The sequence below is a fragment of the Streptomyces sp. NPDC007929 genome, assembly GCF_042959065.1.
GTDB lineage: Bacteria > Actinomycetota > Actinomycetes > Streptomycetales > Streptomycetaceae > Streptomyces.
Genome location: NZ_JBIBKD010000002.1, coordinates 57,672 through 113,559, shown reverse-complemented (window position 1 = coordinate 113,559; position 55,888 = coordinate 57,672). Strand labels below are relative to the sequence as shown.

Here is a 55,888-nt window from a genome sequence, read left to right as displayed (position 1 = left end):
GCCGTGACCAGAGCGGGCAGCGGCCGGGGGCCAAGGCGTCCCGGGAGCCGAGGCGGGGGCCGGAGGCCAGGGCGGGGTCCGGGCGGCCGGGCGCGGGCCGGGGCGTGCGGGCCCGGGCCAGGGGTTGGGCCCTCGCGGGGAGTCCGTCGGGCCTCAGCGCAGGGCCTCTGCTACCTCCCGGGCCGCGTCGACGACCCGGGGGCCGACCCGTTCCGGTACCGCCTCCGCCAGCATCACCACACCCACGCTGCCCTCGACGCCCGTCACGCCCAGCAGCGGCGCCGCCGCTCCCCAGGCGCCCGCCTCCAGCTCCCCGTGCGTCAGCGTGTAACCGGGTTCGGCCGTCGGGTGCTGCCGGGCCGCGAGGATGGCCTTGCCGGCGGCGCCCCGGTCCAGGGAGTGGCGGAACCCGGCGCGATAGGCGACGTGGTAGTCCGTCCAGGTCGGCTCCACGACGGCCACGGCCAGCGCGTCCGCCCCGTCGACCAGGGTCAGGTGCGCCGTCGCGCCGATGTCCTCGGCCAGTGACCGCAGCGCGGGCATCGCGGCTTCCCGTACCAGGGGGTGGACCTGCCGGCCCAGCCGCAGCACTCCCAGCCCGACGCGGGCACGCCCGCCGAGGTCGCGGCGTATGAGGGCGTGCTGCTCCAGCGTGGCGAGCAACCGGTACACGACGGTCCGGTTCACGCCCAGCCGGAGGGAGAGTTCGGTCACGGTCAGCCCGTGGTCGGTGTCGGCGAGCAGCTTGAGGACACGTAGTCCCCGGTCGAGCGTCTGGGAGGTCTCCGCGGTCACGACGCCCACTCCTTAGTGGTGAGGTCGGCGGCCCCCCGGTCGGCGGATGCGTCATCGAGTCCCGTCGGTGACGCGCTTCAGAGGCCGCCGATCGGCCGGCGGCCCGGCCTGTCCGGGCCGCGTCGCTTCACGGCTGCGCTCCGCGGCGGCGCTGCCACGGGGCGTGTGCGTAGGCGGACAGTAGCGAAGCAGGTTCGCTGAGCGGAAGGCTCCGTCCAGAATCCGGGCAGTGAGTGGGGTGTACTGCTTTGTTTTGCGGCGGTATGGCGCCCCAGGAGGGGCGCGGGGAACTGCGCGCCAAGCCCCACACAACCCGAGGACGACACGGCAGAGGAGCTACCACGGCAGAGGAGCTACTTCATCCGCGTGGCCCACTCCTGCACCTTGGTGATCCGCTGCTTCAACTGCCCCGCCGTCGCCTCGGCAGCCGGCGGCCCCCCGCACACCCGCCGCAACTCCGTGTGGATCACCCCGTGCGGCTTGCCGCTCTGATGGACGTACGCGCCGACCATCGTGTTGAGCTGCCGCCGCAGCTCCATCATCTCCTTGTGGGAGACCACCGGCCGCCGCTCGGCGGGCATCTCGAGCAGGTCGGCTTCCTCGTCCGGCTTCTTGCGGCTGTGCGCGATCTGCCGGGCCTGGCGCTTCTGGAGCAGCAGCTGCACCTGGTCGGGCTCCAGCAGCCCCGGGATGCCGAGGTAGTCCTGCTCCTCCTCGCTGCCGGGGTGGGCCTGCATGCCGAACTCGGCGCCGTTGTACATGACCCGGTCGAAGACGGCCTCGGACTCCAGCGCCTCGAAGGAGAACTGCTCCTGCTCGCCGGTGTCCTCGTCCTGCTCCCGGTTCGCCTCGTCCATCTCCTTCTCGGACTCGGCGTACGGGTCCTCCTCGCCCTGCTTCTTGGGCTTGTCGAGGACGTGGTCGCGCTCGCGCTCCATCTCGCCCGCGAAGGAGAGCAGGTCGGGCACGGTCGGCAGGAACACCGAGGCGGTCTCGCCGCGCCGCCGGGAGCGCACGAAACGCCCGACGGCCTGCGCGAAGAACAGGGGCGTGGAGATGGTGGTGGCGTACACGCCGACCGCGAGCCGCGGCACGTCGACGCCCTCGGACACCATCCGCACCGCGACCATCCAGCGGTCGTTGTTCGCGCTGAACTCGTCGATCCGCTCGGAGGCGCCGGAGTCGTCCGACAGGACCAGGGTCGCCCTGCTGCCGGTGATCTCCCGGATGAGCTTGGCGTACGCACGCGCCGAGTCCTGGTCGGAGGCGATGACGAGGGCACCGGCGTCCGGGATGGCCTTCCTGACCTCGGTCAGCCGCTGGTCCGCGGCGCGCAGTACCGACGGCATCCACTCGCCGCGCGGATCGAGCGCGGTACGCCAGGCCTGGCTGATGGCGTCCTTGGTCATGGGCTCGCCGAGCCGGGCGGCGATCTCGTCACCGGCCTTGGTGCGCCAGCGCATGTTGCCGCTGTAGTTGAGGAAGATGACGGGCCGCACGACGTTGTCGGCGAGGGCGTTGCCGTAGCCGTAGGTGTAGTCGGCCGCCGAGCGCCGGATCCCGTCGTTGCCCTCCTCGTACGTCACGAAGGGGATGGGGTTGGTGTCGGACCGGAAGGGCGTACCGGTCAGGGCGAGTCGCCGGGTCGCAGGCTCGAAGGCCTCCAGGCAGGCCTCGCCCCAGGACTTGCTGTCACCGGCGTGGTGGATCTCGTCGAGGATGACGAGCGTCTTGCGCTGCTCCACGCGGTTGCGGTGCAGCATGGGCCGGACGCCGACACCGGCGTAGGTGACGGCGACCCCGTGGTACTCCCGGCCGAGCGGCCCGGCGCTGTACTCCGGGTCGAGCTTGATCCCTATCCGCGCGGCGGCCTCGGCCCACTGCTTCTTCAGGTGCTCGGTCGGGGCGACGACGGTCACCTGCTGCACGACGTGGTGGTGCAGCATCCAGGACGCCAGCGTCAGCGCGAAGGTCGTCTTGCCGGCGCCGGGGGTGGCGACCGCGAGGAAGTCCCGCGGCTGTTCCTGGATGTACTTCTCCATCGCGCCCTGCTGCCAGGCCCGCAGCTTGCTTGCGGTACCCCAGGGGGCGCGGCCGGGGAACGCCGGGGACAGGTGGTGCGAGGCAGAACTGGTGCCGGCGGTGGTAGTCACGGTCTCCGTTGGGGGTCGGGCGGCTCGTGCGAGGGAGCCTGACGGCTCGGCTACGTATGACAACCGGGCCACCCTACCGGCGCCCCGAGCCGCCCCACGCGCGGACCGGGCCGGGTCACCGCCGGGTGGGACCGACGTCACAGACTCCGGGCCGCGACGGTGATCCGCTCCGCCGTTCTACGGCCGGTGTTCCCGCAGCCGGGTCGACACCCAGGCTCCGGCGAGGGCCACCGCCGCCATCGGCAGGAACACCGCGGTGAAGGCGGCCGGGTGGGAGCCGGAGGCGTGCGCGGCCGGGTGGGACACCGCGCCGCCGCCCAGCGCGGCGAAGGCGGCGCCGCCGGCGGACAGCAGGACGACGTTGGAGAGGCCGTCGGAGATCTGGAGGGCGGCGGAGTTGGTGCCGGCCTCCTCGGGGGCGGAGAGCTTGAGCAGGAGCACGCTCGTGGAGGAGATCACGAGCCCCATCCCGAAGCAGCCGAAGGCCCAGGCGACGGCGAGGGTCCAGACGGGCACGGAGTCGATCAGCACACTCGGCGCGGTGGCGACGGCCGCGGCCACCAGCAGCATCCCGACGGTGGTCAGCCGCTCCCGGTACGGCTCCAGCCGTGGCCGCGACTGCACCCATGAGCCCAGCGCCCACGTGCCCCCGCCCGCGGCGAGCGAGAACCCGGCCAGGGTCGGACTGAGCCCGCGCTGCGTGACGAGCATCAGCGGCACGAAGGACTCCGCGGCGATGAAGGACCCGGCGGCGACGCCGCGCAGCAGCACGACGGACGGCAGCCCGCGCGCGGCCCGGTACGTGCCCCGCGGAAGCAGCCCGAGCACGGCGGGCACGAGCAGGGCCACGCCGAGGGCACCGGGCAGGAGCGAGAGGGGGCGCAGGTCCTGGGCGGCGTATTGCAGCAGCCCGGCGCCGAGGGAGATGCCGAGGGCGAGCCGGATGCGGCGACGGTCGACGGCGCCGTGCCCGGCAACGGTGCGCTCGGCGACCGCTTGCCCGGCGCCGGCGTGCCCGGCGACCGCGTGCTGCGCCGGCCCGGACGCCCGGCGCCGTATCTGCGGCAGCGCGAGCGCGAGCGGGAAGACGACGAGCACGGGTATCCCCACGAACACCCACCGCCACCCCAACTGCTCCGTCACGGTACCGGCGGCGAGCGGACCGACGATCGACGGCAGCACCCAACTCGCGGCGAACGCGGCCATGATGGCGGGCCGCAACCGCTCCGGATAGGCCCGCCCGACGACGACGTACAGCGCGACGATCACCAGCCCGCCACCGAACCCCTGCACGGCCCGGCCCACGATGAACACCCACATCGCCCCGGCGGTCCCGGACAGCAGCAACCCGGCGCCGAAGTAGGCGATGCCGGTGGTCAACGGCCCGAGGGGCCCACGCCGGTCGGACCACTGCCCGGAGAGCACCATCGCGAACAGACTGGTCGTGAAGTACCCGGAGAACGCGAACGCGTACAGGGAGACCCCGTCCAGTTCGCGTGCGGCGACGGGCATCGCCGTCCCCACGGCGGTCGCCTCGAAGGCGATGAGCAGCACGACGGAGACGATCCCGACACTCAACGCCCGATGCCCCGCCCCCAGCACCCCTTCTTCCCGCTCGGCGACGAAGGTCGGATCTACGGCTTCCTCGACATCGGCATCACGCGGCTTCGGGACGGTCATGCCCGCCAGCGTAAGGTCCACACCCCACTTTGACCCCTGTCCAAAGACGGTCCCCCACTAGGACCTTGGTCGTACACCCCTGGCGCCGTACAACCCCCAGCCCCTCTCATGTGTCCAGGACATGACCGGTGGCTTGGGCTCCGGTTGTCGTGCCCGTTGGGGACGACGAGGAAAGTCCGACGAGGAGAATCACCGTGCGCCTCCGCCCCTCGGCAGCCGTGCTGGCCGCTGCCGTGATCGCCGTTGCCGGTCCCGCTGTCGCCGCGCCCGTCGCGCAGGCCGAGGAGGGTGGGTCCGAGTTGGTCGTGTCGGCCCTGCCGTCCGTGGCTCTCAAGCCGGGTGAGGTGTACGACAAGTCCGTCACCCTCACCAACAAGGGCACGGCCGCCGTGGACGGGGTCACCTTCCGGGTCCGTCTGACGCGGGGGCTGGACTTCCCCGAGCAGGTGAAGGGCTGCACCTACTCGACCGTCAAGGGCCAGGTCAGGCAGGCCGTGTGTGAGCTCGACACGGTCGTCGAGCCCGGTGCCTCGGTCACCACGCCCGTGCGGTTCAAGGCGTCGGGCAAGGCCCTGATGGAGGCCGTCGAGTACGGCACGAGTGCGAACGGGGACGCCCCGGGTGAGGGGTTCGACGACAGTCACCGACGGCTCACCCTGACCGCGGACAACACCGCCGACCTCGTCGCCGTCGGCAACGAGATGGAGGCACTGGCCGGCGATAAGCAGTCGGTCACGGCGACCCTGCGCAACGACGGTCCCGGGTGGGTGCAGAACCAGGAGAGCGACGACCTGCCGGGCCTGCTGGTGCGGATCCCGCCGGGCACGGTGGCCGTCGGCGTGCCGAAGGACTGCGCGCCGTTCGGGATCGACGGGCCGAGCGGACCGCAGGGCACCAAGGGCAAGCCCAAGTACGTGTGCTGGCCGCAGGACGGGACCCTGGAGGTCGGCCAGTCGCTGGAGTACACCTTCACACTGAGGATCGGGAAGTCCACGCAGGACACCGAGGGTGAGATCAAGGCGTCCTCCGTCTACGACATCACCCCCGCCTACGACAAGAACCTCGCCAACAACACGGCAGTGATCGGCATCGATGTGCCGAGCGACTACGAGCCCGAGCCGAGCCCCTCGGACGGCGCGGACGGTGGCTCCGGCGACGGCGGGAACGGCAACGGCCACGAGGGCCAGGCCGCGGGCGGCACGGGCACCACGGCCTCCCCGTCGGCCTCGGCATCGGCCTCGAACGGCACGACGACCGGCGGCTCCACCGGCACCACGACCGGCAGCACCACCGGCGGCAACCTCGCCAGCACCGGCTCCGACGGCACCCCGCTCCTCGCCGGTGCCGCGGCGGCCGCCGCGGTGCTCGGTGGCGGTCTGGTCCTCGCCGTACGCCGCCGCAGCGCCGCCAGGTCCGCCTGACGGCAGGGCCGTCAGAGCGTCAGAGCACCCCGCCGGCCTCGTCCTGGAACGCGTCCGTCCAGTAGTGGCGGACCGTTCTGCCGGCCCGCACGCCCGTCGGGTCCACCGTCGACAGGACCTGGAGCATCGTCATGGCCAGCTGGTCGTAGGTGTCGGTCGTCAGTTCATGGGACGACTGGGCGTCTATCGCGCGCTCGCGGTGCAGCAGCCAGAGCGTGAAGGCGAGCGTCGACACGTCCGTGTTGAGCGGGTGGAGCGTCGCCTCGGGCTCGCTCCAGTTCAGGACCGCGCCCGTCGCGCCGTCGATGACCAGGCTGTTGTCCTCGACCAGGTGGCCGAGACGGATGAGCCGGTGGGCCCCGGCGGGGAGTTCCGCGGGGGCGTCGCCGTCGGCGCGGCACTCGGCGTGGTACTCCGCGAGCGTCGCCAGGGGGACGTCCGTGTCCAGCGAGAAGACGTGGGCGTCCTCCGGCAGTCCCACCTCGCGCAGGAAGCGGCGGGTCGGTTCGTGCGTGAGGGTCGCGGGGAAGTCCACGTCCTCGAAGCGGACCATCCGGCCGGGGCCGAACTCCTGGTCCAGGAGGCGGTGCGGAAGGTCCAGGGAGAGCCCGGACGCGCCGCCGCGGCCCGCCACCAGGGACAGCGGGCGGATCAGCGCCGCCATCTTCCAGAACGGGGCCGGTTCGCCGTCCGCCCCGTCACGGAACACCGCCAGCAGGTGCTGGGACGCCCGCGCCACCGCCTTGGGGCCGTACTGCCCGGCATAGGAGGCGAACTGGCCGCGCAGACCGGCCAGTTCGTCCGTGGCCTCCGCGAAGCGGACCAGCGTCCGCAGGGACGGGGCCAGGGGGCGGCGGTCCATCAGGTCGGGGCGGTCGTGCAGGACGTACGTCGTCGAGACCTCGCCCGTCGCGCCGTCCAGCAGGACCGACTCCGTCTCCAGGCCGCCGGGGCCCAGCAGTCCGCCTATCACGAGCTGTTCGCGCAGTTCCGCGGAGAGCCGGTCGTCCGCGTCACCGGTCGAGTCGGCGACCGTGCGCAGGCCCTCGCGGCTCAGCTCGGCGAAGCTCAGCACGCCGTTGTCGCGGGGCAGGCCGGGGCCGGTCAGCCAGTGCCGCGTGGACGCGTGCGTCACCCACGGGTCCAGCTCGGACTCGGTCAGGGTGATCACCGCGGAACCGGTATCGGTCGTACTCATGGGCTCCCCCGCATGTGCTTGCTCACCGTCCCCTGGCGGAGCACGGCGGACCGCCCGGCGAAGCCCGGCGGCCGTTCCCCACTGCCCAGCACAGTACGCGCCACCACTGACAACGCCCCGGACCGGCGACGCGCGCCCGGCGAGCACGCCACGTCACCTCACAAGACGCTCGGAGCACCCCCGCGCGTTCCCTTTCCGCCCGACTGCCTCGGCTTCCGCGCGGAATGCCTCAGGCCCGTTCCGTCACCACCGCCGCCTGGGGGCGGATCGGGAGACGGTTGACGGGGCGGCCCGTGGCGGCGCGGACGGCGGAGGCGACGGCCGCCGGGGACGTCACCACCGGCACCGCGCTGACCGCCTTGGCCCCGAAGGGCGCCACCACGTCGCGCTCCTCGACCAGCCGGACGACGCGGATGTCCGGCGCGTCGAGGGCGGTCGGGAGGGCGTAGCCGGTCAGGTCGGGGTGACGGACGATGCCGCGCGGCGTGCGCAGGTTCTCCGTGAGGGCGATGCCGACGCCCTGCGTCACACCCGCCTCGATCCGGGCCGCGAGCTGGGCCGGGTTCAGGACCCGGCCCACGTCCTGGGCGACGGCCAGTTCCACGACCCGTACGGAGCCGATCTCGATGTCCACGTCCACCACCGCGCGGATCGCGCAGAAGGCCATGCCCACGAACGCGTCGCCCTGGCCGGTCTCGTTCAGCGGCTCCGTCGGGTGCGGGCGGCACTGGGCGGTGGCCCACAGTTCCTTGCCGTCCAGCGCCTCGGTGACGGTCGTGGAGAGGACCCCGTCGTAGGAGGTGATCTTGCCGTCGGTGATCTGGAGCAGCTCCGTCGACATGCCGAACTTGTGGGCGAGCGGCTGGAGGAGCTGGGTGCGGACCATTTTCGCCGCGCGCTCCACCGCCCCGCCCGAGACCCAGGTGTGCCGGCCGCGGCAGGCCGCGCCCGCCGGGGGCTGGTCGGTGTCGACCGGCGCCACGTGCACCTCGTCGACGCCGAGCGTCTCCTGGACGATCTGCCGGGCCAGGGTGGTGAAGCCCTGGCCGGTCTCGACGGCCGCGCACAGGACCGTCGCGACACCGTCGTGGACCTTCACGGTCGCCGTGGAGACCTCGTCCGCGCCCTCCGCGCCGAGCATGTGCACCATGCCCACGCCGTAGCCCACGCCCCGGCGCACGGCGCCCGGTTCACCCGCGCCCTCGGGTCCGCCGGGCAGCAGCCACTCGTCCTCGGGCGTGTCCTTGGGCAGCGGCGGCAGCGGGAAGTCCCGTACGGCCTGGAGGAGTTCGGCGACCGGGGCCGGGCAGGTCACGGTCTGGCCGGTCGGCAGCACATCGCCGGTCGCCAGGGCGTTGCGCAGCCGCACCTCGGCCGGGTCGATGCCGAGCTTCTTGGCGATCTTGTCCATCTGCGCCTCGTAGGCGGCGCAGACCTGCATGGCGCCTTCGCCGCGTACGTGGCCGGACGGGGGGTTGTTGGTGCGTACGGCCCAGCCCTCGATGAAGGCGTTCGGCACGACGTAGGGGCCGCAGGCGAAGGCGACGGCGGCGGCGAGGGCCTCGGAGGAGGTGTCGGCGTAGGCACCCGCGTCGAGCAGGATCTGCGCCTCGACCTTGACGAGTCTGCCCTCGCCGTCGGCGTGGTGGCGGTAGCGCAGCAGGGTGGGGTGCCGGTGGACGTGGCCGAGGAAGGACTCCTCGCGCGTGGCGGTGAGCTTCACCGGGCAGCCGGTGCGCAGCGCGAGCAGGCCGAGCGGGAGCTGGAAGCCCTGGTCCTCGCGGTCGGCGGTGGCGCCGGGGACGCCGGTCACGACGACCTTGACGCGCTCGGGTTCCAGGCCGAACGCGGCGGCGGCCGCGTCGCGGTCGGCGTGCGGGTCGGTGGAGGCGAGGTACAGCTCCACCCCGCCGTCCGGGCGCGGCACGGCGAGCCCGGCCTCGGCGCCGATGGGCGCGGGGTCCTGGCGCCCGATGCGGTAGAGGCCCTCGACGACGATCTCGCCGGCCGCCTCCGGGTCGCCGTGGCGCAGCGGGATGTGCCGGATCAGGTTGCCGTCGGGGTGCAGCGGCTCGGCCTCGAAGGCCTGCTCCGGGTCGGTGATCGGGTCCAGCACCTCGTACTCGACGATGACGGCGGCGGCCGCCATGCGCGCGGTGTCGGGGTGGTCGGCTGCGACGGCGGCGATGGGCTCGCCGTGGTGACGCACGACCTCGGAGGCGAAGACCGGGCGGTCGGCGGTGCCGCGGCCGTGCAACGGGCGGCCGGGGATGTCCTCGTGGGTGACGACGGCGCGGACGCCGGGCATCTCGCGCGCGTGGGTGGTGTCGATGGACAGGATGCGCGCGTGCGGGTGCGGTGAGCGCAGCACGGCCGCCCACAGCAGGCCCTCGGCCCACAGGTCGGCGGCGTACGGGAAGGTGCCCTCGGTCTTGGCGCGGGCGTCGGCGGGCGGCAGCGAGGCGCCGATGCCGTGCGGAAGCGGTTCGGGGGCGGGGGCGGCCTCCGCGGCCTGTGCGGCCCGGGCGGTGGCTGCTTCGTTGCTCACGCGGGGCCTCCGTCCTGGCCGTAGGGCGTCTCGTGCGCTTCTGGGGAGTGCGGTTGCGGGGTGGGCGGTTCCGGGGGTGCCCCGAAGGCCGACGCGTTCACGCCACCGGCGCCCGGTCCCGCCTGGTGCGGGATGCGGGGTTCGTCGGAGTCGCCGTCGGCGGGCGCGCCGTGGGCCGCGCGTTCGGCGACGACGTCCTTGACGGCGTCCACCACGCCCCGGTAGCCGGAGCAGCGGCACAGGTTGCCGCACAGGGCCTGGCGGGTCTCCAGCTCGGTGGGCGCCGGGTTGCCCTCCAGCAGGTCGTGCACGGTCATCGCCATGCCGGGGACGCAGAAGCCGCACTGGACGGCGCCGCAGCGCGCCAGTGCCCGCTGCACGTCCGACGGCTGCCCGTCCTCGGCCAGACCCTCGACGGTACGGACCTCGCTGCCGGCGGCGGTCACGGCCGGGACGAGGCAGGAGGCCACGAGCCGCCCGTCGACCTGGACGTTGCACGCGCCGCACTCGCCCTGCGAGCAGCCGTCCTTGGCGCCCGCGAGCCCGAGCCGCTCACGCAGCACGTACAGCAGCGACTCGCCGATCCACGCGTCGCCGACGGGGCGGTCGGTGCCGTTGACGCGCAGCACGTAGGAGGCGAGGGGGTGTTCCTCCTGGGGGGCCGCGGGGGGCACGTCGTGGGGGGCGGCGGCGGACGGGGTGGCCGCGGCGGTGGCCGGGTCCTGGTCCGCGGCCGGGTCCTGGTCTCCGGCCGGGTCCTGGTCTCCGGCCCGGGTCCCGCCCTCGGACGCGGTCTCGCCGTCGGCGGTCTCCGGGCCGGGGTCGGCACCGGGGCCGGTACCGGTCTCCGTGTCCTCGGCGTCCGGGAACGGTCCGTCAGCGGGCTCGGAGGGGTCGTCAGCGGCCTCTGGGGCGCCTGTCGTGCCCTCCGGGGACGCGGAGGGCACACCGGCCTCACCGACGCCGGGAGCGGGCTGTGAGGCGCCTTGGGAGTCCTGGGCGTCCTGCGGGTCCTGGGTGTCCTGCGCGTCCTGAGGGACGGCCGATTCCGGGTGCGCCTCGGGCTCGGACTCGGACTCGGGCTCGGGCTCCCCGGGGAATCCCTCAGGGGCCTCGCCGTACGACTCCCCCGGCGCGTAGGCGGCACCGCCCGGCGCCTCCAGGCCCTGGCCGGGGTCCCCCGGCTGACGCGCGGCACCGTGACCGGCGCCCTCAGGGCCGCTTGGCAACGGCCCGGCGGGCTGCTGCTGCTGCTGCTCAGGGGCGTACCCCGCGTCCGGGCCGGCGTATCCGGATGCCGGGTCGGCGTATCCGGCGTCCGGCGCGTAACCGGAAGCGGAAGCGGCATCGCCCTGCCCGGGGCCCTGCCCCCGCCCGGGCTCGTGCTCGTGCCCCCGCTGGTGAGCGAAGCCCGGCCCGGCCTCCTCACGCCCCGCCGGGTCCTGCGGATCCTGCGGGCCCTGCGGTTCCTGTCCCCACGGCTGCCCCGTGGCCTGCGTCGCCCAGGGTGCGGGCGCGCCGCCGGGCAGCGTGGCAGGCGGGGTGCCGCCCCACTGCTCGACCAGCGAGGACGTGGTGAACTCGCCCGATTCGTCCGGAAGGTCGCCCCCGGCGACGGGGATGGACCACTGCCCGGTCACGTCATGGCCGGGCGCACCTTCGGCGGCGGCCGCGCTCTCCTCGAAGTTCCACTGCCCGGTCGCCCCCGGGTTGTACGTGAACCGGTCGTCGCCCTGCGACGGTGCCGTCGCGCCGGAGCCGTAGGGCGGGCCGGGGTCGTAGGGCGCCTCGGGGCCGCCGTAGGACTGCTCGGGCATGTCGTGGCCCTGCTGGTGGTGCGCGCCGTGCTCCTGGCCGTGCTGCCGGTGCCCGGCGTTCGGGTCGTGCCACTGCGCCCCGTCGACCGGCGCGCCCGGCACCGGCCACGCGCCCGTGGCGGCCGGGTCGGTTCCGGCGGTGGTCGCGGGGTTGACCGCTATCTGCGGCGGTACGTAGCCGTGGCCGGGCGCGGCCAGGGGGCTGTCGGCGGCCAGCAGGGCGTCGACGCCCCCCTCGGGGAGCTCGACGAAGGCGGTGGCGCCGTCGTCGTACTCGCCCTGGGGCAGCGGGTCCCAGCGGCTGCCGCCCCGGGGCGTGCCCTCTCCGTGCCGGTCGTCGCTCACGACAGCGCCCTCCCCAGTGCTCGTCGGGCCAGCGCGGCGACAGTGCGCCGCAGATGCAGTACGGCGGGCGGAAGCTGTGCGACCGAGCCGTCCTCGGCCGGCGCCGCGTCGGGGATGCAGGCCGCGGCGACGTACTCGCCGAAGGCGCTCAGCGCCTCGGGGACGAGCGCGCGGTTGTTGTCCCAGTCGATGAGGCCGGCGACCCACTGCTCGGCGTCCAGGGGCCGCAGCGGCATCGGCGCTATGGCGCCGACCGCGCAGCGCACACCCCGGCGGGCCGGGTCCAGGACCAGGGCCACGGACGCCACGGCGCGCCCCGGGCCGGTCCGGCCGGTCGCCTTGAGGAAGACCTGCGGGGCGTGCAGCAGCGGCACGCGCACGTAGCCGATGAGTTCGCCGGCGCGGAGCATGTCCATCCCGGCCAGCAGGTGCGACACGGGGATCTCGCGGCGGGCTCCGCCCGGGCCCGCGACGATCAGGGTCGCCTCCAGGGCGGCCAGCACCGGAAGGGCGTCCCCGGTGGGGGCGGCCGAGGCGATGTTGCCGCCCAGGGTGCCCGCGTTGCGGATGTGCGGCGGGCCCGCGGCGCGGGCGGCGGCGGCGAGAGCCGGGATCAGGGCAGCGAAGTCGGGGCGGCCCATGCGCGCGTGCGTGAGGCCCGCGCCGAGCAGTGCGTGACCGTCCAGGTACTGCCAGCCGCGGATCTCGCTGATGCGGCCGAGACCCACCAGGGCGGCGGGCCTCAGCTGCCCGGAGTTGACGGCGGCCATCAGGTCGGTGCCGCCCGCGACGGGTACGGCGGCGGGCACGGCGGTGAGTGCCGCGACGGCCTCGTCCAGCGTCGTGGGCAGCGTGACGGCCTGCGCCGCCTGCGGTGCGTGCGTGGTCAAACCGGCTGCCCCTTCCCGCTGCCCCACCTGGTCCCACCTGTGCTGCCGTACGGTACGTGCTGACAGGGCGGACGTGGCAACTCTGGCACATCTTGGCGAGAGCCGAAGACACGGGTCCGCTAGGAGGCATTCGCCCACCTCATCGGCGAGATGGTCCGTTTTCACCCCGGTTCACCAGTGCATGCCGATTGGCACTTTCGGTGACCCTTGTGCGCTTTTTCCGTGGCCTGTTCGAGCTGTTCGGTCGGGGGTGGGTGCCGCTACCGGTGGGGCGGCGGGCCGTCGATCGGCCGGCCCGGTACGCCGGGACGCCGCTGCCAGGGCAGGGGGCCCGAGGGAGGCCGGTAGGCGACGCCCAGCGCGTCCAGCCGCCCGTAGTGCGCGGCCATACGGCGCCGGAAGCCGGCGAAGTCCCGGTCCGCCGGGGCGGGCAGGGCGCTCCAGGCGACCTCCGCGAAGGCCGCGAGGCGGGGGAAGGCCTGATAGTCCACGCGCGTGTGGTCCTCCATCACCTCCGTCCACAGGTTGGCCTGGGTGCCCAGCACGTGCCGCGCCTCCTCGGGCGTCAACTCCGGTGGAACGGGCTCGAACCGGTAGACGTCCTCCAGGGTGCGCACCCACCCGATCGGTACCGGCTCCTCGGGGCCCGGGTCCTGACGGTGATCCAGGTACACCTGCTGCTCGGGGCACATGACGACGTCGTGGCCGGCCCGGGCGGCGGCGACGCCGCCCGCGTAGCCGCGCCAGGAGGAGACCGCGGCGCCCTCGGCGAGCCCGCCTTCCAGGATCTCGTCCCAGCCGATCAGCCGGCGCCCGCGCGCGGAGAGCCACGCGTCGAAGTGCTTGATGAACCAGGACTGGAGCTCGTCCTCGTCCGCGAGCCCCCGTTCCCTGATGCGCGCCTGGGCCGTCTCCGAGCGCCGCCACTGGTCCTTGGGGCATTCGTCGCCGCCGACGTGGACGAACTCCGAGGGGAACAGCTCCAGCACTTCCTCGAAGACGCCCTCGTAGAAGCGCAGGGTGTTGTCAGTGGGGGCGAGTACGTTCGGGTTGATTCCCCAGGTGTCCCAGACGGAGAGGGATGTGGTGTCGATGACGTCGGTGTTGCCGAGTTCCGGGTACGCGGCGATGGCGGCCTGCGAGTGGCCCGGCACGTCGATTTCGGGGACGACGGTGATATGCCGCTCGGCGGCGTAGGCGACGATCTCGCGGATGTCGTCTGGGGTGTAGTAGCCGCCGTGCGGCTTGTCGTCCCACAACGGCGAGGCGCGGTGGCCGGTTTTCGTCCGGGCGCGCCAGGAGCCGATCTCGGTGAGTCGCGGGTGCCGCCGGATCTCGATGCGCCAGCCCTGGTCGTCCGTCAGATGGAAGTGGAAGACGTTGAGTTTGTGCGCCGCCATCAGATCGAGGTAACGCAGCACGCCTTCCTTGGGCATGAAGTGCCGTGCGACGTCGAGCATCAGGCCGCGCCAGCGGAATCGGGGAGCGTCCTCGATCGTCAGATACGGCACGCTCCAGGCGCGGTCGCGATCGAGCGGGGCCCTGCGGTACGCGTCGGGGCCGAGGAGCTGCCGCAGGGTCTGGGCGCCCCAGAAGACCCCGGCCGCGCTGCCGCCCTCGACGAGGACGCCGGAGCCGTCGCTGACGAGGCGGTACGCCTCGGGGCCCAGGCCGGGGTCGAGGCGCAGCCCGATGCCGCCGTCGGTGTCGCCGGATGCGCGTCCCTCGGGCAACGGCAGCCCGGTGGCCTGGCGCAGGACGGCGCCCAGCCAGTGGGCGACGCCCGAGGTCGCGGTGTCGGCGTGGAGCCGGGAGTCGCGGGTCAGCAGCACCGCGCCGGAGCCGGGAGTGGCGCTGCGGGGTGCCGGGATCAGGTCGGTCACGTCAGTCCTTCACCGCTCCGCCCAGTCCGGAGACCAGGCGCCGCTGTACGAGTACGAAGAAGACCAGGACCGGGATCGTCATGACCGTGGAGGCGGCCATCACTCCGCCCCAGTCCGGGTCGTCGGGCTTGTAGAAGACGAGCAGGGCCATCGGCAGGGTCGACTGTGAGGTGTCGCTGATGATGAACGACTTGGCGAACAGGAAGTCGTTCCAGGCGGAGATGAAGGAGAACACACTGGTGGCCACGAGCCCCGGCAGGACGAGCGGGAAAAGGATCTGCCAGAGGAATCGCGCGCGGCTCGCCCCGTCGATGTACGCGGCCTCCTCCAGGGCCTCCGGAACGGCTTTCACGAACCCCCGCAGCATCCAGATCGCGAAGGGCAGCGAGAAGGCGATGTGAGGCAGGATCAGCGAGCCCAGGGTGTTCAGCTGACCGGCGTCCCGCATGAGGAAGAACAGGGGGATCGTGAGGGCTTCCACGGGCACCATCTGGGCCACCAGAAACATGATCAGAAGGGTGGTCCGCAGACGGAACCGGAATCGGGTCACGGCGGTCGCGGCGAGAAACGCGATCAGCCCGGAGGCGATCACCACGCAGCCCGCGACAAGGAGGCTGTTGAGGAAGTACCGGCCGAATTCCTGCTGCCCGAAGACCCGCCGGAAGGAATCCAGGGAGGGCGCGAGGGTCCATGGCCTCGGCTCGCTCGACTCGATCTCCCCGGCCGGTTTGAGGGCGCCGAGCACCATCCAGTAGAGGGGGAAGGCGACGACGATCGCGATCAGCAGGGCGGAGGCCTCGGCGGCCAGCCGCCCCGGGCGGCGCACCCGGACGCGGAGCGGATTCACAGTTCCTCCCCCTGCCGGCGCAGCAGCCGCAGGTAGACCAGCGTGACGGCGAGCAGGATCAGCAGCGTCACGACGCCGATCGCGGAGCCGAGGCCGTACTGCGAGGACGCGAAGGCCTGCTGGTAGGCGTAGACGTTCAGTACGAGGTTCTGGCCGGCGATGCCGCCGCCGCCCGTCATGACGTAGATCTGCGTGAAGACCTTGAAGTCCCAGATGACCGACTGGATGGTGACGACGACCAGGATCGGCCGGAGCATCGGGGCCAGTACGGAACGCCAGACGCGCCACTGCGAGGCGCCGTCCAGGGAGGCGGCCTCCAGCACTTCGGCCGGTACGGCGCGGATCCCGGCGTACACGGTCACCATGACGAACGGGAAGGAGCACCACACCACTTCGAGCAGTACGAGAAAGAAGGCGCTGAGACGGCCGTAGGTCCAGGAGTGGTCGCCGAGGCCGAGCATCCGGTTGACCGGGCCGAAGTCGGGGTCGAACAGGAACAGCCACACCGTGGAGCCGGTCACGGCGGGGGTCGCCCACGCGCCCAGGGCGGCCAGCATCAGCGCGAGCCGCGGTACGGCCCGGACGCGGGTGAGGAGCACGGCGAGCGCGCAGCCGACCGCGAGCGTGGAGACGACACAGGCCGCCGCGAACAGCACGGTGGCGAGCAGCACCTGCCAGAACCGCGGGTCCCCGAAGAGTTCGGCGTAGTTCCCGAACCCTTCGAAGGTGGCCGGTTCCCCGCCGCTGACCTGTGCCTGGGTGTACCGGAAGAGGGAGATCAGCCCGAGCTGGTAGATCGGGTAGACGAGCAGCCCGCCCAGCACGACGAGCGCGGGGGCGAGATACAGCCAGGGCGTCCAGCCGCCGGTGCGGCGGGCGGCCCCGGGTCCGGTACGGCGCCGCCCGGCGGCGGTGGTCTCGCGCGGGGGCCGGGGAGCCGGCACGGTCGGTGGCGCGGCGGGACCGGGGGCGGTGACGGAACCGTGGTCGGTCACCGGCTTCACCCGGCGGAGCCGAACGCGTCGTTCATCTTCTTCGCGGCGTCGTCGGAGGCCTTGGCGACGTCCTTCTTGCCGCTGATGACCTCCTGGAACATCGTCGGCAGGACGAGGGTGGAGTCGATCTGGGCCCAGGCGGGCGAGGCGGGGACGAACCTGGTGCCCGCGGACAGGGTCCGCACGAAGGGCTTCACGAACGGCTCCTGCCGCGCGACCTGCTGCCGGACGTCCGTGAAGGTCGGCAGGAAGCCCATCGCGTCGAAGAGTTCGCCCTGGGTCTTCTTGGAGGCGAGCTGCTCCATCAGCCGTACGGCGAGCGTGCGGTGGGAGGTGCTCTTCAGGACGCCGATGTTGTTGCCGCCCGCGAAGGCCGGGGCGATCGAGCCGGGCCGCCCACCCGGCAGCGGGACGACGGCGTACTTGCCCTTGACCTTGCCGGCCTCGACGGCGGTGTGGCTGAAGTCGCCGCCGATCGCCATGCCCGCCTTGCCCGCGGCGAACGCGGAGATCGTGTCGTTGCCGCCCATGCCCGCGCACTTGGCGGCCGGGCAGTTGTCGTCGCCGAACAGCGAGGTGTACGCCTTGATGCCCTTGCGGGCCTGGGGGCTGTCGATGCCGGAGGCGTACGAGCCGCTCTTGCCGCCTGCGAGTTCACCGCCGTTGGCCCATACGAACGGCATCGCGCCGTAGGTGTAGGCGCCGCCGACCACCAGGCCGTACAGCTCGGGCTTGGCGGCGCGTATCTTCCGGGCGGTGGAGGCGAGTTCGTCCATCGTCCTCGGGGCGGACAGGCCTAGTTCCCTGAACACGTCCGTGCGGTAGTACAGGGCGCGGACGCCTACGTAGAAGGGAGCGCCGTAGAGCTTGCCGTCCACCGTCACCGACTGCTTCGCCGTCGGGTCGGTGTCCTCGGCCTCGGCCCAGTCGCCGAACTCCTTCGTGACGTCGAGGAGTCCGCCGTCCTTCACGTAGCCGGCCGTGTCGGTGTTGCCGTACTCGATCACGTCGGGCGCGGAGGCGGGGTCGTTGAAGGCGGCCTTGACGCGCTGGGCACGGGTGTCGACCGGGATGTACTCGACGTCGACCTTCGTGCCCTCGTGGGCCTTCTCGAAGCCGGCGACGACGGAGTCGACGACCTTCTGCTTGGGGGCGTTGCCGACCTCCTGGAAGAGCCAGACGCGCAGCGTGCCGGTCTTCTCGTCCTTGTCGGAGGAGGAGTTCGAGGAGGTCTGGGGCGCGCAGGCGGTGGCCAGGAGAGCGGCGAGCGCGGTGAGCCCGGCACATCGGACAGACAGGTTCATGGAGTGCTCCTCCGAGGGAGTGTTGCAACATGCGCAATGAAGGTTTCGCTGTGCACAACACTCGGGAGGCTAGGGACTGCATGAACATGCCCACAAGAGGTCTCAACCACTCTGTGACCGGCCGACGCAGCCTGTGCAACGCCCGGACAGCACAAAAGCCTCCAGGGCGCGCAAAACGCGCCCTGGAGGCCTCACGCCCCGTGGGTCGGGCTTACTTGTCGCCCTTGCCCTTGTCGTCGTCCCCGGAGCTCATGGACTCGTAGATCTCCTTGCACATGGGACACACGGGGTACTTCTTCGGGTCGCGGCCCGGCACCCACACCTTGCCGCACAGCGCCACGACGGGGGTGCCGTCGAGGGCGCTCGCCATGATCTTGTCCTTCTGGACGTAATGGGCGAAGCGCTCGTGGTCACCGTCACCATGCGAGGTCTGCGGCGTCGGCTCAACGAGGGTCCCCGTACCAGTCCCGCGCTCGGGCTCGAGAGTGCTCATAGGGCCAAGGGTACTGAAGCTCACAGCCATCAGTTGAGCGAAGGGTCCTCCGGGTACGTCGCCACCATCGCCAGCTCGCTGCGCTGGCGGCGCAGCACCTCGCGCCAGAGCCGCTCGGGAGAGGGCGACGAGACGTCCCCGGGCTCCGACTCGACGACGTACCAGGCGCCGTCCACCAGCTCGCCCTCCAGCTGGCCTGGGCCCCAGCCGGCGTATCCGGCGAAGATCCGCAGGGAGCCGAGGGCGGAGGCCAGCAGCTCCGGCGGGGCTTCCAGATCGACCAGACCGATCGCGCCGTGCACCCGGCGCCAGCCCAGCGGGGCGGCCTCGCCGGTCGCGCCGCCGGGGACGACCGCGACCCCGAGGGCGGAGTCCAGCGACACCGGGCCGCCCTGGAACACGACACCCGGCTCCACGGCGAGATCCCCCCAGCCCTCCAGGATGTCGGCCACGTCCACGGGGGTGGGCCGATTGAGGACGACACCGAGGGAGCCCTCCTCGTCGTGGTCGAGGAGCAGCACCACCGCACGGTCGAAGTTCGGGTCCGCCAGGGCGGGGGTGGCCACGAGCAACCGCCCTGTGAGCGAGGACACCTCGGTCATGGCAGACATGATCCCGCATTCTCCCCCCGCGTGGGGAGGCAATGCCGGACGGGGCGGGAACGCAGCTCAGGGCGCACTGATGCACCCCACGCGCACGAAACCGGCCGTGACCCCATGTGCCCGGCACGGAACGGTTCGTGTTGTGACAGAGCTATGACGTGGCTGGGTCTCACTCAGGCTTACAGAAGGGGGGTGGTGGGCGATTACCCTTTCCCTCCTGGCCCCTGCCCGACTCCATGGAACGCGAGATTCATGACCGTCAACGACGATGTCCTGCTTGTCCACGGCGGAACCCCGCTGGAGGGCGAGATCCGTGTCCGCGGTGCGAAGAACCTCGTACCGAAGGCCATGGTCGCAGCGCTGCTGGGCAGCGCTCCGAGCCGGCTGCGCAATGTTCCGGACATCCGCGACGTTCGAGTCGTACGGGGTCTGCTGCAACTGCACGGTGTGACGGTCCGTCCGGGTGACGAGCCCGGCGAACTGGTGATGGATCCGACGCGCGTGGAGAGCGCCAACGTCGCTGACATCGATGCCCACGCGGGTTCGAGCCGTATCCCGATCCTGTTCTGCGGCCCGCTGCTGCACCGTCTGGGCCACGCGTTCATCCCCGGCCTCGGCGGCTGCGACATCGGCGGCCGGCCCATCGACTTCCACTTCGAGGTGCTGCGGCAGTTCGGCGCGAAGATCGAGAAGCGGGCGGACGGCCAGTACCTGGAGGCGCCCCGGCGGCTGCGCGGTACGAAGATCGCGCTGCCGTACCCGTCCGTCGGCGCCACCGAGCAGGTGCTGCTGACGGCCGTCCTCGCGGAGGGCGTCACGGAGCTGTCCAACGCGGCCGTCGAGCCGGAGATCGAGGACCTCATCTGCGTGCTGCAGAAGATGGGCGCGATCATCGCGATGGACACCGACCGGACCATCCGCATCACCGGTGTGGACCAGCTCGGCGGCTACAACCACCGCGCCCTCCCGGACCGCCTGGAGGCCGCGTCCTGGGCGTCGGCGGCGCTGGCGACCGAGGGCAACATCTACGTCCGCGGGGCGCAGCAGCGCTCGATGATGACGTTCCTGAACACCTACCGGAAGGTGGGCGGTGCCTTCGAGATCGACGACGAGGGCATCCGCTTCTGGCACCCCGGCGGCCAGCTGAAGTCCATCGCGCTGGAGACGGACGTCCACCCGGGCTTCCAGACCGACTGGCAGCAGCCGCTGGTGGTCGCCCTGACACAGGCCACGGGTCTGTCCATCATCCACGAGACGGTCTACGAGTCCCGCCTCGGCTTCACGTCCGCGCTGAACCAGATGGGCGCGCACATCCAGCTCTACCGCGAGTGCCTGGGCGGCTCGAACTGCCGCTTCGGCCAGCGCAACTTCCTGCACTCGGCGGTCGTCTCGGGCCCGACGAAGCTCCAGGGCGCGGACCTGGTCATCCCCGACCTGCGCGGCGGCTTCTCGTACCTGATCGCGGCCCTGGCCGCCCAGGGCACGTCCCGCGTCCACGGCATCGGCCTCATCAACCGCGGCTACGAGAACTTCATGGAGAAGCTGATGGAGCTCGGCGCGAAGGTGGAGCTGCCGGGCAAGGCGCTCGGGTAGCAGGACAGGCAGTGACGCCAAAGGGGCGGCCACCCGGTTCGGGTGGCCGCCCCTTTGATGTCACTCACTGGGTTCGTACACCGCCGGCGTACGAACGGCAGGGTTACTTACCCTTGGCCGCTTCCTTGAGCTTCGAGCCCGCGGAGACCTTCACGCTGTAGCCCGCGGGGATCTGGATGGGCTCGCCGGTCTGCGGGTTGCGGGCGGTGCGAGCGGCACGGTGCGTGCGCTCGAAGGTCAGGAAGCCGGGGATGGTGACCTTCTCGTCGCCCTTGGAGACGATGTCGCCGACGACGTCGGCGAACGCGGCCAGCACGGCGTCGGCGTCCTTGCGAGTCACCTCGGCGCGGTCGGCCAGCGCGGCCACCAGCTCACTGCGGTTCATGTTCTTACTCCCGTGTTCATCTTGCCGTTGAGGCGTCAGATCGAAGCCGATGCTGCCAGGGTCCTCGATGAGTCCCCGGACCCGGGTCCGTCGTCAGACCCTCGCGCCCAGGGACGCATCCTGCCCCTACCTGCGGCGGGAAAGCCAATCCGGCACCCGCAGGAGTCGTGAGAACACCCTTGGGGAGTCACACGAAAAGAGGGCCTGAGCCTTGCGCCACGATAGCTGCGCTGCTGACAGGGTTCTTGCGACGCGCCGGGTTCCCGGCCGCCGTGGGCTTACTCACAGTCGGGCGGGACTGCGCCGTCCGGACCCCGCAGTGGCCCGGACGGCCCCGGACTCAGACCCCGGACTCAGACCCCCGACGTGCTGCCCGCCGACGCGCCGACCGCCTTGGCGGCCTCCCGCACGGCGCCCGCGACGGCGCCCGCGACCTTGTCGTTGAAGACGCTGGGGATGATGTAGTTCGGGTTCAGCTCGTCCTCGGTCACCACGTCGGCGAGGGCCTTCGCGGCGGCCAGCATCATCTCGGTGTTGACGGTGCGGGACTGGGCGTCCAGCAGACCGCGGAAGACACCCGGGAAGACCAGCACGTTGTTGATCTGGTTGGGGAAGTCCGAGCGGCCGGTGGCGACAACGGCCGCGGTCTGGCGGGCGATTGCCGGGTCGACCTCGGGGTCGGGGTTCGCAAGCGCGAACACGATCGCGCCCTCGGCCATCGCGGCCACGTCCTCGCCGTCGAGGACGTTCGGGGCGGAGACGCCGATGAAGACGTCCGCGCCGCGCACGGCCTCCTTCAGGGTGCCGGTGAGGCTCTCGGGGTTGGTGTTGTCGGCGATCCAGCGCAGCGCCGAGTCCGGCGCGGCGTCCACCAGGTCCTCGCGCCCGGCGTGCACCACACCGTGGATGTCGGCGACCACGGCGTTCTTCACCCCGGCGGCCAGCAGCAGCTTCAGGATGGCCGTACCGGCCGCGCCCGCGCCGGACATGACGACGCGGATGTTCTCGATGGCCTTGCCGGTGACGCGCAGGGCGTTGGTCAGCGCGGCGAGGACGACGATCGCCGTGCCGTGCTGGTCGTCGTGGAAGACGGGGATGTCCAGGGCCTCACGCAGCCGGGCCTCGATCTCGAAGCAGCGGGGTGCGGAGATGTCCTCCAGGTTGATGCCCGCGAAGCCCGGGGCGATGGCCTTGACGATCTCGACGATCGCGTCGCTGTCCTGGGTGTCCAGGCAGATCGGCCAGGCGTCGATGCCGGCGAACCGCTTGAACAGGGCCGCCTTGCCCTCCATCACCGGCAGCGCGGCCTTCGGGCCGATGTTGCCCAGGCCCAGCACGGCGGAACCGTCCGTCACGACCGCAACGGAGTTGCGCTTGATGGTCAGGCGGCGGGCGTCCTCCGGGTTCTCCGCGATCGCCATGCACACTCGGGCCACGCCCGGGGTGTAGACCATGGACAGGTCGTCACGGTTGCGGATGGGGTGCTTCGACGCCATCTCGATCTTGCCGCCGAGGTGCATGAGGAAGGTCCGGTCCGAGACCTTGCCCAGCGTGACGCCCTCGATGCCGCGGAGTTCCTCCACGATCTCGTCGGCGTGCGCGGTCGACGACGCCGCGATGGTGACGTCGATGCGGAGCTTCTCGTGACCGGACGCGGTGACGTCGAGGCCGGTCACCGAGCCTCCGGAGGACTCCACGGCGGTGGTGAGCTGCGAGACGGCGGTTCCGCTCGCGGGCACCTCCAGCCGGACCGTCATCGAGTAGGAGACGCTGGGCGCCGTTGCCATGGCCGACTTCCTCTGCTTTCACCTGAGCCTGAGTTGTGCCGTCCGATCGTCGCACCTACCGCTGGGTAGCAGGTAGCCGCCCTGGATTGCGAACGTTTTGTTCGCGGAATGGGCCAGCAAAAAGAGACCCACGTCACGCGGACGTGGGTCTCTTTCCCAAGTAAGCGGCACCGACCCGCCATGCTCGCCTCGCGGCAAGTGGTCGCTCGTAGCGACGAAGGTTGGGCCCGGGGGCTTGGATCGGGCCGGCGCCACATCCAGGCTAACAAACAGATCCCGTAAGGCCATTCCCGTACCGGTAGTTCATTTCGCCGGTAAGTGGGTATCGGGCCTCAGTCCCTGAGCAGGTCCGGAACTCCCGCCGCGTCGGGCTCGTCCCGGTCGGCGGAGACGACCGTGAGCTGCTGGGTGGCGCGGGTCAGCGCGACGTAGAGGACGCGCAGGCCGGCCGGGGACTCGTCGGCGATCTCCGCCGGGGAGACCACGACCGTCGCGTCGTACTCCAGGCCCTTGGCCTCCAGGCTGCCGAGGGCCACGACCCGGTCGCCGAGCCCGGCGAGCCAGCGGCGGGCCTCCTCGCGGCGCTGCATGGCGACGACCACGCCGACCGTGCCGTCGACGCGCTCCAGCAGCCGGGCCGCCTCGTCGCGCACGGTGGCGCCCAGGGTGTCCTCCACCACCGTGAAGCGGGGTTCGACTCCGGTGGAGCGGACCGCCTTCGGCGAGACGGAGCCGGGCATGGCGAGGGCGAGGACCTTCGAGGCCAGCTCGGCGATCTCGGCCGGGTTGCGGTAGTTCACCGTGAGCTCGAAACGGCGGCGGGGGCGGGTGCCGAGCGCCTCGTCGCGGGCCTCGGCGGCCTCGTCCGGGTCGGACCAGGAGGACTGGGCCGGGTCGCCGACGACCGTCCAGGTGGCGTGCCGGCCGCGGCGGCCGACCATGCGCCACTGCATCGGGGTGAGGTCCTGGGCCTCGTCGACGATGACATGGGCGTACTCGACGCGCTCCTGCGCGAGGCGTTCGGCGCGCTCGCGCTGCGACTCCTCGCGCACCGGCATCAGCTCCTCAAGGCCGGTGAGCTGGTCGAGCGGGTCGAGTTCACGCTTCCTGCGGGGGCGGGCCGGGGCTCCGAGGACCGCCTGGAGCTCGTCGAGCAGGGCGATGTCGTGCACGGACCGGCCCTCGCGCTTCAGGGAGCGGGCGACCTTGCGGACCTCGCCCGGGTTGAGGATCCGCCGGGCCCAGCGGCCGAGGCGCCGTTCGTCGGCCATGGCGTCCAGGACGGCCGCCGGGGTCAGCTCCGGCCACCAGGCGTCGAGGAAGGCGATGAAGGCGTCCTCGGAGGTGATGTCGTCGTCGAAGGAGGAGCGCAGCTCGGCCGCGAGTTCGGGGTCGGTGTGCCGGCCGGCCGCGCCGGAGCGCTCCCACAGGGCGTCCAACAGGAGCTTGCGGGCGCGCGGGCGCAGCAGGTTGACGGGGGCGGTGCCGCCGAGGGCGGAGCGGCGGACGCCGTCCAGTTCCCCGGCCTCCAGCTCCAGGCGGCGCCCGAAGGCGACCACGCGCAGCCGGGCCGGCGGGTCGTTCAGCTCCAGGGCGCCGCGCGCGGCCTTGCGCAGCACCTTGAGCATGCGGGAGGAGCCCTTGGCGCGGGCCACGGACGGGGAGTCGTAGAGCGTGGCCTCGCTGCCCTCGACCAGGGAGCCGATGGCGCGGATGGCGACCTGGCCCTCCTCGCCGAGGGAGGGCAGCACGCCCTCGGTGTAGGCGACGAGCAGCGGGGTCGGGGAGACGATCAGGATGCCGCCCGCGTAGCGGCGCCGGTCCTGGTAGAGGAGGTAGGCGGCGCGGTGCAGGGCGACGGCGGTCTTGCCGGTGCCCGGCCCGCCCTCGACATACGTCACGGAGGCGGCGGGGGCGCGGATGACCAGGTCCTGCTCGGCCTGGATGGAGGCGACGATGTCGCGCATGGTGTGGCTGCGGGCCTGGCCGAGCGCGGCCATCAGGGCGCCGTCGCCGATGGCGGGCAGCTCGTCGCCGTCGAGGTACGCCGTGAGCTCGGGGCGCATCAGGTCGTCCTCGACGCCCAGCACCCGGCGGCCCTTGGAGCGGATGACACGGCGCCGGACGACCCGGCCGGGGTCGACCGGGGTGGAGCGGTAGAAGGGGGCGGCGGCCGGGGCGCGCCAGTCGATCACCAGCGGGGTGTAGTCCTGGTCGAGGACGCCGATGCGGCCGATGCGCAGGGTCTCGGCGATGTCGGCGGTGTTGTCGGGGCGTACGGCCCCCTCCGCGGGCTCGACGGCGGTGTACGCGCCGTCGGGGCCCTTCTTGCCGTCCTTGCCGGTCAGCAGGTCGATACGGCCGAAGAGGAAGTCCTCGAACTCGTTGTTGAGCCGGTTGAGGTGGATGCCCGCGCGGAAGACCTGGGCGTCCCGCTCGGCGAGTGCGCCGGGGGTGCCGACCTGGCCGCGCCGGGCCGCGTCCTGCATGAGGAACTCCGCCTCGTGGATCTTCTCCTCGAGGCGCCGGTACACCCGGTCCAGGTGTTCCTGTTCGACGTCGATCTCCCGGTCACGAACCGAGTCGTGCACCGAACCGACCGCGCCTTGTCTGTGAGCCTGAGCGGCCACCGGGCCCCCTTCTGACGTGCTGGGCAGCCGTCAACCGTACGCGAAGGGGACCCCTGGAAGCTACGGGCCGACGGCAGGCGCGGGACCTTCGCCCCCATGGCGCCTGCCGTACGGCCGAACAGTCCTACGGGACCGTTGTCGCCGCGGGCCCTACGCGTCGACCTCGACCAGGCGCTTGCCGTCGAAGGTCACGACCTCGAAGTGGTCGATCTCGTTCGGCTCGAAGGCGGCGCCGCCCTGGACGTACAGGGGCTCCTTGGCCTTGTCGGACTTGGCGTCCGGGAGGCCGTAGCCCCACTCGGGGACGGACCAGGAGGCCAGGGTCTCCCGCTCGCCGTTCTTGCCGACCGCGACGACGGCGCACTTCAGCGGTCCCTTGACGTTCTTCAGCTCCAGGACCATGCCGGTGCCCCAGTCCTTCTTCTGGACGGCGACGGTGGCGGAGACCTTGGTGGTCGGGTCGGTGGCCGAGATCTTGTCGGAGATGCCCTCGAAGGCCGTCTTGGCGGGACTCGCCGCGAGCGGGCGGTTCTCCGCGCCGCCACCGCTGTCCCCGCCGCTGGTCGCGACCGCGACGAAGGGGCCCCCGATGATCAGCGCACCGGCCGCGGCCACCATGTAGAAGCTGCGGCGGCGCTTCTGGGCGCGGCGGTCGGCGACCTCGTCGACCAGCTTCTCCACCAGGCGCGGGCGGGGCTTCGCGGACAGCGACTCGCCGATGGCGGGGGTGCTGCCGGAGCCGGGCAGATCGGCGAGGGCGGCGAGCATCGGCTCCATGCCGGCCAGTTCGTCGAGCTGCTGGGCGCACCATTCGCAGGTGGCGAGGTGGGCTTCGAAGGCGGTTGCCTCGGCGTCGTCGAGGATGCCGAGGGCGTAGGCGCCTACGGTCTCGTGCTCGTTCGGCACCGGGGACTCCTGCATGGGACCAGACATACCCATGCCTCCCGTACCGAATCCCTGATTACCCCCGTACACACTCATCACGCCGTCACCCCCCGCTCCTCCAGTGCCAGCTTCATCGAACGCAGGGCGTAGAACACCCTGGAGCGGACGGTTCCGCTGGGTATGCCCAGGGTCTCGGCCGCCTCGTTGACGGTACGCCCCTTGAAGTACGTCTCGACGAGCACCTCCCGGTGGGCGGGGGTCAGGTCGTCGAGTGCGTCCGAGAGAGTCATCAGCCACAGCGCCTTGTCGATCTCGTCCTCCGCGGGGATGACCTCCAGCGGCGACGGGTCGACCTCCTGCGGCCGGGCCTGCCGGCTGCGGTGGCCGTCGATGACGATGCGCCGGGCGACCGTCACCAGCCAGGGGCGTACCGATCCGGTCGCTCGATTGAGCTGGCCGGCGTTCTTCCAGGCACGGATGAGCGTCTCCTGCACGACGTCCTCGGCGCGCTGCCGGTCTCCGGCGACCAGGCGCAGGACATACGCAAGCAGGGGTCCGGCGTGTTCGCGATAGAGCGCACGCATCAGCTCCTCGTCGGGTTCCGAGGGCTGGGACATGCGATGTCGGGCCCTCGGTGCTCGTTCATTGGCCACGACGGAATCCTTGCGCACGCCCACCTCCGATGTCCGGGGGTTCCCCCAGTCGGTCGCTCCACATGCCGTACGGACGGGAGCGGTTGGGCGTTCAAAGCGACCCGACAGATTTCTTCGGGATGTCGTGACGAGCGGGACATGGAGTCACATTCCAACCCCGCGTTCTTTACATTTCCGCCACATCGACACGTTCGAGCCGGGCCTTCCCTACGGTGGCGTAGGTAAACGGCATGTAATCGAAATCACTTCGACGCCGAGGTCGCAGAAGTCGCATTTAGGACAAGGGAATTGAGTGCACGGACCATCCAATTCCGTTTAGGCGCGGGCGAGTGCGGCGCGGCGGCGGTGCCGGGCGACGCGTTCGCGGTTCCCGCAGACCTCGCTGGAGCACCAGCGCCTCCTGCGCCCCCGGGAGGTGTCGAGGTACACGATGGGGCAGTTGTCCCCCTCGCACTGGCGCAGCGCCGCGCGGGCGGCGGGGTCGGTCAGCAGGTCCACGGCGTCCCGGGCCACGGCCGCGAGCAGGGCGGCGCAGCCCGGCGGGCCGTCCAGCCGCCGCAGCAGCCTGCCGCCCTCGCCGCGAACCGCGCGCGGGGCCGGGGGCGCGGCGCCGGCCAGCTCGTTGACGCGGGCGAGGGCGAGGTCGTAGGCCGCCGCTCCGGGTTTCGGCCGGCAGCGCACCAACCGGTCGATCTGACCGCGCAGTTCACGGAAGGCCGGCAGCCAGCCGGGGTCGGCGTGGGCCAGTTCGGTGTCCGGCGGGACCAGCCCGGACCCGGTGATCCAGGCACGCAGCACGTCCACCGAGTCGAGCCGTTCCTCCGGATGCGTGGTGGAGAGCAGGTCCAGGCAGATCCGCCCGGCGTCGAAGCGCAGCTCGTAGGGGGCCGTGGCCGTACCCAGTGCCATGTGCCTGTCACCGCCTAGGGTTCGGTGAGACGCGCCGCGCGGAACACCGACGAGAGGCCCGAGCAGCCGCTCCCTCCTACAGTGCCTGCCCGCCCCGCCGCCGGAAACCCCTCACACACGCCTGCTCCCGTGCCCCGGCCGGGAGCGCGGTGGCGGTTGTCGTGATCCGGCCCAGCCCCAGGGCACGGTCACGCGTCCGCGTACTTCGTCTCCGCGCTCGGGTCCAGGGCCAGGCGGTAGCCGCGTTTGACCACGGTCTGGATCAGCTTCGGGGTGCCGAGGGAGGTGCGCAGGCGGGCCATGGCCGTCTCCACGGCGTGCTCGTCGCGGCCGGAGCCCGGCAGGGCGCGGAGCAGGTCCGCGCGGGCTACGACCCAGCCGGGCCGGTGGGAGAGGGCGCGCAGGAGGGACATGCCGGCGGGCGGGACCGGCTTGAGGTCGCCGTCGACCAGGACGGCGTGGCCCCGGATCTCCACCCGGTGCCCGGCGACGGGGAAGGAGCGTGCCCGCGCGGGCAGTTCCTGGCACAGGAGCTGGACGAGCGGGCCGAGCCGGAAGCGCTCGGGCTGGATCGTGTCAATGCCGCGGGACTGCAGCGGCAGGGCGGTGACCGGGCCCACGCAGGCCGGCAGGACGTCGTGGCTCAGCGCCGCCAGGACCTCGTCGAGCAGTCCGCGCTCCTCCGCCCGGGAGAGGAGGGAGGCCGCGGCCGGGGCGCTGGTGAAGGTGACCGCGTCCAGGGACCGGGCGACCGTCGCGTCCAGCAGACGGTCGACCGGAGTGATGTCCTCCGGCGGCATCCAGCGGTAGACCGGCACCCCGAGCACCTCGGCCCCGCCCTCCTCCAGCGCCTCCACGAACCCGGGCAGCGGCTCACCGTGCAGCTGGATCGCGATCCGCGAGCCCTCGACGCCCTCCTCCAGCAGCCGGTCCAGCACCTCCGCCATGGACTCCGACGACGGCGACCACTCCTCCGTCAGCCCGGCGGCCCGCACCGCGCCCTTGACCTTCGGCCCGCGTGCCAGGATCCGTACGCCGCCCAGCCGGGACAGCAGCTCCTCCCCCAGCCCCCAGCCGTCCGCGGCCTCGACCCAGCCCCGGAAACCGATCGCGGTGGTGGCCACGACGATGTCCGGAACCTGCTCGATGATCTCCTTCGTCGCGGCCAGCAGCTCGCTGTCGTCGGCGAGCGGCACGATCCGCAGGGCGGGGGCGTGCAGGACGGCGGCTCCGCGTCGCTGGAGCAGCGCCCCGAGCTCGTCGGCCCGGCGCGCGGCCGTCACACCCACGGTGAAGCCCGCCAGGGGCCCGTGGTCCGGTCGCTGTTCTTCCTCGTACATGGCTCTCGTCCCGCACTCGAGTCGTCGTACTGCGTGGGTACGGCGTACCTACATGCCGATCGAGCCTGTCAACGGCTCGTGACAGGCCCGGATCGGCTTGATGTCCACAGTGTTACCGATGCCGTGTTCCGCCGGATCGACGGCGGCGGGCTTCGGCCGGGGGTCCGGGGGCTGTCCCCCGGGTCAGCACAGCGTCACACCTCGGCGTAGCTGAGCTGCGACTTCGCCTCCGAGGTCGCCGTGGTGGCGGGTACCCGGGGAGTCGTACGGCGAAGGTATACGGCCCAGGTGACCACGAAGCAGACCGCGTAGAAGGCGAGGAAGGCGACGAACGCCCCGGTGCCCGAGCCGTAGGAGAGGAAGGACTGGCGGAAGGCGAGGTTGATGCCCACGCCGCCGAGCGCGCCCACCGCGCCGATCAGGCCCATCGAGGCACCGGACAGCCGCCGCCCGTACGCCGCCGCCTCCTCGCCCCGCAGCCCCAGCGCCAGGGCCTTGTTCTGGAAGATGCCCGGGATCATCTTGAACGTCGAGCCGTTGCCGAGCCCGCTGAGCACGAACAGCACCACGAACGCCCCGGTGAACAGCGCCAGCGACTTCTCCATGGAGGCGCCGATCAGGACCGCCGTCGCGACACCCATGGCGACGTAGTTCCACAGGCTGATCCGTGCACCGCCGAACCGGTCGGCGAGCCTGCCGCCGACGGGCCGGATCAGCGAGCCGAGCAGCGGGCCGAGGAACGTGACGTACGCGGCCTCCAGCGGGGTCCGGCCGAACTGGCTCTGCAGCACCTGGCCGAAGGCGAAGCTGTAGCCGATGAAGGAGCCGAACGTGCCGACGTAGAGGAGGGACATGATCCAGGTGTGGCCGTCCCGCGCGGCGTCCTTGGCGGCGCCGGTGTCGTTCTTGACGTTCTCCAGGTTGTCCATGAACAGCGCGGCCATCACGGCGGCCACGACGATCAGCGGGATGTAGATCCCGAGCAGCACCCGGGGACCCCCGCCGGCCCCGATGATCGCCAGCGCGACCAGCTGGGCCACCGGCACGCCGATGTTGCCGCCGCCCGCGTTCAGGCCGAGGGCCCAGCCCTTCTTCCGCAGCGGGAAGAAGGCGTTGATGTTGGTCATGGAGGAGGCGAAGTTGCCGCCGCCGACCCCGGCGAGCAGGCCGACCAGCAGGAACGTGGAGAAGGAGGTCCCCGGCTCCATCACGGCGAACGCGGCGACGGTCGGGATCAGCAGCAGGGCCGCGGAGATGATCGTCCAGTTCCGCCCGCCGAAGATCGCCACGGCGAAGGTGTAGGGGACCCGGACGACCGCGCCGACCAGCGTGACCATCGAGGTCAGCATGAACTTGTCGGCCGGGGTCAGCCCGTACTCCGGGCCCATGAACAGCACCAGCACGGACCACAGGGTCCAGATCGAGAAACCGATGTGCTCGGACAGTACGGAGAAGAAGAGGTTCCGGCGGGCGACCCTCTCCCCGGTCTCCTTCCAGAACGTCTCGTTCTCCGGATCCCAGTGCCGGATCCAGCGTCCGCCCCTGCTCGGGGGTGCGGGTGCCGTACCAGGGCCTGTCATGACGCCTCCACTGTGCTCCGGGGCTCGGGGCCGTACTTCCGGTGACTGAGCCCGAAGGTAGGGAGGGCGCGTTTCCTGCCTGTGGCACCGCGGGTGTCCGCGAGGGAACTTCGCTCTCACCCCGGGCAGGGGCGGGATGAGAGGTTCCGGGCGGTTTCCGCGTCAGTGCCGCGGCGGCTGCCAGTGGGGGTTCTGCTGGGGGTGGGGCTGGGGCTGCTGGTACGGCTGGGGCTGCTGGTAGGGCTGGCCGTACGGGCCCGGCGGCTGCGCGGCATAGGGGCCGGGGGCGGGCGGGCCCGGGTAGGGAGGCTGAGCGGGCTGGCCGCCGTAAGGAGGCGGCGCGGGCTGGCCCGGGTACGGCGGCTGGGCCGGCTGGCCGCCGTAGGGAGGCGGGGCGGCGGGCTGGCCCGGGTACGGCGGCTGCGCGGGCTGGCCGCCGTAGGGAGACGGGGCGGCCCCACCGTACGGTCCGCCCGCGAACGGGTTGCCCTGTCCGGGCGGCTGCGCCCCGGGCGGCAGATACCGCAGCCGCCCGTTCTCGTCCTGCACCGGCGTGAAGCCCGCCGCCTGCAACCGGGCAGCGAACTTGGCGTTCCGCTTGCGCGTCACCACCAGGCCGATACCGAAGACCGCCATGAGCAGCAGCCAGATCACACCGGCCACGACGAAATCGTCCGACTGCCCGCCGAAGCGGAAGGCGAGGACCACACAGCCGATGCTGACGCCCAGGGCGCCGTACCCCATGCGCTTCTCGGCGTGCTTGCCGGTGAGGTCGAAGTTGATGCGGGCCTTGAGCAGCTCGAAGGCGTCGGGCACGAGCGGCGGCAGGGAGACACCGTCGGCCGCGTCGGGGTACCGCGCCCAGTTCTGCCCCGCCCGGGCCCGGGCCTGCGGGCTCGGGTCGGGCAGGATCAGCATGGTGAGCGCGCCGTTGCGGCCGCTGCTCTGGCGGACGTCGGCGTACTCGTAGCCGAACTGCTGGGCGACGAAGGCCAGTCGGGCGAGCTTCTTCACGGACGCCATCGGGCTGGTCAGCTCGACCGGCTCCCCGCTCGCCATCAGCCGCAGCATCTTCTGCATCTGCCGCTTACTCATCCCACCGCTCCCCCGGATCACTTCGTTCACAAGCGCAACCCGCGCAGTTTTCCACACCGGAAGAGCCCGGCGGAACGGGGCCCGTCAGGTGGAACCGGGCCCGTCCGGCGGCAGCCTCCCGTCAGGCGCGCCTGCGGCTCCCCCGCGCTCTCGCCCGGGACTCCCCCGTCGGCCACAGCCGCGGCCGCTGCCTGGCCGCGAGGTCCTCCGCCCAGCCGAAGGCCAGGACGCAGGCGCCGATGAGGATCCAGGCCAGGACCAGCACCGGCCAGACGCTCTCCAGCAGCCCGGGCACGTTCTGCTCCAGCAGGGGGAAGCCCCACAGCCGGTCCCAGAGCGTGGCGGCGATCAGGATGCAGGTGTTGTGCCACAGGTAGATGGTCACGGCCCGGGAGTTGAGCAGCGTGATCGTCCCCGCGAAGAGGCGCAGCCGCCTCGGCCACTCGGACCAGGACGGGCTCAGGTGCAGCAGCAGGAACACCGTGCCGAAGGACCACAGCGCCTGGGCCAGCGGCATGCTGTCCAGGTCGTTGCCGGTGCCGAAGTCGTGGTGCAGGGCGTACCAGAGGCCGGCCAGGGCGATGACGGGCGCGACGGACGGCACGATGTAGCGCGGCAGCCGCCGCAGGATGCCCTCCTGGTGGGCCATGCCGAGGATCCAGCAGGCGCCGAAGGTGGAGAAGTCCGTGAGCGCGGACGGGATCCGCTCGCCGGGCAGGCTGAGCCACTCCTGCTCGAAAGCGACGGCCAGGGCGATCGGCGCCAGGAGCGTGACGACCGGCACGGCGCGCAGGGCCTTCAGCAGCACCGGGGACAGCAGGACGTACCAGAGGTAGGCACGGATGTACCAGAGCGGTCCGGCGAGGTCCGCGGCCCAGTTCTCGCCGATGAAGCCGTGGACGCCGGGCAGCCCCTGCGCGTAGGGCGGGTCGCTGAGCGGGACGATCCAGAAGGTCAGGTGGAGCAGCCACCAGCCGGGGTGCCCGTCCTCGTCGGGGCCCCAGCCCTGGAGGACCATGCCGGTGACGCCGACGGCGCCGAGCAGCCACAGCGGGGGCAGCAGCCGCCGCATCCGGCCGCGGATCACCTGCACGGCCGGGCGCTTCAGCGAGCGGGCCATGAGGTTCCCGGCGAGCGCGAACATCACACCCATGGACGGGAACACCAGCGGCAGCCAGGCCCAGCCGGTCAGGTGGTAGAGCACGACACGGAACAGGGCGAGGGCGCGCAGCAGGTCGAAGTACCGGTCGCGGCCGGGCTTGACGGCGGCGGCCGGCTCCCGCGGGGCGGCCTCCTCGGCGACGGGCGTCGCGGGGGCGGTCATCCGACCGGCCTCCCGTCCATCTGCGGGGCGGCGGCGGAGCCGGCCCCGGGCAGGCCCACCGCGCCGGTGCGGCGCAGCTTCTGCCAGCGCAGCCGGCCGCCGGTGAGGGCGGTGATCCAGGACTGGAGCAGCACGACGTACATGAGCTGGCGGTAGAGGATCTGCTGGAGCGGGAGGGAGATCAGGTGGGTCATGCGTTCCTTGTCCAGGTGGAACGCGTAGGCCGCGCACACCCCTTGCACCGCGAGGACGCCCAGCCAGGCGCCGATGGTCTTCTCCGTGGGGCCGAAGACCAGCCCGTACAGCAGGAACACGTCGATCAGCGGGGCCAGCAGCGGCGCCACGACCATGAACATCGAGACCAGCGGCATGCCCACCCGGCCGAAGCGGCCCGAGGGGCCCCGCTCGACGATGGACCGGCGGTGCTTCCAGATGGCCTGCATGGTGCCGTACGACCAGCGGTAGCGCTGGGACCACAGCTGCTGGACGGACTCCGGGGCCTCGGTCCAGGCGACGGCCTTCTCGGCGTACACCACGTGCCAGCCGTCCCGGTGCATGGCCATGGTGATGTCGGTGTCCTCGGCGAGCGTGTCGTCGCTCATGCCGCCGACGCGTTCCAGCGCGCTGCGCCGGAACGCCCCGACCGCGCCGGGGATGGTGGGCATGCAGCGCAGCACGTCGTACATGCGGCGGTCGAGGTTGAAGCCCATCACGTACTCGATGTGCTGCCAGGCGCCGATGAGCGAGTCGCGGTTGCCGACCTTGGCGTTGCCCGCGACGGCGCCGACGCGCGGGTCGCCGAAGGGCTGGACGAGTTCGCGGACGGTGGTCGGCTCGAAGACGGTGTCGCCGTCCATCATCACGATCAGGTCGTACTTGGCGTTGGCGATGCCGCGGTTGAGGGCGGCGGGCTTGCCCGCGTTCAGCTGGCGGACGACGCGTACGCCGGGCAGGCCGAGGTTCTCGACGATGCGGGCGGTGCCGTCGCTGGAGCCGTCGTCGATGACCAGCACCTCGATGGGGTGGTCGCTGGCGACGAGGGAACGGACCGTCTGCTCGATGCACTTGGCCTCGTTGTAGGCGGGCACGAGGACGGAGACCGGTTCGGTGACGGGGTCGCCCCAGCTGAAGCCGCGGCGCCGCACCCGGCGGGCGTGCGCCACGGAGAGGATCAGCATCAGTCCGAGACGCCCGAAGACCAGCACGCCGACGACGGCGAGGCCGGCCACGAGCACGCTGGTCACGTTCTCGGAGGCCTGCACCAGGAACACCCATGCCTCACCCTTCAGCGCCTCCAGCCCGGCGACCCGGGTGTGCGCGCTGGGGGCGTCGAGTGCGCCGGTGAGGGTGTGGAAGCGGTAGCCCTCGGCCTGCAACCCGGAGATGTACCGGTCGAGGGCGGCGACGGTCTGGGAGCGGTCGCCGCCGGAGTCGTGCATCAGCACGATGGCGCCGTGGCCGTTCTTCGGCGTGGCGTTGCGGATGATCTGCTCGGCCCCGGGCCTGCGCCAGTCCTCGCTGTCGGTGTCGTTGACGATGGTGATGTAGCCCCTGCTGCCGATGTACTCGGTGACCGGCCAGGTGTTGTTGTCCATGTTCTGGGCGAACGACGAGTAGGGCGGGCGGAACAGCGAGGTGCGGATGCCCGCCGCGCCGGCGAGGGCGAGCTGGTTCTGCGAGAGCTCCCAGTCGACCCGGCTCTTGCTCTGCAGGGACAGGTCGGGGTGGTTGAAGGTGTGCAGCCCGATCTCGTGGCCCTCGTCGACCATGCGCTGCACGAGGTCGGGGTAGCGGGAGGCCATGGTTCCGGTGATGAAGAAGACGGCGTGGGCGTCGTGCTTCTTCAGCACGTCGAGGACCTTGGGCGTCCACATCGGGTCGGGGCCGTCGTCGAAGGTCAGCACCAGCTCGTGGTCGGGGAGGTCCAGGCTGGTCGCCTTCCCGTTGCGGGAGTCGATGACCGGCCCGCCCTTGAGGATGTCCTTGGGGACGCGGTCGTTCGCGGCGGGCGGTCCGACGCGGTGGTCGGCGAGGACCTCGCTGTGCACGTATCCGCGCAGCATGAGCATCGCGCCCAGCGCGACGAGCACGAACAGGGGCAGCAGCAGACGCATGGGCAGGCGCCGGCGCCTGGACCCACCAGGGGCTCGGGACGCGCGCCCGGAACGACGAGTACGGGATGCCATGGGTGGTGGAACTCCGGGTGGTGCGGGATGGGGTGATACGGGGACGGGCGGGCGGATTCTCGGAGCCCGGGTGACGCGGGGTCGGGCGGGCGGGAGCGGTCGCCCCGGAGGCCCGGCTTCGGCGTGCGGACCGGGTCGGTGGGAAGGGGTGGGCCGGCTGGGTGGGTGGTCCTCGGTCCGGCCGAACAGGCGGGTGACGCGGTGCCGGCCGGGTGGGCCGTGCTGCCGCGCCCTGTCGAGCGGGCGGTCGAGTGACGCCCGACCGAAGAGGCATCGGAACGGCTGTGCTGTGACACCCCGCCGGCCGGCCCCGGTGCGGCGCCCGGTGTGACGGGCGCCGCTTCGCGGCGCGTATCCGGGAGCGACGCGGTTCAGGCGGCGACGCGGTCCGGACGGCGGCGCTTCCAGCCGCGGCCGGTGCCTAAGCCGCGGCCGGTGTCTCGGCGGGCTGTGGTTCGGCAGGGCCCTCCGCGACGGGCTGTGGCTCGGCCGGACCTTCCGCGACCGTGCCACCGTCGTCACCGCCGCCCGTGCCCGTCGTCTCCGTGGGCGCGGCCGAGGGCTCGCCCGTCGGTGTCGGGTCGGCGGGCGGCGTGCTCGGCGGGTCCGCCGGTTCGGACGGGGCCGGGTCCGTGGCCTTGCCGCCCGGCGCCGGGGCGGACCGGGTCGCGCTCGGCGAGGGCTTGGCGGACGCGCCGGGACGGTCGGAGCCGGCGGTGGCACCGGGCTCGGCGGCGCCGGTGTCCGGCGCCGATGCCGTGGCCCCGCCGGTCGCCGGAATGCTGCCCGGCGTGGTGACGCCGGTGTCCCCGGCCTCTCCGGGCGGCGCCGACTCGGCGGTCAGCGGCGGGCTGTCGACCTGCCCGGCCGGCGGGTTGTCGTCCTTGGCCGGCACGGGCAGCCAGGGGGCGTTGGAGTTGCCCGACAGCAGCGTGGCGACGATGACGACGGCGTAGACCCCACAGGCGAGGGCGACGGCCATGCCGATGCGGCGGTAGCGGCGGCTGCGGCGGCCGGACTCGTCGACGAAGACGGGCCGGTCGGCGGCGGCGTCGGCACCCGGAACCTCCTTCACCTGCCGCAGGAAGCCCTCCCCGAGCGCCACGGCGTCGAGCTGGACCGTGACCTCGTGCGGATCGTGGGTCTGCCCGTCCGCGTCGGGGTCCGGAGGCCCGGACGGGCCGGGCTCCTCCGGCTCCTGCCAGGGGTCGCGGACCGCGGTCCGGCCCCCTTCGGCCTCGCCGTCGCTCTGCCGGGGAATGCCGGCCAGGATCTCCGTCCCGGCGGGCAGTCCGTGGCCGGTCGGCCGGGCGTCACGGCCAGGGAAGACCTGCGTCGCTCTGCTGTCCCGGGCTCTGCCGTCCGACGGGAGCTCTCCGGTAGCCGTAGCGGCCTCGGGCCACTCGGGTTGGGCGTCTTCTCGCCACATTTTCACGCGCACGCACTTCCCCCCACGGGATGGTTCAGGTGCGCTTGACGACCTGAGCACCCGCCGTCGGACCAGGCCCCCACCCGTCCGAACGCCCCCTCGTACCACAACGTGCTCAGGGGTCGAATGTAGCGCACGCGGAGGTTGTGTGTGGGCGCCGTGTCGAATCGTGTCAGCCGTGAGACGCCATGAAGACATCGTCTCCGGCCGGTGTCCAGGCCCCCGCGGGTCGGTGCAACCACCGCGTTTGCGCAGACAGGAGGGCTGCGGCCCGGCGCAGGGCGTCGAGCGCCGGGTGGGTCAGACCCCTGCGCCACACCAGCGAAAGGGGGGACAGGGGAACGGGGTCGACCAGGGGCCGTAGCACGGTTGACGCAAGCGCCGGGGAGCCCACGACGGTCAGGATCGGGTTGCGCGTTCTGGCCATGATCCGCTGCACCTCCTCCACTCCTACGGCCAGTGGAGCGGGTGGCGCGATTTCGATGCCCCGGCCCTCGAAGAGCAGCCGAGCGAGGCCGGTCCACTCCGGGGTGCGCGGGTTGCCGGCGCCCGCGTAGACGCGCTCGCCGGCCAGCTCGGCGAGCGGCACGGAGTCCCACGCGGCCAGCCGGTGGTCCTCGGGGAGGACGACCGCCATCGGCTCCAGCCGCACGGGCTGGTGGTCGAGCCCGGCCCGCAGCGCCGGATCCAGCCCGGCGAACCGTCCGAACGACGCGTCCAGCCGGCCGGCCAGCAGTTCACCGGCGGCTCCGGTCAGGCCGCTCTCGTAGCGGGCCATCAGCTCGTGGTGAGGGGCGAGTTCCCGCGCCGCGTGCAGCACCCGGCGGGGTGTCTCCAGGCCCGGGGAGTTGAGGTCGACCAGCAGCGGCCGGGCCTGGTGGAAGGCGGCGAGCAGCTCGTCCTGGGCGTGCAGCACCCGGCGGGCGTGCGGCAGCAGCCGTTCCCCGTCCGGGGTGAGCGTCACCTGCCGGGTGGTCCGCACGAACAGCTCGGTCCCCAGCTCCCTCTCCAGCCGCCGCACGTCCCGGCTGAGCGCCTGCTGGGCCACGTGCAACCGCATCGCCGCCCGTGTGAAGTGCAGCTCCTCGGCCACGGTGACGAAACCGCGCAGCAGGCGGGGGTCGAGATGAGCGGCCATGCGGTGAACCTACAGCGGCCGGGGCCGCCGGGGATCAGCGGATCGGTGGATCGGTGGATCTGCGGATCGGCGCTTCGGCGCTTCGGCGCTTCGGCGCTTCGGCGGACGAAGCTCAACGGCCTCAAGGGCCGGGGGTCTTCCCGCCCGTGTCGGCCTCGCCCGTCCGGAGCGAGGGTGCCTGTGCGCCCTCCGCCCCCTTCCGGAGCGGGGCAGACGCGGCCTGCCCCACCCGGTGCCGGGGCGCCGACCTCATCGGCGGCCTGGTCAGCGTGATCTGGCGGACGACCTGCTGGAAGCAGGCCAGGGCGGCGAGGCCGGGCAGGGCGGCGGCCGCGGTGCCGAGGACGGTCCGGGGTGCCTGGACGACGCAGAGCAGGACGGCGATGGAGGAGAAGACCAGGACCACGCACCAGGAGTGCACGGCACGGCGCTGGTGCAGCGCGGCCCGCAGGACGGACAGCGAACCCACCAGCCAGGGCCCGTACACCAGCAGGGGCCACCAGTGGCGCAGGCCACGCGCCGCGGGGGACACGGCGACCAGGCGGAGGGGGTCGTAGGCGACCATGCCGCTCAGGAGGCTCACCGCCAGGCCGATGACGGCGGCGAGCGCGGCGACGAGGAAGCTGGTGGTGCGCAGCACGCCCGGGGCCTTGCGGGTACGGACCTTGCGGTGCCGCCGGGGGACGTCCCGCACCGGCGGGAGTTCCTCGGTGATGTCCTGGAGCCGCCGCATGTGGGTGCCCGCGGCGGGGGCGGGTGCCGGGTCCGGGGCCGGGGCCGGAGCCCGGTCCTCGTCGCGGGGGCCGGGGATCCTCGCCGCCTGCTCCCCGAGGGCCTCCTCGAGGATGAACGCCAGCTCCTCGGCAGGGTCCCAGGTCGGGTCCGGCGGGGTCAGTGGGGTGATGAAATCCCGGGCCGGAGCCCGGTGCCGGCCGGTTCCCTCTACTTTGTCGTACATGCCGCGCCCCGACTATTCCGCGAGCGCGAAAGCGGGCCAATCCGTCGCACTGATCCAGCGTCGTGCGAGATCCTTTTCCAGCGCGCCCATGGCATCGATGAAATCGCGCAGAACCGGCTCCGTGACCCGCAGCGTGACCGGGCAACCCCCTCTGGTGAGCGTCCCGTTGACGGTCGCCGACGAGTGCGCTGGAGCGGGAATGTAGGTGTACGGGCCGAGCGTTACCGCCCAGCCGTCTTTCCTGGTCGCCTCGGTCATGTACCGACTAACCGTCGCCCCACTTCGGCGGATGCGCGGCAAACGAGTGAAGGATTTTCCCGAATGAACATCTTTTCCATGCACCATGAGGAGCATTAGGAATCTCAATATCCCTGTATGAAGAACAGGGAGCGAATCTTTCCCGCCATGACCCTTTCGGCCGCACCCGCGCGATTCACAACCCGGGTGCGTGAGTGCGCGCGGAACAGGTGTTGGACCGCCCGGTCGCCCCCGGGTGACGGTGGGCGCATGCCGCAACTCGCCCCGTACCTCCGCCTGTTCCGCATCCCGGGTGCCCGCGCGTTCACCGCCGGGAACCTGCTCGCCCGCCTGCCGATGGGCATGTTCAGCGTCAGCGCGGTCATGATGATCGCCGGGACGCGGGGTTCCTACGCCCTCGCCGGTGCCGTCACGGCGACGGGACTCGCCGCGACCGCCCTGGTCGCGCCGTTCACCGCCCGGCTCGTCGACCGGCACGGCCAGGCGCGGGTGGCCCTGCCCGCCACGGTGATCGCCGTCCTCGGCTCCCTCTCCCTGCTGCTGTGCGTGCGCCACGACGCCCCCGGCTGGACCCTGTTCGCCTCCTACGCCGCCACCGCCACGACCCCCAACACCGGCGGCATGTCCCGGGCCCGCTGGGCACATCTGCTGGCCGGCGACGAGAAGGCACTGCACACCGCCAACTCCTTCGAGCAGGCGGCGGACGAACTGTGCTTCATGCTGGGCCCGGTGCTCGCGGCCTTCCTGTGCGCGACGTACTTCCCCGAGGCGGGCACCCTGGTGGGCGCGGCGCTGCTGCTGACCGGCATGGCCTTGTTCACCAGCCGGCGCGCGACGGAACCCCCGGTCCGCGCGCACGTCCCGGGAAGGGCTCCGCTGCGCGCCCCCGGCATGCCTGCGTTGCTCGCGGTCTGCCTGGCGATGGGCGGTGTCTTCGGCGCGACGGAGGTCGTCACCCTGGCGTTCGCCGACGCGCAGGGGCGGCAGTCGGTGGCCGGAATCGTGCTCGCGCTCCAAGCGGCGGGCTCGTGCGGGGCGGGTCTGCTGTACGGCGCCGTGAAGCCGGCCGGACCGGCCGCGGCCCGGCTGCCCTGGTGCGTGGCGGCGATGGCCGCGCTGCTGACCCTGCCGTTGCTGGCCGCGGCCCTCACCGGTTCGCTCCTGCTGCTGGCGGGCGCGCTGCTGGTCGCCGGGATGGCGACGGCCCCGACAATGGTGACCACCATGACGCTGGTTCAGGAGCGCACCCCCGAGGGCCGGCTGAACGAGGGCATGACCCTCGCGGTGACCGGCCTGCTCGGCGGCATCGCCTGCGGCAGCGCGGTCGGCGGCTGGACGGTCGAGCACTTCTCACCGGCTGCCGGATATCTGGTGCCGGTGACGGCGGCGGTCGCGGCCCTGGCGCTGTCCCGGCACAGCCCTTCGAATCGCTTCGCCGAGTGTCTCGCACCCCATTGACGGGCTCGCGCACCCCGCATACGTTCGATCGTCGAAGCGCTTCGACGTTATGCGGCGTGTGGTCGTGCGGCGGGTCGTCGCGCGCCGGGAGAGTAGGAGCCCCCCACATGAAGTTCACCGACGGCTACTGGCTCCTGCGCGAGGGCGTCACCGCGGCCCATCCGGCGGAGGCCCTCGACGTCACCGAGTCGGACGGCGCCCTGGAGATCCACGCCCCGACCCGGCCCATCCGCTCCCGCGGCGACCTGATGACCGGCCCGGTCCTCACCGTCAGGGCGCACAGCCCCATGCCCGGTGTCATCGGCCTGACCCTGACGCACTTCACCGGCGGCGAGCCCCGCGGCCCCGCGTTCGAGCTCACGGCGTCGGACACCGCAGCGGAGATCGCGTACGACGACGAGCACGCGACCCTGACCTCCGGTGACCTGTCGGTCCGGTTCGCCCGGGGCGGCCCCTGGCACGTCGAGTTCCGCGCGCACGGCCGCACGCTCACCAGCAGCGGCCACCGCAACGCGGGCCTCATGACGGACCCCTCCGGCGCCCACCACCTGCGCGAACAGCTGGTCCTCAACGTCGGCACGTCCGTCTACGGCCTCGGTGAGCGCTTCGGCCCGCTGGTGAAGAACGGGCAGGTCGTCGACATCTGGCAGTCCGACGGCGGCACGTGCAGCGAACAGGCCTACAAGAACGTGCCGTTCTTCCTCACGGACGCGGGCTACGGCGTCTTCGTCGACCATCCGGGCCGGGTGTCCTTCGAGGTCGCCTCGGAGGTGGTCTCCCGGGTGCAGTTCAGCGCGCAGACCCAGGAGCTGACGTACTACGTCATCCACGGCCCGACGCCGAAGGACATCCTGCGCCGGTACACGGCCCTGACCGGCCGCCCGGCCCTGCCGCCCGCCTGGTCGTTCGGCCTGTGGCTGTCGACGTCGTTCACCACCCCGTACGACGAGGAGACGGTGACCTCCTTCGTCGACGGCATGCGGGAGCGTGAACTGCCGCTGTCGGTCTTCCACTTCGACTGCTTCTGGATGCGCGAGCACCACTGGTGCGACTTCCGTTGGGACTCCCGCGTCTTCCCCGACCCGGAGGGCATGCTGGCCCGCCTCAAAGCCCGTGACCTGCACGTCTCCGTCTGGATCAATCCGTACATCGCCCAGCGCTCCCCGCTGTTCGCCGAGGGCAAGGCGCTCGGGCACCTGCTGAGGCGCCCGGACGGCTCGGTCTGGCAGTGGGACATGTGGCAGCCGGGGATGGCCCTGGTCGACTTCACCTCCCCGGCCGCCCGCGACTGGTACGCCGCCAAGCTGGAGGAGCTGCTCGCGCAGGGCGTCGACTGCTTCAAGACCGACTTCGGCGAACGGGTGCCTCTCGACGTGGTCTGGTCCGACGACTCGGACCCGGAGCGGATGCACAACCACTACACGTACCTGTACAACCGCACGGTCTTCGAGGTGCTGCGCAAGCACCGCGGCGAGCAGGAGGCCGTGGTCTTCGCACGGTCGGCGACGGCGGGGAGCCAGCAGTTCCCCGTGCACTGGGGCGGCGACTGCGAGGCGACGTACGAGTCGATGGCGGAGTCACTGCGCGGCGGACTGTCCCTCGGCCTGTCGGGCTTCGGCTTCTGGAGCCATGACATCGGCGGTTTCGAGGGCACCCCGACCCCCGCCCTGTTCAAGCGCTGGCTGGCCTTCGGGCTGCTGTCCTCGCACAGCCGCCTGCACGGCAGCGACTCCTACCGGGTGCCCTGGCAGTTCGACGAGGAGGCGGTCGACGTGGCCCGCCACTTCACCCGGCTGAAGCTGCGCCTCATGCCCTACCTGTACGAGACGGCCCGCACGGCGCACACCGAGGGCCTGCCCCTGATGCGCGCGATGGTGCTGGAGTTCCCGGACGACCCGGGGTGCGCGCACCTGGAACGGCAGTACATGCTCGGCCCGGACCTGCTGGTCGCCCCGGTCTTCAGCGACGAGGGCGACATCACGTACTACGTCCCCGAGGGCACCTGGACGCACTTCACGACCGGCGAGACGGTGACCGGCCCGCGCTGGGTGCGTGAGCGGCACGGCTTCCTGAGCGCGCCGCTGCTGGTCCGGCCCGGCGCGGTGCTCCCGGTCGGCGCGCGCGAGGACCGCCCGGACTACGACCACGCCGACGGGGTGACGCTGCGGGCGTACGAGTCGCGGCCCGGCGACGAGGTGACGGTGCCGGTCGGGGACGTGACCTTCACGGTCGCCCGCGAGGGGAATACCCTGCGGGCGACGTGCACCGCACCGGCGGCGGCCTGGGGCCTGGCCGCCGGCGACCGCGAGGTGCGGGCCACGCCCGGCACGGCCCTGCTCACGCTGGACCTCGGCTGATGGTCAGGATCACGGACGTGGCGCGCCGGGCCGGGGTCTCCCCCAGCACCGTCTCCTACGCACTGAGCGGCAAGCGCCCGATCTCGGACGAGACCCGGCGCCGCGTCGAGGCGGCCGCCCGCGACCTGGGCTACCGTCCCCACCCGGGCAGCCGTGCCCCGGCCGGCGGCCTGCCGCACGTCCTGGCCCTGGCGGCGCCGCTCCGCCCCGGCGTGCACGCCCCGGTGGTGATGCGGCTGGCGGTGTCGGTGGTGACGACGGCCAAGGCCCACGACCACGACGTCCTGCTCCTCACCCAGGAGGAGGCCGAGGAGGGCCTGCACCGCGCGGTGCACACGGCCTCGGTGGACGGGCTGCTGCTGACGGACGTCGAACTCCACGACCCCCGCCTGCCCCGGCTCCGCTCCGAGGCCCGCCCGTCGGTCCTGATCGGCGTCCCGGCGCACAGCTCCGGCCTGACCTGCGTCGACCTCGACTTCCGGGCGGTGGGCGAGGCCTGCGTGGACCACCTGGCGGACCTGGGCCACCGCACCGTCGCGCTGGTCGGTTCGCCCCCGGAGGTCTACCTGCGCGAGACGGCCTACGCCCACCACCTCATGCACGGCTTCACCACGGCCGCCGTCCGTCACGGCCTGGCCTCGTCCGTCCACCCGGGCGACCCCGACCCCGCCACGGCGCCACGGCTCGCCGAACGGCTGCTCCACGACCACCCGGCCCTCACCGCCGTGGTCGTCCACAACGAACCCCTGCTGGCCCCCTTGATCACCGCCTTCGAGCAGCTCGGCCTGCGCGTCCCCGCCGATCTCTCCGTCATGGCGGTCTGCCCCGACGACCTGGCGACGACGCCCCGCGTCCCGGTCACCTCGGTGTCGCTGCCGGCCGACGAGCTGGGCGCTCGGGCCGTGGACCTCCTGATACGAAAGCTGCACGGCGCCCCCGTACCGCAGACGACGCTGCTTCCGCCCCGGCTGACGAAGCGGGCGAGTACCTCACGCCGGACCGCATGACAAAAGCCCCGCCGCAGAAGCGACGGGGCCTTTGCCCACATGGGATGAGTGGAGATGGCGGGAATCGAACCCGCGTCCAACGGTGCGGAACCAGGGCTTCTCCGTGTGCAGTTCGCTGCGATTTTCTCGGCCCCGGCGATCACGCGAACAAGTCGCCGACGGGCCCAGTCACTGTTTGGTTTCCCAGCGAGCCCCGTGACCGGGCTCGATGGTTTAGTTCCCTAGATTATGCCAGGATCCGGGCCGGGAACACTCCCGGGCTGACACCCATTTAGGGACCTTCAGTCACTGCTTATCAGGCAGCGAGAGCGAAGGTCTGGGAATCGCGCTTGGTATTGGCGATTATTTTTTGCGACATATGGTTTACGAGATCATTGCCGCTTCCTCGACACGCTTCCCCTGCTTCGACAGCCGCTGTCGAAACCGATCATCCCCATGTTGTGTTGACAATCCCTCCGGAGAGGGGCGCGCACCCGCTGTGGGGTGCAGTTGCCATCGTACGTGACCAACGCGGGTCGGTGCCAGCGTATTCCCTACGCCCCGCGCTGCTTGCGCCGTACCGCCGCGATCGCGCGGTCGGTCTCCCTGCGGTCCTGCTTCTCACGGAGGGTCTGGCGCTTGTCGTACTCCTTCTTGCCCTTCGCCAGCGCGATCTCGACCTTGGCCCGGCCGTCCTTGAAGTACAGCGCGAGGGGCACGATGGTGTGGCCCGTGTCGCCCGACTTCGACTCCAGCTTGTCGATCTCGGCGCGGTGCAGCAGCAGCTTCCGCTTGCGCCGGGCGCTGTGGTTGGTCCACGTGCCCTGGCTGTACTCGGGCACGTGCACGTTGTGCAGCCACGCCTCGTTCCCGTCGAGCTGCACGAAGCCGTCGACCAGCGACGCCCGTCCCTGGCGCAGGGACTTCACCTCGGTCCCGGTGAGGACCAGGCCGGCCTCGTAGATGTCGATGATGAGGTAGTCGTGCCGCGCCTTCTTGTTCTGCGCGATCAGCTTGCGCCCTTTTTCCTTAGCCATAGTGCCGCCATTTTCGCACTACGGAGGGGCTCGGCGGAAAGTCGATTACGAGGGCTTCGCCAGGCCCCGCAGGACGGTCCCGGCGCGCTGGAGGGCGTCCTCGCCGGTCTCCAGGTCGGGCGTGATGCCGCGGCCGTCGACGCCGCGGCCGGAGGGGGTGCGGTAGTGCCCGACGGTGAGCTCCGCCACGGAGCCGTCGGGCAGCCGGCTCGGCATCTGCACCGAGCCCTTGCCGAAGGTGCGGGAGCCCACCACGAGCGCCCGTCCACGGTCCTGCACGGCGCCGGTGAGAAGCTCGGCCGCGCTCATCGTCCCGCCGTCGACGAGCGCGACCAGGGGTCTGGTGGTGTCCCCGCCGGACTCGGCGTGCAGGGCGCGCTGCTCGCCCTCGACGTCGTAGGTGGCGACCAGACCGCCGTCGAGGAAGGCGGAGGCGGCGGTCACGGCCTCGGCGACCAGGCCGCCGGAGTTGCCGCGCAGGTCCAGGACGATCCCGGCGCCGGGCGGGGACTGCCGGACGGCGTCACGGACCTGGTGGCCGGAGCCCTTGGTGAAGGTGGCGACCTTGATGACGGTGACCCGGCCGGCCAGCTCCCGGACGGTGACGGAGTCCGTGGTCAGCTGGGCCCGGCGCAGTGTCTCGGTCCACGCGCGCGTGCCGCGCTGAAGGCCGAGGCGGACGGCGGTGCCGGCGGGGGCGTCGAGGGCGTCCCCGCGCAGTAAGGAGACGACCTCCGTCACGGGACGGCCGTCGGCCTTCTCGCCGTCGACGCTGCGCAGCAGGTCCCCGGCCCGGATCCCGGCGGTGGCGGCGGGCGAGCCGCGGCGCACCTTCGTCACCTCGATACGGCCGTCCCGCTCGCTGCGGGCCCACAGGCCGACGCCGGTGTACTCGCCGTCGAGGGACTCCTCGAACTCCTCGTACTCGCCCGGGGAGTAGACGGCGCCCCAGCGGTCCCCGCTGCGGCTGACGGCGCGCTTGGCGGCCTGGATCGGGGACTTGCCGTCGGCCATGGCCTCCTCGGCCGCCCGCGCGACGTCCGCGTGGTGCCCGGCCGGTCCGGCCGAACGGGCCTCGTCCCGGGCGGACTTCTGCTCGCCCTGCGGCAACGCCCCGGTGGCCGCGCCGGCGACGAGCACGCTCGTGAACACCAACGTCAGGGCCGCCCCACGACGGATACGACGGGGCTGACAGAACGGGTCACGACCTGACATGCCGGTGAGTCTAGGACAAGCGGAAGGGCCGTACGGCCGGTTGACCGCACGGCCCCTCTTGGTATGCGTCACACCTTCAAGTACTTGCGCAGCGCGAAGAACGCGGCCAACGCGGGCATCAGCAGGCTCGTCGCGAGGATGAGCGGCAGCTTGGTGAGGACCGCGTCCCAGCCGATGAAGTTGATCAGTGTCAGCTGGTCGGCCAGGGCCAGTCCGTGGTCGATGAGGAAGTACCGGGCGATCAGCAGGAACCCGCACGCGAGGGTGCCGCCGATGAGTCCGGCGACCGCGGCCTCCATGATGAACGGCGCCTGGATGTAGAAGCCGGAGGCGCCGACCAGCCGCATGATGCCGGTCTCACGCCGGCGGCTGAACGCCGAGACGCGCACGGTGTTGACGATCAGCATCAGCGCGACGACCAGCATCAGCGCCATCACCGCGCGGGCGGCCCAGTTCATGCCGTTCAGCAGCTTGAAGAGGTTGTCCAGGATGCCCTTCTGGTCCTGCACGGACTGCACGCCGTCCCGCCCGTTGAAGGCGGTGGCGATGACCTGGTACTTCTCCGGGTCCTTCAGCTTGATGCGGTACGACTCCTGCATCTGGTCCGGCGTGAGGGAGCTGGCGAGCGGGGAGTCGCCGAACTGCTCCTTGTAGTGCTTGTACGCCTGGTCCTGCGACTCGTACGTGACCGCCTGGACGACGTCCATCTTGCCGAGGTCGGCCTTGATCTGGGACTTCTGGTCGTCGGTCACCGCGCCCTTGGCGCAGTTGGGGTCGGACTCGGCGTCGCTCTTGTTGCAGAGGAAGATCGAGACGTTGACCTTGTCGTACCAGTAGCCCTTCATGGTGCTGACCTGGTCGCTCATCAGGAGCGACCCGCCGAACAGGGCGAGCGACAGGGCGACGGAGACGACGACGGCGAAGGTCATCGTCAGGTTGCGGCGGAGACCGACACCGATCTCCGACAGGACGAACTGGGCGCGCATGGCGACTGGTTATGCCTTTCCGTGGATCTCGGGTGCGGTATCAGTGCTGGTAGCCGTAGACACCGCGGGCCTGGTCGCGGACGAGGCGGCCCTTCTCCAGTTCGATGACGCGCTTGCGCATCTGGTCGACGATGTTCTGGTCGTGCGTGGCCATCACCACGGTGGTGCCCGTCCGGTTGATCCGGTCGAGCAGCTTCATGATGCCGACGGAGGTCTGCGGGTCGAGGTTGCCGGTGGGCTCGTCGGCGATGAGCAGCTTGGGCCGGTTGACGAAGGCCCGCGCGATGGCGACGCGCTGCTGCTCACCACCGGACAGCTCGCCGGGCATCCGGTCCTCCTTGCCGCCGAGCCCGACCAGGTCGAGCACCTGCGGCACGGACTTGCGGATCTCGCCGCGGGACTTTCCGATGACCTCCTGCGCGAAGGCGACGTTCTCGCCGACCGTCTTGTTCGGCAGCAGCCGGAAGTCCTGGAAGACCGTCCCCAGCTGGCGCCGCATCTGCGGGACCTTCCAGTTGGACAGGCGGGCGAGGTCCTTGCCCAGCACGTGCACCTGACCGTGGCTGCACCGCTCCTCGCGGAGGATCAGCCGCAGGAAGGTGGACTTACCGGAGCCGGAGGACCCCACGAGGAAGACGAACTCGCCCTTCTCGACCTCCAGGGATACATCCCTGAGGGCGGGGCGGGTCTGCTTGGGGTAGACCTTGGAGACATTGTCGAATCGGATCACGGATGCACCACGGGTCGCCGGGGGTAGATGAGCGTGACCATACGCGACCCGGGTGGGGCATCGCAGTCACCGACTGTGGTTGCGCCATGGATATGCCGTTTTGTTCCGAGCCCCGAGGGGCGCGGGGGCACTGTGCGTACAACCACAGAAAAGGCGCAGCCGCGCGACGGCCGTCGGAACCTGGCAAAGTGGAGGGGGGAACATTCCCACCCCCACGGACGTTGGACACGTGGAACCGGCGCAAGGAGGGCAAGCGCATGACGTACGACCGGCTGGTGTGCGCGAACTGCGCGTCCCCCGTGAACGAGGGCCGATGCCCCGTGTGCCGCGCGAACCGTGAGCGGCTGCAGCAGGAGAACTTCCTGGCGGGTATGAACCCGATGGCGCTGATCGCACTGCTGACGGTGCTGATCGCCGCGGTGGCCCTGCTGGCGCACCAGACCGTGTGACGGCGTAGGCGGCCGCCCCACCCCGAAGACATGGCCGAGGGCCCGGAGCGAATCGCTCCGGGCCCTCGGTGTCGCGTTGTGTGCACGGCCCGTGTGGCCACGGCCCGTGCGGACGCGGCTACCGTCAGGCGGCAGCCCCGCCGCGACCGCCCACGAGGCGCGGCAGCAGACGGAAGCCGACACCGCCGGCGATCATCGTGGCGGCGCCGATCACCAGGAAGGTGGTCTGCGCGGCACCCGTCTCGGCGAGCTCCTTGCCGTTGCCCTGGGCCTGGGCCTGCGGGGCTGCCGGGGTGGCGTCCGAGCCGATCTCGGTGAGCTCGGAGGAGCCCTCCTCCCGCGGCGAGGTGCCGCCGTCGGGGTCGGTGTTGTTGCCGCCGCCGTTGCCACCACCGTTGCCGTTGCCGCCGCCGGTGCCGTTCCCGTTGCCGGGGTTCGTCGGGGCGTCGGTCGGGTCCTCGGTCGGCTCGGTGGGCTCGTCCGTGGGCTCGGTCGGCTCGTCGGTGGGCTCCTCGGACGACGGCGGCGGGTCGGTCGGCTCGCCCGTCGGGATGACGGTCGGTTCGCCGGTGGGCTCACCCGTCGGCGGCGGGGTCGGAGTGGGCGACTCCTCGGCGCAGAGGATGCCGAGCAGGCAGTCCTCGGACTCCGCGGCGGATGCGGCGCCGGCGGCGGTCAGCGAGGCACCGGCGGCGATCACGGCACCGGCCGCTATCCGCGCGACGCGGATCCGCGTCTTCTTCGTCATGTGGTTGCTACCCCCAGTAGCTCATCGTCATTAGGCAGCGCTCGGGGCTGTGCTCGACGGGTACGGCTCCTGTGAAAGGGCCCCCCGGTTCACATGCGCCCCAGAGACACGCATGCCGCGCTTCACCCTTCCCATTTTTCAAGAACACGTCAAGGTCGTTTGCGGCCGCCATGTCCAACTACGGGGGCTATGCCGGGAGTCTGAGCCTGTGACTGTGATGTAAAACCCGGACATCCGAGCACAGAAAAGGCAACTGCCGCCCCGGGGGCGGCAGTTGCCATGTCGACAAACTTACTTCTCCTGCTGCTTGCGCCAGCGAATTCCGGCCTCGATGAAGCCGTCGATCTCGCCGTTGAACACCGCCTCGGGGTTGCCGACCTCGAACTCGGTACGCAGGTCCTTGACCATCTGGTACGGGTGCAGGACGTAGGAACGCATCTGGTTGCCCCAGGAGCTGCCGCCGTCCTTGAGGGCGTCCATCTTGGCCCGCTCCTCCTGGCGCTGGCGCTCCAGCAGCTTGGCCTGGAGCACGTTCATGGCCGTGGCCTTGTTCTGGATCTGCGAGCGCTCGTTCTGGCAGGAGACGACGATGCCGGTGGGGATGTGGGTCAGGCGCACCGCGGAGTCGGTGGTGTTGACGCCCTGGCCGCCGGGGCCGGACGAGCGGTACACGTCCACCCGCAGTTCGGACTCGTCGATCTCGATGTGGTCGGTCTGCTCCACCACGGGCAGGATCTCCACGCCCGCGAAGGAGGTCTGCCGCCGGCCCTGGTTGTCGAAGGGCGAGATGCGCACCAGCCGGTGCGTGCCCTGCTCGACGGAGAGCGTGCCGTACGCGTAGGGCGCCTGGACGGCGAAGGTGGTCGACTTGATGCCGGCCTCCTCCGCGTACGACGTCTCGTAGATCTCGGTCTTGTAACCGCGCTGCTCGGCCCAGCGCAGATACATGCGCTGGAGCTTCTCGGCGAAGTCGGCGGCGTCGACGCCACCGGCCTCGGCACGGATGTTCACCAGCGCCTCACGGGAGTCGTACTCACCGGAGAGGAGGGTGCGCACCTCCATCTCGTCCAGCGCCTTCTTCACGGCCGTGAGCTCGGACTCGGCCTCGGCACGGGTGTCCGGGTCGTCCTCCTCCTCGGCCATCTCGAAGAGGACGCCCAGGTCGTCGATGCGACCGCGCAGGGCCTCGGCCTTGCGCACCTCGGCCTGGAGGTGGGACAGCTTGCTGGTGATCTTCTGCGCCTCATCGGGGTTGTCCCAGAGGGACGGCGCGGCCGCCTGCTCCTCGAGCACGGCGATGTCTGCCCTCATCTTGTCGAGGTCCAGAACGGCCTCGATCGACTCCATGGTCGAGGAGAGGGACTTGAGCTCTTCGGATACGTCGACGACTGCCACGCCCTCCAGCGTAACGGCTCCGCCCGGCGGCCAGCGCCGGGCGGCCGGACCCGGCGGCTCAGGGGGTCTGCGGGGCGGAGTTCTTCGTGTCCTGGGGAGGGGCGCCGCCGTCGTCGTCCGACGTGGACAGCCAGGCGCCGACCCCGATCGCCGCCGTGAGGGCGACCGCGCCCGCTCCCAGGGCCATCCGGCGGCGCCGGGCCGCGGCGCGGTTGCGGGCCGAGCCGGGGCGGGGGGTGCCCGCGGTGCGCGGGGCCCGGGCCGTGCCGTGGGCGCCGCCGGCCAGCTCGTCGGGGGCGGGCACGCGCATCGAGGTGTGGGTGTCGCGGTTGGAGTCGGCCGGCTTCGCGCCCGGGACCAGGGGGACCGCGCCCCGCCGGACCCGCTCCCCGGCCGGCGCCGGTCCGGCGGGCTGCTCCTCGCGGTCGGCCTCCTCCGCTGACTCGGTGTCCGGCTCGTCGACCTCCAGCGGGGGCATGCCCGCCAGCATCGGCAGCAGCTCCCGCAGCCGGGCCCCGAGCTCCGAGGCCCGCAGCCGCGACGCCGGTGCCTTGGCCAGGCACTGCACCAGCAGCTGCCACAGCTCGTCCGGGATGCCGGGCAGCGGGACGACCGTCTCCGTGACGTGCCGGCGCAGGACCGCCCCGGGGTGGCCGCCGCCGAAGGGCGTGAAGCCGGCCAGCAGCTCGTAGAGGACGGTGGCGAGCGCGTAGATGTCGACGGACGCGCGCGGCGGCAGGCCCTCGACGATCTCCGGGGCGAGGTAGTCCGGAGTGCCGATGATCTTCGTGGCTTTGGTGCGGCGCGGGGTGTCGATGAGTTTGGCCACGCCGAAGTCGGTCAGCAGCGCGCGGTGGGAGCCGCCGGGGCCGAGCGGGCCCTGCATGTCCAGGAGGACGTTCTCCGGCTTGACGTCCCGGTGGACGACGCCCGCGGCGTGCGCGGCGGCCAGTCCGTCGGCGATGTCGGCCGCGATGGCTACGGCCGCCTCGGGGGCCAGGCGCCGGTCCCGCTCCAGCCGGGTACGCAGGTCCGTGCCGCGCACGAGGTCCATGACGAGCGCCAGGTCGTTGCCGTCGACGACGAGGTCCCGCACCGACACCACGTGCGGGTGCTCCAGGCCGAGCAGGGCCGTGCGCTCCTGGACGAAGCGTCCGACGAGTTCCTCGTCGGACGCGAGGTCCTCGCGCAGCAGCTTGATGGCGACGGGACCCTCGGGGCCCTCACCCAGCCACACCGTGCCGGCGCTGCCCCGCCCGAGGATCTGGTGGGCGGTGTACCGGCTGCCGATCTTCCGTGCCAAGGCTGCTCCTACCGACGCGTGTTGTCGCTAAAACTACGCGTCCGGAGAGCCAACCTTCACCGTCGAGGCGGAAATCACCCGCCGGGTGTCGACAAATCACCATCCTCGCGGGGCGGTTCCGGTCAGTTCGTGCCGGAACCGCTTCCGCCGAGCTTCTCGAACCAGCCGGTCACCGTGGAGAACCAGTCGGTGAGCTGCTCCCAGTAGCCCTTGGTGGTGCCGATCCACTCCTGGAGCGGGCTCAGTTCCCAGATCAGCCAGCCCGCGACGAACAGGATGACGATCGTGAACAGACAGCCCTTCAGACAGCCGAGCCCGGGGATCCGCATCGGGTTGGCGCTGCGCTGCCGGGGCTGGCGGGGCTCGCGCTGGGGCCGCTGCGGCTGCTGGGGCTGGGCCGGGGGCGCGGGCGGGGCGTAGCGCTGCGGCGGCTGGGGGCGCTGCGGCTGCGGTGCGTACTGCTGGGGCTGGGGCTGCTGCTGCGGGTGGCCGTAGCCGGGGCCGGGCGGGGGTGCCTGGCGGCGCGGGGGCTGCTGCGGCCGGGCGACCTGGCGCTGGGGCCGGCGGCGCAGCGGGTCCTCGTTCGGGTCGAGGTACTGGACCTGCGTCTGCTCGTTGCGGTCGCGGGCCGCGCGCAGCTGGTTCTGCCAGGGGTGCGGGTCCTCGGGGCCGCCCTGCTGGTTCTGCTGACCGGGGTGGCCGGGCGAGCCGGGCGGGACCGGCGGCATGACGGCGGTCGGGTCGGCCGCGCCGCGGTGGTTCATGACGGCGGTGGGGTCGGCGGCGCCGGCCGGGCCGCCGGTGTGCGGCATGACGCTGGTCGCGGCGTTCGGGTCGTACGAGGCCGCGCCCTGCGGGAGGACCTGGGTCGGGTCGGCGTCGCCGGAGGTGTCCGGGACCGGCGCGGGGGCCGGGTCGGGCGCCAGGAGCATGCCGACGCCCTCGGCGGCGGCGATCTGCGCGGAGTTCGCGTGCACCCCGATGCCCTCGGCGACGACGCGCAGACCGCGGGCGAGGTTCTCGGCGCTGGGCCGTTCGTCCGGGTTCTTGCGCAGGCAGCGCTCGATGACCGTCCACAGCGGGTCGGGGACGGTGGAGGGGCGGCGCGGCTCGGCGCTGAGGTGCTGGTGCAGCACTTCGAGGGCGGAGCCGCCGGAGAACGGCGGGCGGCCGGTGACCAGCTCGTAGAGCAGGATGCCGGCGCCGTAGATGTCGACGGCGGAGGTCTGCGGGCGGCCCTCGGCGGACTCGGGCGCGACGTACGCGGGAGTGCCGACGAACTCCTGGGTGCGGGTCAGTCCCGGGGAGTCGGCGAGGCGGGCGATGCCGAAGTCGGTCAGCAGCGGGTGCATCCGCCCGTCGTACTGCTGGAGGAGGACGTTGGCCGGCTTGAGGTCGCGGTGGACGACGCCGTCGGCGTGGCTGGCGGCGAGCGCGTCGGCGATCTGGGCGGTGAGCAGGGCGGCGGCGACCGGGGTGAACGGACCGTTCTCGCGCAGGTAGCGGTGCAGGTCGGGGCCCTCGACGAGGTCCATGACCAGCGCCAGCAGCTCGCCCTCGACGACCAGGTCACGCACCCGGACGATGTTCGGGTGGGTCAGCCGCAGCAGGACGGAGCGCTCGCGCAGGAACCGCATGACGATGTCCGGGTCGCCGGCCAGTTCCTCTTTGAGGACCTTGATCGCAACGGTCTCGCCGGGCTGTCCCGGCACGGCCGCCTCGGCGCCCGCGGTCTCACGCTGGCGGGCTCGCCAGACGGTGCCCGTGGCGCCGCGTCCGAGCGGCTCCTCGAGCAGGTACTTGCTGCCTACCGGCCGCACGTCATGCGCTCCCTGGTGCTTGCCTTGCCTGCTGGCCTGTCCGACCCACTGTAGTGCCGGGGGGCCGGGGACCGGTGTGTCGTCTTTCGGTGGATCTCAGGCTGTGGGTTTCTGTGGATCTCACGCAGTGGGTCTTACGTAGCCGTCCTCACCGCCGTTCGAAGGAAAGACGCTCGGCTCGGTCGTGTGGTTGCCGGGAGTGAGCGTGACTGATCTCAAGCGGTCGCCTGTGGGTCATCTCTCAGGCACTTTTGCGGGCAGAGCCGACCAATCAAGATCACCTTTTCCCGAGCGAGGGGCGCGCTGTCAGTGGCAGGTGCGAGGATGCTGGCAGTACTGGCCGACGTGCTGGGGCGGGGTGGGGGACTCCGCGCCCGGGCAGAAGGGACCGCTGACGGCGATGCAGATCCGGCTGACCGTCGTAGATCCGCTGGGCCCGTCGGCGCCGGCGCGGGACCGCGCCCCGCGCAGCGACGTGCTGGTCACCGCGCCCGCCGGTACGGCGCTCGCCGCGGTGGCGTCCGCGCTCGTCCAGGTGGTCTCCGGTGGTGACGGCTCGGGCACGCCCGTGCTGTACGCCGGGGAGCAGCGGCTCGACGCCCAGCGCTGCACGCTCGGAGAGCCCCCGCTGACCGACGGCGCCGTGCTGTCCGTGGGCGCGCCGGGCGAGCCCGAGCCGCATCCCGAGCTGGAGGACGCCCCGGCCCAGCTCCAGGTCGTGGCCGGCCCCGACGCGGGCGGTGTCCATCTTCTGCACGGCGGCGAGATCCGCGTCGGCCGCTCCGCCGACGCCGACGTGCCGCTCGACGACCCGGACGTCTCCCGGCTGCACTGCGCGGTGACGGTGAGCGCTGACGGCCGCGTCGCGGTCGCCGACCTGGACTCCACGAACGGCACCACGGTGAACGGCGCGCGGATCGGCGGCCGGGCGGTCCCCTTCGCGCCGGGCGCGCTGCTGCGGATCGGTGAGTCGGCCCTGCGGCTGGCCCCCGCCGGGGGGCCGGGGGGCCGCGTCGAGACCACCCCGGACGGCGAGGGACACGTGCGCGTGGCCGGGCCCGCCGGGGAGACGGCGGCGTCCCACCCGCGCGTGGCCGACCCGGCCCCGGCCGGACCCGCCGGTCCCACGCACCACGCCTACGGCTCGACGCCCTGGAGCGCGCCGGGCGGCTCCGGAAGCGGCCCGGCGGATCCGGCCGTGGTGCCGGGGCAGGGCGGGGCACCGCGGATCGAGAGCGGGGGGCCGGGCACGGCGCCGGACGGCGGGAAGACGCACGCGGAGGGTCCGGCTTCTCGGGGCGAGGCGCCCCCTGGGGCAGACGGCCGGGGCCGGACGCCCGCTCCGGGCAGCGGGCATGATGCCCACCCGGCGGACGGCTGGAGTCGCGCGTCCGCCCAGGACGCCGGGGGCGCGGTCCACGCCGGGGACGGCCCGGGTCGGGCTCCCGCCCAGGGGGCCGGGAGCGGGGTGCCGCCCCGGGAGCCCGCGGGCACGGGGAGCCGCCAGGAGCATGCACCCGACACCGGGGGTGCGGCCCTCAGCGGGCATGATGCCCACCCGGCGGACGGCTGGAGTCGCGCGTCCGCCCAGGGACCCGCGACCCACGCCGGGGACAGCCCGGGTCGGGCTCCCGCCCAGGGCGGCGCCGGGAGCGGGATGCCGCCCCGGGGCGACGGAGGCGCGGGAAGCGGCCAGGGGCATTCGCCCGGCACCGGGGGTGCGGCCCGCAGCGGGCATGATGCCCACCCGGCGGACGGCTGGAGTCGCGCGTCCGCGCAGGGCGCCGGGGGCGCGGCCCACGCCGGGGACGGCTGGAGCGAGGTGCCGCCCCGGGGCGACGGAGGTGTGGGGAGCGGCTGGGGTCAGGCGTCCGCCCAGAGCACAGGGGGCAGCCCGCATCAGGCGTCCGCACCCGGCAGCAGGGACGCGGCCCGCCCGGGCGGCAGCCGGAGCGCGGTTCCGCACCAGGGCACCCGGGGCGCAGGGGGCAGCCCGAGCCAGGCGCCCCCCGGACGCGCCGAAGACGCGGCGCGGGCGCAAGCCGTCGGGCCCGCCCGGTCCTCCTCCGAGACGTACGGAACGCCCACCCGGCAGCACGAAACGGCTCAGCAGCGCTCCCCCCTCACTCCTCCCTACGCCCCGGCCCGGCCCGTGAGCGGCGCCGGGGACACGCACGCGGGTCGTTCCGGCCTCGGGGCGTTCGGCGGGGAGACGGACGACCCGGCCCTCGCGGACCAGCGCTCCGGCCGCGGGCGCAAAGGCACCCCCCTGCGCGGCACCGA

General features: G+C 72.3%; 43 protein-coding genes and 1 other RNA gene (1 of these 44 running past the window's edge). 7 read left to right on the top strand and 37 right to left on the bottom strand.

Going from position 1 to position 55,888, the window contains the following annotated elements:
* Positions 1-153 precede the first annotated feature (153 nt).
* The 3 genes from ACFZDE_RS05290 to ACFZDE_RS05280 form a co-directional block, all read right to left on the bottom strand.
* Entirely contained in the window at positions 154-795 is a 642-nt protein-coding gene (locus ACFZDE_RS05290) for a helix-turn-helix domain-containing protein (protein ID WP_391003084.1), read from the bottom strand.
* 353 nt (positions 796-1,148) lie between these two features.
* Complete coding sequence (locus ACFZDE_RS05285; RefSeq protein WP_391197614.1) at positions 1,149-2,948, bottom strand: DEAD/DEAH box helicase family protein; 1,800 nt, start codon at positions 2,946-2,948, stop codon at positions 1,149-1,151.
* A gap of 177 nt (positions 2,949-3,125) precedes the next feature.
* Complete coding sequence (locus ACFZDE_RS05280) at positions 3,126-4,628, bottom strand: MFS transporter (RefSeq protein ID WP_391197612.1); 1,503 nt, start codon at positions 4,626-4,628, stop codon at positions 3,126-3,128.
* A gap of 194 nt (positions 4,629-4,822) precedes the next feature.
* On the opposite strand from ACFZDE_RS05280, the gene ACFZDE_RS05275 reads away from it, so the two are divergent.
* The gene (locus tag ACFZDE_RS05275; protein ID WP_391197609.1) at positions 4,823-6,049 is read left to right on the top strand and encodes an LPXTG cell wall anchor domain-containing protein; all 1,227 of its coding nucleotides are present in this window, start codon (positions 4,823-4,825) and stop codon (positions 6,047-6,049) included.
* A gap of 19 nt (positions 6,050-6,068) precedes the next feature.
* Here ACFZDE_RS05275 and ACFZDE_RS05270 read toward each other — a convergent pair whose 3' ends face one another.
* From ACFZDE_RS05270 to ACFZDE_RS05225, 10 genes are all read right to left on the bottom strand, one after another.
* The gene (locus ACFZDE_RS05270) at positions 6,069-7,247 is read right to left on the bottom strand and encodes an SUKH-4 family immunity protein (protein WP_391197608.1); all 1,179 of its coding nucleotides are present in this window, start codon (positions 7,245-7,247) and stop codon (positions 6,069-6,071) included.
* A 229-nt stretch (positions 7,248-7,476) separates the two neighbouring features.
* Positions 7,477-9,795 carry a molybdopterin cofactor-binding domain-containing protein gene (locus ACFZDE_RS05265; protein WP_391003074.1) on the bottom strand — a complete coding sequence of 773 codons (2,319 nt, stop codon included), beginning with the start codon at positions 9,793-9,795 and terminating at the stop codon, positions 7,477-7,479.
* A complete protein-coding gene (locus ACFZDE_RS05260) occupies positions 9,792-11,957 on the bottom strand; it encodes a 2Fe-2S iron-sulfur cluster-binding protein (protein ID WP_391197606.1) in 2,166 nt (721 codons plus the stop codon). The genes ACFZDE_RS05265 and ACFZDE_RS05260 overlap by 4 nt, the downstream gene beginning before the upstream one ends.
* Positions 11,954-12,847 carry a xanthine dehydrogenase family protein subunit M gene (locus ACFZDE_RS05255; RefSeq protein WP_030837740.1) on the bottom strand — a complete coding sequence of 298 codons (894 nt, stop codon included), beginning with the start codon at positions 12,845-12,847 and terminating at the stop codon, positions 11,954-11,956. Before ACFZDE_RS05255 ends, ACFZDE_RS05260 begins: the two co-directional genes overlap by 4 nt.
* A gap of 260 nt (positions 12,848-13,107) precedes the next feature.
* Positions 13,108-14,730 carry a family 20 glycosylhydrolase gene (locus ACFZDE_RS05250; protein WP_391197603.1) on the bottom strand — a complete coding sequence of 541 codons (1,623 nt, stop codon included), beginning with the start codon at positions 14,728-14,730 and terminating at the stop codon, positions 13,108-13,110.
* Position 14,731: 1 nt separating this feature from the next.
* Positions 14,732-15,577: an ABC transporter permease subunit gene (locus ACFZDE_RS05245; RefSeq protein WP_391197600.1), complete on the bottom strand. Its 846-nt coding sequence runs from the start codon at positions 15,575-15,577 to the stop codon at positions 14,732-14,734.
* The gene (locus tag ACFZDE_RS05240) at positions 15,574-16,572 is read right to left on the bottom strand and encodes an ABC transporter permease subunit (RefSeq protein WP_391197597.1); all 999 of its coding nucleotides are present in this window, start codon (positions 16,570-16,572) and stop codon (positions 15,574-15,576) included. The genes ACFZDE_RS05245 and ACFZDE_RS05240 overlap by 4 nt, the downstream gene beginning before the upstream one ends.
* 5 nt (positions 16,573-16,577) lie before the next feature.
* On the bottom strand, positions 16,578-17,876 hold the full coding sequence (locus ACFZDE_RS05235) for an extracellular solute-binding protein (RefSeq protein WP_391197594.1): 1,299 nt from the start codon (positions 17,874-17,876) through the stop codon (positions 16,578-16,580).
* Between the two features lie 211 nt (positions 17,877-18,087).
* Complete coding sequence (locus ACFZDE_RS05230) at positions 18,088-18,369, bottom strand: DUF3039 domain-containing protein (RefSeq protein WP_003990595.1); 282 nt, start codon at positions 18,367-18,369, stop codon at positions 18,088-18,090.
* Between the two features lie 29 nt (positions 18,370-18,398).
* A complete protein-coding gene (locus ACFZDE_RS05225; RefSeq protein ID WP_391003379.1) occupies positions 18,399-18,971 on the bottom strand; it encodes a YqgE/AlgH family protein in 573 nt (190 codons plus the stop codon).
* Between the two features lie 252 nt (positions 18,972-19,223).
* On the opposite strand from ACFZDE_RS05225, the gene murA reads away from it, so the two are divergent.
* Positions 19,224-20,564, top strand: a complete 1,341-nt coding sequence (murA, locus tag ACFZDE_RS05220) for a UDP-N-acetylglucosamine 1-carboxyvinyltransferase (RefSeq protein ID WP_189588613.1) — start codon at positions 19,224-19,226, stop codon at positions 20,562-20,564.
* Positions 20,565-20,667: 103 nt separating this feature from the next.
* On the opposite strand, the gene ACFZDE_RS05215 is transcribed toward murA, so the two are convergent.
* The 15 genes from ACFZDE_RS05215 to ACFZDE_RS05145 form a co-directional block, all read right to left on the bottom strand.
* Positions 20,668-20,949, bottom strand: a complete 282-nt coding sequence (locus tag ACFZDE_RS05215) for an HU family DNA-binding protein (RefSeq protein WP_003990598.1) — start codon at positions 20,947-20,949, stop codon at positions 20,668-20,670.
* A gap of 353 nt (positions 20,950-21,302) precedes the next feature.
* Positions 21,303-22,736 (bottom strand): malic enzyme-like NAD(P)-binding protein, encoded by a 1,434-nt coding sequence (locus ACFZDE_RS05210; protein WP_391003058.1) that lies wholly within the window; start codon positions 22,734-22,736, stop codon positions 21,303-21,305.
* 332 nt (positions 22,737-23,068) lie between these two features.
* Positions 23,069-25,366, bottom strand: a complete 2,298-nt coding sequence (locus ACFZDE_RS05205; protein ID WP_391197591.1) for a UvrD-helicase domain-containing protein — start codon at positions 25,364-25,366, stop codon at positions 23,069-23,071.
* Positions 25,367-25,516: 150 nt separating this feature from the next.
* Positions 25,517-26,347: a zf-HC2 domain-containing protein gene (locus ACFZDE_RS05200; protein WP_391197589.1), complete on the bottom strand. Its 831-nt coding sequence runs from the start codon at positions 26,345-26,347 to the stop codon at positions 25,517-25,519.
* Positions 26,347-26,868, bottom strand: coding sequence for a sigma-70 family RNA polymerase sigma factor (locus ACFZDE_RS05195; protein WP_010039908.1), 522 nt, complete (start codon positions 26,866-26,868; stop codon positions 26,347-26,349). The genes ACFZDE_RS05200 and ACFZDE_RS05195 overlap by 1 nt, the downstream gene beginning before the upstream one ends.
* Before the next feature lie 351 nt (positions 26,869-27,219).
* The gene (locus ACFZDE_RS05190) at positions 27,220-27,813 is read right to left on the bottom strand and encodes an ABATE domain-containing protein (protein ID WP_391197586.1); all 594 of its coding nucleotides are present in this window, start codon (positions 27,811-27,813) and stop codon (positions 27,220-27,222) included.
* A gap of 188 nt (positions 27,814-28,001) precedes the next feature.
* A complete protein-coding gene (locus ACFZDE_RS05185) occupies positions 28,002-29,153 on the bottom strand; it encodes a uroporphyrinogen-III synthase (protein ID WP_391003050.1) in 1,152 nt (383 codons plus the stop codon).
* A 194-nt stretch (positions 29,154-29,347) separates the two neighbouring features.
* Positions 29,348-30,733: a NarK family nitrate/nitrite MFS transporter gene (locus tag ACFZDE_RS05180; protein WP_391003048.1), complete on the bottom strand. Its 1,386-nt coding sequence runs from the start codon at positions 30,731-30,733 to the stop codon at positions 29,348-29,350.
* A gap of 162 nt (positions 30,734-30,895) precedes the next feature.
* The gene (locus tag ACFZDE_RS05175) at positions 30,896-31,828 is read right to left on the bottom strand and encodes a hypothetical protein (protein WP_391197584.1); all 933 of its coding nucleotides are present in this window, start codon (positions 31,826-31,828) and stop codon (positions 30,896-30,898) included.
* Positions 31,829-31,949: 121 nt separating this feature from the next.
* Positions 31,950-33,152: an acyltransferase family protein gene (locus tag ACFZDE_RS05170; protein WP_391197582.1), complete on the bottom strand. Its 1,203-nt coding sequence runs from the start codon at positions 33,150-33,152 to the stop codon at positions 31,950-31,952.
* Positions 33,149-35,338 carry a glycosyltransferase gene (locus ACFZDE_RS05165; protein WP_391003042.1) on the bottom strand — a complete coding sequence of 730 codons (2,190 nt, stop codon included), beginning with the start codon at positions 35,336-35,338 and terminating at the stop codon, positions 33,149-33,151. The genes ACFZDE_RS05170 and ACFZDE_RS05165 overlap by 4 nt, the downstream gene beginning before the upstream one ends.
* A 421-nt stretch (positions 35,339-35,759) precedes the next feature.
* A complete protein-coding gene (locus ACFZDE_RS05160; RefSeq protein ID WP_391198882.1) occupies positions 35,760-36,767 on the bottom strand; it encodes a hypothetical protein in 1,008 nt (335 codons plus the stop codon).
* 172 nt (positions 36,768-36,939) lie between these two features.
* Complete coding sequence (locus ACFZDE_RS05155; protein ID WP_391197579.1) at positions 36,940-37,905, bottom strand: LysR family transcriptional regulator; 966 nt, start codon at positions 37,903-37,905, stop codon at positions 36,940-36,942.
* A gap of 121 nt (positions 37,906-38,026) precedes the next feature.
* A complete protein-coding gene (locus ACFZDE_RS05150) occupies positions 38,027-38,863 on the bottom strand; it encodes a hypothetical protein (protein WP_391197577.1) in 837 nt (278 codons plus the stop codon).
* A gap of 12 nt (positions 38,864-38,875) precedes the next feature.
* Positions 38,876-39,121, bottom strand: coding sequence for a hypothetical protein (locus ACFZDE_RS05145; protein ID WP_391003035.1), 246 nt, complete (start codon positions 39,119-39,121; stop codon positions 38,876-38,878).
* 147 nt (positions 39,122-39,268) lie between these two features.
* Between ACFZDE_RS05145 and ACFZDE_RS05140 the strand changes: the two genes are divergently transcribed.
* The 3 genes from ACFZDE_RS05140 (at position 39,269) to ACFZDE_RS05130 (ending at position 43,943) form a co-directional block, all read left to right on the top strand.
* A complete protein-coding gene (locus tag ACFZDE_RS05140; RefSeq protein WP_391197574.1) occupies positions 39,269-40,579 on the top strand; it encodes an MFS transporter in 1,311 nt (436 codons plus the stop codon).
* Between the two features lie 107 nt (positions 40,580-40,686).
* Positions 40,687-42,936 carry an alpha-xylosidase gene (gene yicI / locus ACFZDE_RS05135; RefSeq protein WP_391197572.1) on the top strand — a complete coding sequence of 750 codons (2,250 nt, stop codon included), beginning with the start codon at positions 40,687-40,689 and terminating at the stop codon, positions 42,934-42,936.
* A complete protein-coding gene (locus ACFZDE_RS05130) occupies positions 42,936-43,943 on the top strand; it encodes a substrate-binding domain-containing protein (RefSeq protein ID WP_391003026.1) in 1,008 nt (335 codons plus the stop codon). The genes yicI and ACFZDE_RS05130 overlap by 1 nt, the downstream gene beginning before the upstream one ends.
* Positions 43,944-43,989: 46 nt before the next feature.
* Here ACFZDE_RS05130 and ssrA read toward each other — a convergent pair.
* The 5 genes from ssrA to ftsE all read right to left on the bottom strand — a co-directional run bounded on the left by ssrA (position 43,990) and on the right by ftsE (position 47,890).
* Positions 43,990-44,378, bottom strand: a transfer-messenger RNA (tmRNA) gene (gene ssrA / locus ACFZDE_RS05125).
* A 98-nt stretch (positions 44,379-44,476) separates the two neighbouring features.
* Positions 44,477-44,959 carry an SsrA-binding protein SmpB gene (smpB, locus tag ACFZDE_RS05120; RefSeq protein WP_391197570.1) on the bottom strand — a complete coding sequence of 161 codons (483 nt, stop codon included), beginning with the start codon at positions 44,957-44,959 and terminating at the stop codon, positions 44,477-44,479.
* Between the two features lie 45 nt (positions 44,960-45,004).
* Positions 45,005-46,174, bottom strand: a complete 1,170-nt coding sequence (locus tag ACFZDE_RS05115) for a S41 family peptidase (protein ID WP_391003023.1) — start codon at positions 46,172-46,174, stop codon at positions 45,005-45,007.
* A gap of 68 nt (positions 46,175-46,242) precedes the next feature.
* The gene (ftsX, locus tag ACFZDE_RS05110) at positions 46,243-47,160 is read right to left on the bottom strand and encodes a permease-like cell division protein FtsX (RefSeq protein WP_391003021.1); all 918 of its coding nucleotides are present in this window, start codon (positions 47,158-47,160) and stop codon (positions 46,243-46,245) included.
* Between the two features lie 40 nt (positions 47,161-47,200).
* On the bottom strand, positions 47,201-47,890 hold the full coding sequence (gene ftsE, locus ACFZDE_RS05105; RefSeq protein WP_003990615.1) for a cell division ATP-binding protein FtsE: 690 nt from the start codon (positions 47,888-47,890) through the stop codon (positions 47,201-47,203).
* A gap of 257 nt (positions 47,891-48,147) precedes the next feature.
* On the opposite strand from ftsE, the gene ACFZDE_RS05100 reads away from it, so the two are divergent.
* Positions 48,148-48,339, top strand: coding sequence for a hypothetical protein (locus ACFZDE_RS05100; protein ID WP_391003018.1), 192 nt, complete (start codon positions 48,148-48,150; stop codon positions 48,337-48,339).
* 124 nt (positions 48,340-48,463) lie between these two features.
* Here ACFZDE_RS05100 and ACFZDE_RS05095 read toward each other — a convergent pair whose 3' ends face one another.
* The 4 genes from ACFZDE_RS05095 to ACFZDE_RS05080 form a co-directional block, all read right to left on the bottom strand.
* Positions 48,464-49,087: an LPXTG cell wall anchor domain-containing protein gene (locus ACFZDE_RS05095; protein WP_391197567.1), complete on the bottom strand. Its 624-nt coding sequence runs from the start codon at positions 49,085-49,087 to the stop codon at positions 48,464-48,466.
* Between the two features lie 291 nt (positions 49,088-49,378).
* The gene (gene prfB, locus ACFZDE_RS05090) at positions 49,379-50,482 is read right to left on the bottom strand and encodes a peptide chain release factor 2 (protein ID WP_161366359.1); all 1,104 of its coding nucleotides are present in this window, start codon (positions 50,480-50,482) and stop codon (positions 49,379-49,381) included.
* Positions 50,483-50,540: 58 nt separating this feature from the next.
* Positions 50,541-51,785, bottom strand: a complete 1,245-nt coding sequence (locus tag ACFZDE_RS05085) for a protein kinase (RefSeq protein ID WP_391003013.1) — start codon at positions 51,783-51,785, stop codon at positions 50,541-50,543.
* 122 nt (positions 51,786-51,907) lie between these two features.
* Positions 51,908-53,605: a protein kinase gene (locus ACFZDE_RS05080; RefSeq protein ID WP_391003011.1), complete on the bottom strand. Its 1,698-nt coding sequence runs from the start codon at positions 53,603-53,605 to the stop codon at positions 51,908-51,910.
* 400 nt (positions 53,606-54,005) lie between these two features.
* Between ACFZDE_RS05080 and ACFZDE_RS05075 the strand changes: the two genes are divergently transcribed.
* Positions 54,006-55,888 carry the 5' end (the start) of an FHA domain-containing protein gene (locus ACFZDE_RS05075; RefSeq protein WP_391197564.1) on the top strand. The gene runs 2,413 nt beyond the window's last position, so the window shows 1,883 of its 4,296 coding nt (coding positions 1-1,883); the start codon lies at positions 54,006-54,008; its stop codon lies off the right edge, out of view.

Bases quoted from the DNA above. Each gene is read 5' to 3' on its own strand.
- ACFZDE_RS05155 (WP_391197579.1), bottom strand. From the start codon at position 37,905: ATGGCCGCTCATCTCGACCCCCGCCTGCTGCGCGGTTTCGTCACCGTG.
- ACFZDE_RS05270 (WP_391197608.1), bottom strand. From the start codon at position 7,247: ATGAGTACGACCGATACCGGTTCCGCGGTGATCACCCTGACCGAGTCC.
- ACFZDE_RS05165 (WP_391003042.1), bottom strand. From the start codon at position 35,338: ATGGCATCCCGTACTCGTCGTTCCGGGCGCGCGTCCCGAGCCCCTGGT.
- ACFZDE_RS05195 (WP_010039908.1), bottom strand. From the start codon at position 26,868: ATGTCCCAGCCCTCGGAACCCGACGAGGAGCTGATGCGTGCGCTCTAT.
- ACFZDE_RS05160 (WP_391198882.1), bottom strand. From the start codon at position 36,767: ATGTGGCGAGAAGACGCCCAACCCGAGTGGCCCGAGGCCGCTACGGCT.
- ACFZDE_RS05200 (WP_391197589.1), bottom strand. From the start codon at position 26,347: ATGAGTGTGTACGGGGGTAATCAGGGATTCGGTACGGGAGGCATGGGT.
- ACFZDE_RS05280 (WP_391197612.1), bottom strand. From the start codon at position 4,628: ATGACCGTCCCGAAGCCGCGTGATGCCGATGTCGAGGAAGCCGTAGAT.
- yicI (WP_391197572.1), top strand. From the start codon at position 40,687: ATGAAGTTCACCGACGGCTACTGGCTCCTGCGCGAGGGCGTCACCGCG.
- ACFZDE_RS05225 (WP_391003379.1), bottom strand. From the start codon at position 18,971: ATGACCGAGGTGTCCTCGCTCACAGGGCGGTTGCTCGTGGCCACCCCC.
- ACFZDE_RS05150 (WP_391197577.1), bottom strand. From the start codon at position 38,863: ATGTACGACAAAGTAGAGGGAACCGGCCGGCACCGGGCTCCGGCCCGG.
- ACFZDE_RS05145 (WP_391003035.1), bottom strand. From the start codon at position 39,121: ATGACCGAGGCGACCAGGAAAGACGGCTGGGCGGTAACGCTCGGCCCG.
- ACFZDE_RS05235 (WP_391197594.1), bottom strand. From the start codon at position 17,876: ATGAACCTGTCTGTCCGATGTGCCGGGCTCACCGCGCTCGCCGCTCTC.
- ACFZDE_RS05185 (WP_391003050.1), bottom strand. From the start codon at position 29,153: ATGTACGAGGAAGAACAGCGACCGGACCACGGGCCCCTGGCGGGCTTC.
- ACFZDE_RS05115 (WP_391003023.1), bottom strand. From the start codon at position 46,174: ATGTCAGGTCGTGACCCGTTCTGTCAGCCCCGTCGTATCCGTCGTGGG.
- ACFZDE_RS05130 (WP_391003026.1), top strand. From the start codon at position 42,936: ATGGTCAGGATCACGGACGTGGCGCGCCGGGCCGGGGTCTCCCCCAGC.
- ACFZDE_RS05170 (WP_391197582.1), bottom strand. From the start codon at position 33,152: ATGACCGCCCCCGCGACGCCCGTCGCCGAGGAGGCCGCCCCGCGGGAG.
- ACFZDE_RS05140 (WP_391197574.1), top strand. From the start codon at position 39,269: ATGACCCTTTCGGCCGCACCCGCGCGATTCACAACCCGGGTGCGTGAG.
- ACFZDE_RS05190 (WP_391197586.1), bottom strand. From the start codon at position 27,813: ATGGCACTGGGTACGGCCACGGCCCCCTACGAGCTGCGCTTCGACGCC.
- ACFZDE_RS05215 (WP_003990598.1), bottom strand. From the start codon at position 20,949: ATGAACCGCAGTGAGCTGGTGGCCGCGCTGGCCGACCGCGCCGAGGTG.
- ACFZDE_RS05175 (WP_391197584.1), bottom strand. From the start codon at position 31,828: ATGAGTAAGCGGCAGATGCAGAAGATGCTGCGGCTGATGGCGAGCGGG.
- ACFZDE_RS05095 (WP_391197567.1), bottom strand. From the start codon at position 49,087: ATGACGAAGAAGACGCGGATCCGCGTCGCGCGGATAGCGGCCGGTGCC.
- smpB (WP_391197570.1), bottom strand. From the start codon at position 44,959: ATGGCTAAGGAAAAAGGGCGCAAGCTGATCGCGCAGAACAAGAAGGCG.
- ACFZDE_RS05100 (WP_391003018.1), top strand. From the start codon at position 48,148: ATGACGTACGACCGGCTGGTGTGCGCGAACTGCGCGTCCCCCGTGAAC.
- ACFZDE_RS05230 (WP_003990595.1), bottom strand. From the start codon at position 18,369: ATGAGCACTCTCGAGCCCGAGCGCGGGACTGGTACGGGGACCCTCGTT.
- ACFZDE_RS05210 (WP_391003058.1), bottom strand. From the start codon at position 22,736: ATGGCAACGGCGCCCAGCGTCTCCTACTCGATGACGGTCCGGCTGGAG.
- ACFZDE_RS05180 (WP_391003048.1), bottom strand. From the start codon at position 30,733: ATGACAGGCCCTGGTACGGCACCCGCACCCCCGAGCAGGGGCGGACGC.
- murA (WP_189588613.1), top strand. From the start codon at position 19,224: ATGACCGTCAACGACGATGTCCTGCTTGTCCACGGCGGAACCCCGCTG.
- ftsX (WP_391003021.1), bottom strand. From the start codon at position 47,160: ATGCGCGCCCAGTTCGTCCTGTCGGAGATCGGTGTCGGTCTCCGCCGC.